Annotated in this window: 52 protein-coding genes and 1 riboswitch (2 of these 53 only partly in view); of the genes, 35 read left to right on the forward strand and 17 right to left on the reverse strand. The window is 57.4% G+C overall.

Going from position 1 to position 57078, the window contains the following annotated elements; genetic code table 11:
* From ABRZ26_RS16825 to ABRZ26_RS16850, 6 genes are all read left to right on the forward strand, one after another.
* On the forward strand, positions 1 to 3290 hold the 3' portion of the coding sequence (locus tag ABRZ26_RS16825) for a DUF5107 domain-containing protein (RefSeq protein ID WP_319605307.1). 4 nt of this gene lie to the left of the window's left edge; the window shows 3290 of its 3294 coding nt (coding positions 5–3294); its start codon lies off the left edge, out of view; its stop codon occupies positions 3288 to 3290.
* Positions 3291 to 3315: 25 nt separating this feature from the next.
* Complete coding sequence (locus ABRZ26_RS16830) at positions 3316 to 4746, forward strand: sugar porter family MFS transporter (RefSeq protein WP_319605308.1); 1431 nt, start codon at positions 3316 to 3318, stop codon at positions 4744 to 4746.
* A 118-nt stretch (positions 4747 to 4864) separates the two neighbouring features.
* Positions 4865 to 5746, forward strand: coding sequence for an aldose 1-epimerase (locus ABRZ26_RS16835; protein ID WP_319605309.1), 882 nt, complete (start codon positions 4865 to 4867; stop codon positions 5744 to 5746).
* Positions 5747 to 5940: 194 nt separating this feature from the next.
* A complete protein-coding gene (locus ABRZ26_RS16840; RefSeq protein ID WP_319605310.1) occupies positions 5941 to 6831 on the forward strand; it encodes an alpha/beta fold hydrolase in 891 nt (296 codons plus the stop codon).
* Positions 6832 to 6924: 93 nt separating this feature from the next.
* Positions 6925 to 8904: a tetratricopeptide repeat protein gene (locus ABRZ26_RS16845; RefSeq protein ID WP_319605311.1), complete on the forward strand. Its 1980-nt coding sequence runs from the start codon at positions 6925 to 6927 to the stop codon at positions 8902 to 8904.
* Between the two features lie 118 nt (positions 8905 to 9022).
* A complete protein-coding gene (locus ABRZ26_RS16850; RefSeq protein ID WP_319605362.1) occupies positions 9023 to 9991 on the forward strand; it encodes a threonine ammonia-lyase in 969 nt (322 codons plus the stop codon).
* A gap of 122 nt (positions 9992 to 10113) precedes the next feature.
* On the opposite strand, the gene ABRZ26_RS16855 is transcribed toward ABRZ26_RS16850, so the two are convergent.
* On the reverse strand, positions 10114 to 10512 hold the full coding sequence (locus ABRZ26_RS16855) for an ArsR/SmtB family transcription factor (RefSeq protein WP_319605312.1): 399 nt from the start codon (positions 10510 to 10512) through the stop codon (positions 10114 to 10116).
* 257 nt (positions 10513 to 10769) lie between these two features.
* On the opposite strand from ABRZ26_RS16855, the gene ABRZ26_RS16860 reads away from it, so the two are divergent.
* From ABRZ26_RS16860 to ABRZ26_RS16870, 3 genes are all read left to right on the forward strand, one after another.
* Positions 10770 to 11984 (forward strand): MFS transporter, encoded by a 1215-nt coding sequence (locus ABRZ26_RS16860; RefSeq protein ID WP_319605313.1) that lies wholly within the window; start codon positions 10770 to 10772, stop codon positions 11982 to 11984.
* 199 nt (positions 11985 to 12183) lie between these two features.
* Entirely contained in the window at positions 12184 to 12747 is a 564-nt protein-coding gene (locus ABRZ26_RS16865; protein WP_319605314.1) for a flavin reductase family protein, read from the forward strand.
* 115 nt (positions 12748 to 12862) lie between these two features.
* Positions 12863 to 13948, forward strand: coding sequence for a metal-dependent hydrolase (locus ABRZ26_RS16870; protein ID WP_319605315.1), 1086 nt, complete (start codon positions 12863 to 12865; stop codon positions 13946 to 13948).
* 123 nt (positions 13949 to 14071) lie between these two features.
* On the opposite strand, the gene rpiB is transcribed toward ABRZ26_RS16870, so the two are convergent.
* Positions 14072 to 14524 carry a bifunctional allose-6-phosphate isomerase/ribose-5-phosphate isomerase RpiB gene (rpiB, locus tag ABRZ26_RS16875; protein WP_319605316.1) on the reverse strand — a complete coding sequence of 151 codons (453 nt, stop codon included), beginning with the start codon at positions 14522 to 14524 and terminating at the stop codon, positions 14072 to 14074.
* 363 nt (positions 14525 to 14887) lie between these two features.
* Between rpiB and ABRZ26_RS16880 the strand changes: the two genes are divergently transcribed.
* From ABRZ26_RS16880 to alsK, 6 genes are all read left to right on the forward strand, one after another.
* On the forward strand, positions 14888 to 15772 hold the full coding sequence (locus ABRZ26_RS16880) for a MurR/RpiR family transcriptional regulator (protein ID WP_319605317.1): 885 nt from the start codon (positions 14888 to 14890) through the stop codon (positions 15770 to 15772).
* A 71-nt stretch (positions 15773 to 15843) separates the two neighbouring features.
* The gene (alsB, locus tag ABRZ26_RS16885) at positions 15844 to 16779 is read left to right on the forward strand and encodes a D-allose transporter substrate-binding protein (protein ID WP_319605318.1); all 936 of its coding nucleotides are present in this window, start codon (positions 15844 to 15846) and stop codon (positions 16777 to 16779) included.
* Positions 16780 to 16858: 79 nt separating this feature from the next.
* A complete protein-coding gene (alsA, locus tag ABRZ26_RS16890) occupies positions 16859 to 18391 on the forward strand; it encodes a D-allose ABC transporter ATP-binding protein AlsA (protein ID WP_319605363.1) in 1533 nt (510 codons plus the stop codon).
* Complete coding sequence (alsC, locus tag ABRZ26_RS16895) at positions 18370 to 19350, forward strand: D-allose ABC transporter permease (RefSeq protein WP_319605319.1); 981 nt, start codon at positions 18370 to 18372, stop codon at positions 19348 to 19350. Before alsA ends, alsC begins: the two co-directional genes overlap by 22 nt.
* Positions 19351 to 19360: 10 nt before the next feature.
* Entirely contained in the window at positions 19361 to 20056 is a 696-nt protein-coding gene (gene alsE / locus ABRZ26_RS16900; RefSeq protein ID WP_319605320.1) for a D-allulose 6-phosphate 3-epimerase, read from the forward strand.
* Positions 20040 to 20945, forward strand: a complete 906-nt coding sequence (gene alsK, locus ABRZ26_RS16905) for an allose kinase (RefSeq protein ID WP_319605321.1) — start codon at positions 20040 to 20042, stop codon at positions 20943 to 20945. Before alsE ends, alsK begins: the two co-directional genes overlap by 17 nt.
* Before the next feature lie 103 nt (positions 20946 to 21048).
* Here alsK and ABRZ26_RS16910 read toward each other — a convergent pair whose 3' ends face one another.
* Positions 21049 to 21825: an ABC transporter substrate-binding protein gene (locus tag ABRZ26_RS16910; protein WP_319605322.1), complete on the reverse strand. Its 777-nt coding sequence runs from the start codon at positions 21823 to 21825 to the stop codon at positions 21049 to 21051.
* Between the two features lie 71 nt (positions 21826 to 21896).
* Entirely contained in the window at positions 21897 to 23072 is a 1176-nt protein-coding gene (locus tag ABRZ26_RS16915; protein ID WP_319605323.1) for a methionine aminotransferase, read from the reverse strand.
* 273 nt (positions 23073 to 23345) lie between these two features.
* Between ABRZ26_RS16915 and ABRZ26_RS16920 the strand changes: the two genes are divergently transcribed.
* Together ABRZ26_RS16920 and ABRZ26_RS16925 are read left to right on the forward strand one after the other, a co-directional pair.
* Positions 23346 to 24227, forward strand: a complete 882-nt coding sequence (locus tag ABRZ26_RS16920; protein WP_319605324.1) for a LysR substrate-binding domain-containing protein — start codon at positions 23346 to 23348, stop codon at positions 24225 to 24227.
* Between the two features lie 43 nt (positions 24228 to 24270).
* The gene (locus ABRZ26_RS16925) at positions 24271 to 25131 is read left to right on the forward strand and encodes an isocitrate lyase/PEP mutase family protein (RefSeq protein WP_319605325.1); all 861 of its coding nucleotides are present in this window, start codon (positions 24271 to 24273) and stop codon (positions 25129 to 25131) included.
* A 76-nt stretch (positions 25132 to 25207) separates the two neighbouring features.
* On the opposite strand, the gene ABRZ26_RS16930 is transcribed toward ABRZ26_RS16925, so the two are convergent.
* The gene (locus ABRZ26_RS16930; protein WP_319605326.1) at positions 25208 to 26119 is read right to left on the reverse strand and encodes a LysR family transcriptional regulator; all 912 of its coding nucleotides are present in this window, start codon (positions 26117 to 26119) and stop codon (positions 25208 to 25210) included.
* A gap of 111 nt (positions 26120 to 26230) precedes the next feature.
* On the opposite strand from ABRZ26_RS16930, the gene ABRZ26_RS16935 reads away from it, so the two are divergent.
* From ABRZ26_RS16935 to ABRZ26_RS16950, 4 genes are all read left to right on the forward strand, one after another.
* Positions 26231 to 27547, forward strand: a complete 1317-nt coding sequence (locus ABRZ26_RS16935) for an SGNH/GDSL hydrolase family protein (protein WP_319605327.1) — start codon at positions 26231 to 26233, stop codon at positions 27545 to 27547.
* Positions 27548 to 27550: 3 nt separating this feature from the next.
* The gene (locus ABRZ26_RS16940) at positions 27551 to 28690 is read left to right on the forward strand and encodes an alkene reductase (RefSeq protein WP_319605364.1); all 1140 of its coding nucleotides are present in this window, start codon (positions 27551 to 27553) and stop codon (positions 28688 to 28690) included.
* Entirely contained in the window at positions 28687 to 29868 is a 1182-nt protein-coding gene (locus ABRZ26_RS16945) for an MFS transporter (RefSeq protein ID WP_319605328.1), read from the forward strand. The genes ABRZ26_RS16940 and ABRZ26_RS16945 overlap by 4 nt, the downstream gene beginning before the upstream one ends.
* Before the next feature lie 188 nt (positions 29869 to 30056).
* The gene (locus ABRZ26_RS16950) at positions 30057 to 30830 is read left to right on the forward strand and encodes a DUF3750 domain-containing protein (RefSeq protein WP_319605329.1); all 774 of its coding nucleotides are present in this window, start codon (positions 30057 to 30059) and stop codon (positions 30828 to 30830) included.
* Positions 30831 to 30930: 100 nt separating this feature from the next.
* Here the strand turns inward: ABRZ26_RS16950 and ABRZ26_RS16955 are convergent, their stop codons facing one another.
* Together ABRZ26_RS16955 and ABRZ26_RS16960 are read right to left on the reverse strand one after the other, a co-directional pair.
* Positions 30931 to 32580: a methyl-accepting chemotaxis protein gene (locus ABRZ26_RS16955; protein ID WP_319605330.1), complete on the reverse strand. Its 1650-nt coding sequence runs from the start codon at positions 32578 to 32580 to the stop codon at positions 30931 to 30933.
* A 149-nt stretch (positions 32581 to 32729) separates the two neighbouring features.
* Complete coding sequence (locus ABRZ26_RS16960) at positions 32730 to 33623, reverse strand: LysR substrate-binding domain-containing protein (protein WP_319605331.1); 894 nt, start codon at positions 33621 to 33623, stop codon at positions 32730 to 32732.
* Positions 33624 to 33760: 137 nt separating this feature from the next.
* Here ABRZ26_RS16960 and ABRZ26_RS16965 point away from each other — a divergent pair, with 137 nt between their 5' ends.
* On the forward strand, positions 33761 to 35134 hold the full coding sequence (locus ABRZ26_RS16965) for an MFS transporter (RefSeq protein WP_319605332.1): 1374 nt from the start codon (positions 33761 to 33763) through the stop codon (positions 35132 to 35134).
* 23 nt (positions 35135 to 35157) lie between these two features.
* Here ABRZ26_RS16965 and ABRZ26_RS16970 read toward each other — a convergent pair whose 3' ends face one another.
* On the reverse strand, positions 35158 to 36306 hold the full coding sequence (locus tag ABRZ26_RS16970) for an alpha/beta fold hydrolase (RefSeq protein ID WP_319605333.1): 1149 nt from the start codon (positions 36304 to 36306) through the stop codon (positions 35158 to 35160).
* A 98-nt stretch (positions 36307 to 36404) separates the two neighbouring features.
* Between ABRZ26_RS16970 and ABRZ26_RS16975 the strand changes: the two genes are divergently transcribed.
* The 3 genes from ABRZ26_RS16975 (at position 36405) to ABRZ26_RS16985 (ending at position 38727) form a co-directional block, all read left to right on the forward strand.
* The gene (locus ABRZ26_RS16975) at positions 36405 to 37289 is read left to right on the forward strand and encodes a LysR family transcriptional regulator (RefSeq protein ID WP_319605334.1); all 885 of its coding nucleotides are present in this window, start codon (positions 36405 to 36407) and stop codon (positions 37287 to 37289) included.
* 129 nt (positions 37290 to 37418) lie between these two features.
* Positions 37419 to 38276: a winged helix-turn-helix domain-containing protein gene (locus tag ABRZ26_RS16980; protein ID WP_319605335.1), complete on the forward strand. Its 858-nt coding sequence runs from the start codon at positions 37419 to 37421 to the stop codon at positions 38274 to 38276.
* A complete protein-coding gene (locus tag ABRZ26_RS16985) occupies positions 38260 to 38727 on the forward strand; it encodes a YqeJ family protein (RefSeq protein WP_319605336.1) in 468 nt (155 codons plus the stop codon). The genes ABRZ26_RS16980 and ABRZ26_RS16985 overlap by 17 nt, the downstream gene beginning before the upstream one ends.
* A 128-nt stretch (positions 38728 to 38855) precedes the next feature.
* On the opposite strand, the gene ABRZ26_RS16990 is transcribed toward ABRZ26_RS16985, so the two are convergent.
* Positions 38856 to 39221: an HMA2 domain-containing protein gene (locus tag ABRZ26_RS16990; protein ID WP_319605337.1), complete on the reverse strand. Its 366-nt coding sequence runs from the start codon at positions 39219 to 39221 to the stop codon at positions 38856 to 38858.
* A gap of 342 nt (positions 39222 to 39563) precedes the next feature.
* On the opposite strand from ABRZ26_RS16990, the gene ABRZ26_RS16995 reads away from it, so the two are divergent.
* From ABRZ26_RS16995 to thiD, 9 genes are all read left to right on the forward strand, one after another.
* Positions 39564 to 39890 (forward strand): HMA2 domain-containing protein, encoded by a 327-nt coding sequence (locus ABRZ26_RS16995; protein WP_319605338.1) that lies wholly within the window; start codon positions 39564 to 39566, stop codon positions 39888 to 39890.
* A gap of 17 nt (positions 39891 to 39907) precedes the next feature.
* Positions 39908 to 40600 carry a YtxH domain-containing protein gene (locus ABRZ26_RS17000; RefSeq protein WP_319605339.1) on the forward strand — a complete coding sequence of 231 codons (693 nt, stop codon included), beginning with the start codon at positions 39908 to 39910 and terminating at the stop codon, positions 40598 to 40600.
* Positions 40584 to 40898 carry a magnetosome protein MamC family protein gene (locus ABRZ26_RS17005; protein ID WP_319605340.1) on the forward strand — a complete coding sequence of 105 codons (315 nt, stop codon included), beginning with the start codon at positions 40584 to 40586 and terminating at the stop codon, positions 40896 to 40898. Before ABRZ26_RS17000 ends, ABRZ26_RS17005 begins: the two co-directional genes overlap by 17 nt.
* Positions 40885 to 41220 (forward strand): YtxH domain-containing protein, encoded by a 336-nt coding sequence (locus tag ABRZ26_RS17010; RefSeq protein ID WP_319605341.1) that lies wholly within the window; start codon positions 40885 to 40887, stop codon positions 41218 to 41220. Before ABRZ26_RS17005 ends, ABRZ26_RS17010 begins: the two co-directional genes overlap by 14 nt.
* Complete coding sequence (locus ABRZ26_RS17015) at positions 41217 to 43298, forward strand: heavy metal translocating P-type ATPase (protein WP_319605342.1); 2082 nt, start codon at positions 41217 to 41219, stop codon at positions 43296 to 43298. The genes ABRZ26_RS17010 and ABRZ26_RS17015 overlap by 4 nt, the downstream gene beginning before the upstream one ends.
* A 96-nt stretch (positions 43299 to 43394) precedes the next feature.
* A complete protein-coding gene (locus ABRZ26_RS17020; protein ID WP_319605343.1) occupies positions 43395 to 43565 on the forward strand; it encodes a hypothetical protein in 171 nt (56 codons plus the stop codon).
* A gap of 6 nt (positions 43566 to 43571) precedes the next feature.
* Complete coding sequence (locus tag ABRZ26_RS17025; protein WP_319605365.1) at positions 43572 to 43958, forward strand: GNAT family N-acetyltransferase; 387 nt, start codon at positions 43572 to 43574, stop codon at positions 43956 to 43958.
* A 214-nt stretch (positions 43959 to 44172) separates the two neighbouring features.
* Positions 44173 to 44267, forward strand: a riboswitch (TPP riboswitch).
* 40 nt (positions 44268 to 44307) lie between these two features.
* Positions 44308 to 45102, forward strand: coding sequence for a hydroxyethylthiazole kinase (gene thiM / locus ABRZ26_RS17030; RefSeq protein WP_319605366.1), 795 nt, complete (start codon positions 44308 to 44310; stop codon positions 45100 to 45102).
* Positions 45099 to 45905: a bifunctional hydroxymethylpyrimidine kinase/phosphomethylpyrimidine kinase gene (gene thiD / locus ABRZ26_RS17035; RefSeq protein ID WP_319605344.1), complete on the forward strand. Its 807-nt coding sequence runs from the start codon at positions 45099 to 45101 to the stop codon at positions 45903 to 45905. Before thiM ends, thiD begins: the two co-directional genes overlap by 4 nt.
* A gap of 73 nt (positions 45906 to 45978) precedes the next feature.
* On the opposite strand, the gene fbaB is transcribed toward thiD, so the two are convergent.
* On the reverse strand, positions 45979 to 47028 hold the full coding sequence (fbaB, locus tag ABRZ26_RS17040; protein WP_319605345.1) for a class I fructose-bisphosphate aldolase: 1050 nt from the start codon (positions 47026 to 47028) through the stop codon (positions 45979 to 45981).
* A 442-nt stretch (positions 47029 to 47470) separates the two neighbouring features.
* On the opposite strand from fbaB, the gene psiE reads away from it, so the two are divergent.
* Positions 47471 to 47878 carry a phosphate-starvation-inducible protein PsiE gene (psiE, locus tag ABRZ26_RS17045; protein ID WP_319605346.1) on the forward strand — a complete coding sequence of 136 codons (408 nt, stop codon included), beginning with the start codon at positions 47471 to 47473 and terminating at the stop codon, positions 47876 to 47878.
* A gap of 518 nt (positions 47879 to 48396) precedes the next feature.
* Here psiE and yegS read toward each other — a convergent pair.
* The 7 genes from yegS to mdtC all read right to left on the reverse strand — a co-directional run.
* Positions 48397 to 49296: a lipid kinase YegS gene (gene yegS, locus ABRZ26_RS17050; RefSeq protein WP_319605347.1), complete on the reverse strand. Its 900-nt coding sequence runs from the start codon at positions 49294 to 49296 to the stop codon at positions 48397 to 48399.
* 467 nt (positions 49297 to 49763) lie between these two features.
* Positions 49764 to 51125 carry a prephenate-dependent tRNA uridine(34) hydroxylase TrhP gene (trhP, locus tag ABRZ26_RS17055; protein ID WP_319605348.1) on the reverse strand — a complete coding sequence of 454 codons (1362 nt, stop codon included), beginning with the start codon at positions 51123 to 51125 and terminating at the stop codon, positions 49764 to 49766.
* 146 nt (positions 51126 to 51271) lie between these two features.
* Positions 51272 to 52234 carry a glutathione S-transferase family protein gene (locus ABRZ26_RS17060; RefSeq protein WP_319605349.1) on the reverse strand — a complete coding sequence of 321 codons (963 nt, stop codon included), beginning with the start codon at positions 52232 to 52234 and terminating at the stop codon, positions 51272 to 51274.
* A 113-nt stretch (positions 52235 to 52347) separates the two neighbouring features.
* Positions 52348 to 53070: an envelope stress response regulator BaeR gene (gene baeR, locus ABRZ26_RS17065; protein WP_413556305.1), complete on the reverse strand. Its 723-nt coding sequence runs from the start codon at positions 53068 to 53070 to the stop codon at positions 52348 to 52350.
* Positions 53071 to 53093: 23 nt separating this feature from the next.
* Positions 53094 to 54470 (reverse strand): envelope stress sensor histidine kinase BaeS, encoded by a 1377-nt coding sequence (baeS, locus tag ABRZ26_RS17070; protein WP_319605351.1) that lies wholly within the window; start codon positions 54468 to 54470, stop codon positions 53094 to 53096.
* A gap of 7 nt (positions 54471 to 54477) precedes the next feature.
* Entirely contained in the window at positions 54478 to 55881 is a 1404-nt protein-coding gene (locus ABRZ26_RS17075) for an MFS transporter (RefSeq protein WP_319605352.1), read from the reverse strand.
* A 59-nt stretch (positions 55882 to 55940) separates the two neighbouring features.
* On the reverse strand, positions 55941 to 57078 hold the final stretch of the coding sequence (gene mdtC / locus ABRZ26_RS17080) for a multidrug efflux RND transporter permease subunit MdtC (RefSeq protein ID WP_319605353.1). Its footprint extends 1943 nt past the window's final position; the window shows 1138 of its 3081 coding nt (coding positions 1944–3081); its start codon lies beyond the right edge, outside the window; its stop codon occupies positions 55941 to 55943.

Here is a 57078-nt window from a genome sequence, read left to right on the forward strand (position 1 = left end):
ATCAGGTTAAGGTGTGGCAAGAAACCGTTGATATTCCAACCTATGAAGTCGGCCCTCAGGACGAAAATCCGATGTTTTTGGAGCATCGCGTTTATCAGGGCTCATCCGGCGCGGTTTACCCTTATGGCGTGATCGATACCATTACCGGCGAAAAGCAGTTGCGGCGCTATCAGGCGATCTATTTAGAAAACGACTATATCCGCATTATGCTGCTGCCGGAGCTGGGCGGTCGAATCCAGCGGGCTTACGATAAGGTTAAACAACGGGATTTCATTTACTACAACGAGGTGGTGAAGCCGGCGCTGGTCGGGTTGGTTGGTCCATGGATTTCCGGCGGTATTGAATTTAACTGGCCGCAGCATCATCGTCCGACAACCTATATGCCGATCGATTTTCAGATTCGGCCGCACGAGAGCGGCGCCCAGACCGTCTGGCTGGGAGAGATAGAACCCATGCGCGGCCTACAGGTCATGACCGGATTTACGCTCTATCCGCATCGCGCGTTGGTTGAAATCAGCGTGAAAATTTATAACGGCAACGATACGCCGCGTCATTTCCTGTGGTGGGCCAATCCGGCGGTGAAAGGCGGCGATGACCATCAAAGCGTCTTCCCGCCGGATGTTACCGCGGTGTTTGATCACGGCAAACGCGACGTCTCTTCTTTCCCCATCGCCCACGGCACCTACTATAAGGTGGACTACTCGGCCGGCGTCGATATCTCGCGCTACAAAAATATTCCGGTGCCGACTTCGTATATGGCGGGCAAGTCGGACTATGACTTTGTCGGCGCTTACAGTCATGATGAACAGGGCGGATTACTGCATGTGGCCGATCATCATGTCTCGCCGGGTAAGAAGCAGTGGACCTGGGGCAACGGCGAATTCGGTCAGGCCTGGGATCGCAATCTGACCGATAACAACGGCCCGTATATTGAACTGATGACCGGCGTATTCACCGATAACCAGCCGGACTTCACCTGGCTGGACGCCTACGAAGAGAAGTGTTTTGTGCAGAATTTCCTGCCTTACAATACGCTGGGCGTGGTGCAGAATGCGAATACCGAAGCGGCGCTTAAGCTGGAGCGGCACAACGGGCGACTGAGCTGGGGCGTGTACGCGGTTTCCCCTTTACCGGATACACGCTTGGTTATCCGTTCCGAGGTCGGCGACAGCCCATTGCTCGATCGCGTGATTACGCTTAGCCCCTGTGAAGCGGTTACCGGGGATCTGCCTGCAATCAACGATCGCCTGACTATTATTCTGTTCGACGCTCAGGGCCGGGAGATATTGAGCTATCTGGAGCATCGGGCTGAAGCTGAACCCTTGCCGGAGCCGGCCCGCGCGCCGCTAAAACCGGCGCAGATTACCAGCGCCGATGAAGCCTACTTTATCGGCCAGCACCTGGAACAGTACAACCACGCCAGCCGTTCGGCATTCGACTACTATCAGCGCGGTCTGGCGCTGGATGCCGAAGACTACCGCTGTAATCTGGCGCTGGCGACGCTGGAATATAACCGGGCCGACTTCACCCAAGCGATTGCCTATGCCGATAGCGCGTTAAAACGGGCTCACCGGCTGAACAGTAATCCGCAATGCGGTAAAGCCAGTTTGATTCGCGGCTGCGCCTATGAACGCCTGGGCCGTCTCGAACCGGCGTATAAGGACTTCTACCGCGCCACCTGGAGCGGCAATGCGAAAGAGGGCGGATTTTACGGTCTGGCGCGTATTGCCACCCGCCGGGAAAAATATCAGCGGGCGCTGACCTTCACGGAAAACAGCCTGATATCTAATGGCGCCAACTATCACACCATCGCGCTAAAAGCCCTGTTGCTGCACAAACTGGATCGCGCTGAGCAGAGCATAAATTATATAGATGCTCAGCTTGCCGCTTATCCGCTGAACTATGCGCTTTATTACCTGCGTTTTATCGCAACCGGCGCGGCGGATGATGCCGATAAATTACGTCAGGTTACCGGCGGCAGAGGAATCAATGCATTGTCTATTGCCGGTTGGCTGGTGGAACTTGGGCAAAACGAACTGGCGTTGAACCTGCTAACGCTGCTGAACAGCCGCGAAACGCTGCCGTTGTATTTGCAGGCCGGACTGAGCAAACATCGGCTCCCGACCGATGAGTATCAGGCTTTGCTACAGCAGGCGCGAGCATCATTCAGCGATAGCGTGCGTTTTCCTAACACCCTGACCGAAGTGCGCATGCTGACGGATCTCAACGACTGCGCGTTCGCCCAATATTTGCTGGGGTGTTTCCACTACAGCAAGCGCAACTACGCCAAAGCCGTTGCGCTATGGGAACGCGCGGCTGAACTGGAGCCGGATTTTGCCGCCGTATGGCGTAATTTGGGCATTTACGCGTTCAATAAACAGCAGGACGGCGACAAGGCCGAAGGTTACCTGAGTCGCGCGGTCGAGCTAAGCCCGGGCGATGCCCGTTTGCTGTTTGAACTGGACTATCTGCGTAAGCTGCGCGGCGCGGCGCCGGAGCAGCGTCTGGCGGCGCTGGAACCGCTGCAATCCATTGTGCTTAAGCGCGATGACTTAACCGCCGAATTGCTGAGCCTGCTGCATATTTGCGGTAAGGCCGACCTTGCGGCGCGCATTCTGTTTGAACGGCGCTTCCATCCGTGGGAAGGCGGGGAGGGCAAAATTACCGGGCAGTATCTGATTAATCTACAGCGCCGGGCCTTTGACTTGCTGAACGCTCAGCAGCCGGATAAGGCGAAAATCCTCCTCCAGCAGGCGCTTCACTACCCGGAAAACCTCGGTGAAGGCCGTTTGGTCGGGCAGAGCGATAACGATCTCTTCTATTGGCTGGCGGTATGCGCGGAGCGTTTGCATGACGGCGTAACGGCGCAGGCGCTTTATCGCCATGCGGCGCAGGGAAGCGGGCAGATCGGGGAAAGTAAGTATTACAACGATCAGCCGGTGGATTATCTGTTCTATCAGGGAATGGCGCGGATTAAGTTGGGGCAACCTCAGCAAGCGGAACAGATCTTTAGCCAAATGCTGGACTGGGCGGATAAAGCCAAAGACCAGCGCGTTGAAGCCGATTTCTTTGCCGTTTCCCTGCCGGACCTCGTGGTGCTGGACAGCGACGGACAGCACAAACACCGTCAGCATTGTTTATGGGTCGAAACGCTGGCCTATCTGGGACAAGGCAAGAAGCAACAGTTCAGAACCTCGTTACAGCAGCTATTGGCGCTGAATCCAAACCACGATAAGGCTCACCTGTTTAGCGTTTTAGGCGACGGTTTGCTGGACCGTGGCAATTCGTAAGCTCTGTCCAAATAAGGATAAAGAGATGAATAATAATACTCATTTAAATATGCCCTACGTTTGGATGATCTGTTTAGTGGCCGCCTGCGGCGGCCTGTTATTCGGATATGACTGGGTGGTTATCGGCGGCGCGAAGCCGTTCTATGAAGCCTACTTCCATATAACCGACCCGGCGTTATCCGGCTGGGCGATGAGTTCGGCGCTGGTGGGCTGCGTATTCGGGGCGTTGGTTTCCGGCATTATCTCCGACCGCTTTGGCCGTCGCGTGCCGTTATTGCTGGCAGCGGCGATGTTCACCCTTTCCGCATGGGGAACGGCGGCGGCCGGTAGTTTCGATATGTTTATCGTCTACCGCATCGTCGGCGGTTTGGGCATCGGCCTGGCGTCCGCGCTGTCGCCGGTATATATCGCCGAGATCAGCCCGGCGGCAAAGCGCGGGCGTTTTGTCGCCGTGAACCAACTGACCATTGTGCTCGGCGTATTGGCCGCTCAGCTCATTAACCTGATGATTGCCGAACCGGTGGCCAGTCAGGCGACGCAGGCGGATATCCTTAATAGCTGGAACGGCCAGACCGGCTGGCGTTATATGTTTGGCTCCGGCATCGTTCCCGCGCTGGTTTTCCTGGTATTGATGTTCGTGGTGCCCGAATCGCCGCGCTGGCTGGTGAAAGCCGGCCGCTACGATCAGGCGAAGAAAGTGCTTAAACGTATTGGCAATGACGCCTATGCGACGGAAACGCTGGCGGAAATTCGCCAGTCGCTGGGGACGGAAAATAAGAAGGTGCCGCTGTCCGCCTTACTGGAGCCGAAAGTCAGGCCGATTATCGTCATTGGCATCGTTCTGGCGGTGTTCCAGCAATGGTGCGGCATCAACGTCATCTTTAACTATGCGCAGGAGATCTTCGCCTCGGCGGGTTTTGATATTAACGACACGCTGAAATCGATTGTGGCGACCGGCTTAATCAATCTGATCTTTACGGTTCTGGCCCTGCCGCTGGTGGATCGCCTGGGACGCCGTAAGCTGATGCTGATGGGTTCGCTGGGATTGACCCTTATCTACGCCATGATCGCCGCCGCCTATGCGCTGGGGATTCTCGGTCTGCCGGTGCTGTTGCTGGTACTGGCGGCGATTGCCATCTACGCCTTGACGCTGGCGCCAGTGACCTGGGTGCTGCTGTCGGAAATATTTCCCAACCGCGTACGCGGTATGGCGATGGCGGTGGGTACGTTCTCCCTGTGGGTCGCCTGTTTCTTACTGACCTATACCTTCCCGCTGCTGAACGCCAGTCTGGGCGCCTCCGGCAGTTTCCTGCTGTACGGCGTTATTTGTCTGGCGGGCTTTATGTTTATCAAAGCCAAGGTGCCGGAAACGAAAGGCATTACGCTGGAAGCGCTGGAGACGCTGTTGGCAGGAAATCGGGACGTTGACGCGGAGGTGAAAGCCGCGGCGAAGTAGCGTCGTCCGGCGACAGGATCGTTTGCTTGATTTTGTCGCCGGTTGCGCCCATGTCCTGTTAAATCAAACCATTATCATGGGGATGCGCCATTAACCGCCATACGGAGCATAAGCCGGCATGACCGATGTTATCGAACTCAGTAATTCGTTTCTCGCCCTGCGACTTCGCTTGCAGGGCGCCGCCGTTTTAGCGCTAAACGATTGTCGGCGCGTCAGCCGACCCTTGCTGCGTCCGGCGCCGTCGCCGGATGCTTCGGTCGGGGAGTGTAGCCTGTTTCCCATGCTGCCGTTGGCTAACCGGGTTGAGGGCAACGGTTTTATGCGCGAGGGACGTCGCTATCAACTGCCTTCCAGCCCGATGGATGAGCGCTTCTTCCTGCACGGCGACGGTTGGATTCGGCCCTGGACGCTGGTTGAGCGGCAGGCGTCGACGGTCTGTCTGGCGTTGGAATCGAACGTGCCGGGCTTGTACCACTATCATGCCTATCTCCACTATGGTCTGATGGAAAACGTCTTTTACGCCACGCTGCAACTGACGCATTTGGCTGAAACCCCGTTTCCTTATGGTCTGGGTTTCCATCCCTTCTTTGTTAAGACGCCGGCAACCGAACTACAGTTCGAGTGTGGGGGCTACTGGCCCGAACGGGAATGTCATCTGCCGGGGAAATGGCGCTCTGAGCTGCCGAACGCGCTGGACTTCCAACTGCCGCGCAATCCCGGCGATATCTGGATCAATAACGCTTTCTCCGACTGGCCGGGTTCCGCCCGCCTGTACGATGATATAGAGGGCCATAGCCTGACGTTATACAGCGATGCCGAATACCTGATGGTTTATCAGCCGCAAGGTAAACAGGCCGTACCGTTTATTTGTCTGGAGCCGCAAACCCATCCGGTCAACGCCCATAATCATCCCCAACTGCCCGGGCTGAAGCTGCTGCGCCGCGGCGAGACCTGCACGATAAATATGCGACTGGTGAGCGAGGCGGCGGGCAGCCGCTAATCACGAACGTTATCGTTCGAGGTACAGGATATTTTCCAACTGGCAACGGTCTATCTAAAATGCGCCGACGTCGTTATGATGAGCTTGGTGGCCCCATCCTGTGCTGTGGTCTTTTTATTTAAGTAATTAATTGATTTAAATTAATATTTTCCCGATTGCTCAGTAGGGTCTCTATACTTTGGGAGATAATCAGCATGACAATGTATCAGGCGTTGGCTTTTGATCTTGCCCACCACCGGATAACACTCGGTGAGGTGCAACTCCACTATGCCGAGATTGGACAAGGCGAGCCCGTTTTGCTTCTCCCCGGTTGGCCGCAGACCTGGTACGCCTGGCGTCATGTGATCCCCATTCTCCAGTCCGAAGGACGACGGGTGATAGTGTTGGACCCGCGCGGTCTGGGCGCCAGCGATAAGCCATCCCAGGGCTACGATCTCGACTCTGTTGCCGCGGAGGTGCATGATTTCATCACTCAGCTAGGCCTTGCCGACGCGAACAGTCTGGATATCGTTTCCCATGACGTGGGTTCGTGGATAGCTTATGCGCTGGCCGTCGCCTATCCGGGCGACATGCGGCGCCTGGTACTTAGTGAAATGACCATCCAAACGCCTGATGCGGCGCGTCCGATTCCGGACGAAAGCGGCAACATCGCAACCTGGCATTTCAGCTTTAATCGCCTGACAGACCTGCCTGAAGCGCTGGTTTCAGGGCGGGAGCGTTTGTTTCTCGACTGGCTGTTCGATCATAAAACCATCTGGCCGGAGAAAATCGATAACATCGCGCGCGAGCATTACACCCGTAGTTTCGCCGCGCCGCATGCTGCTAAAGCCGGTTTCGATTATTATCGCGAGCTGCTAAGCGAAAACGGACTCAAGCGCATGGCGGAGCGCATAGCTCAGCCACTGACCATGCCGGTATTGACCATCGGTGCGGAAGGCGGCGTGCAAAATCGTTTAGGTCAAAGTTTGGCGGACGCCGCCCCGATGTTGCAAAGCGTTGTGCTTGCCGGCGGACACTATCTGCCAGAGGAAGCGCCAGAAGCCTTTGCTCAAGCCGTCATCGCTTTCTGGCGCGACACGGAGTAAAAAGTCAGTAAGTTCAGTAATGGGGTTCTGCGGGGCTTTCGTCCTCTGCCGGAACATGAATGCCGACTAACCATCAAAGCGATCATCTTATCTATGTTTAAACGTATCAAGTCCGCCCTGCGCGGCAAAAAAAAGAGTACACAGACGACCATCGCTTCTGAGCAAGCCAATGTGGCGCAATCCCCGCCCGCCAATGACGAACTGATTGTCGCCTATGACGCTTATGGGCAGGAAATGCATATCCCGCGCAGCGAGTGGCGCGATAAGGTTTTTCTGCCTGCTTTGCAGCAAAAGTGGAACGACGCAGACGAACTCTACGATGCGATCATCTCGGGCCTGAACGACGGCTTTGTGGCCGATTTGCTGCCGGCCGCCGAACGTCTGGTTGAAATTGACGCTATTGCCGAGCGCAGCCATGTCATCCAGGGCATTGTGCTGATGGAAAATGGTCACCTTGCCGGCGCTGAGAACGCTCTGCGTACGGGCATAGAAAAAGCCGGTGCGACGGGAACCTTGTTGACTAATTTGGCCAAGGTGTTTGCCGAGCGCGGCGAAGACGCGCGCGCAGATGAAACGCTTTGGCAAGCGTTGCAGACCGATCCGAATCAGGACAACGGTTTACTCTGGTGGGCCGCCATTCAGCAGGAGCGCGAGGGCGAGGCGGGTTACCTGAAGGCGCTGCGCACCGTAGCGGCTCTGCCGGGGAGTTGGCGAGCGCAACTGTGGCTGGCGCGTCATCATCTGGAACATAAGGAGGTTGAGGCGGCCCGGGCCTTGTATGCCGAGGTGCTGAACGGCGGCCTGTTCGACGGCGGCGCGTTAATGATGATTTCCGGCGATCTCGGCAATAATGGCGAGATCCCGCCGATCGTCGAACTTATCGCGCCGGTTTACGACGAGCACAAGCATGATCCGATGGCTGGTATCAACTTGCTGCGCGCTTACCAGGCGCTCGGCGACGTCGAGGAGGGCGAAAAGCTGCTGGCGCGCATGTATGCGCTGGGGTTCGCGCCAATCAAACAGCGTCTTGATGAGTTCGCGCAGGCCTTTCAGGAGATGCGTAAGCAAGTTACGCAAGGTATTCCAACCGATCCGGAACAGTTGAAGATCAGCACGTTGACGCTAAACCAGCCGATCTGGCATTACGGCTTGTGCAAAGCTGACTGGCTTTTCCAACAAAAGCCTGAGGACGCACGGCAAATCGGCTTCTTCGCGCTTGCAAAAATGGCGGACGGCATTGAAGGCTCCGAATCGCAGCGCGAAGATGACCTTGGTCGTCTGACGCGCGCGATTCCTCTCTATTTTGCCGAAGCGGCCCACTATTGGAGCCACTACGCGACCCGTTGCTATATCCAGGTAGTGGAAGGGGGCGGGCCGGTGGTCGCCGGCGGCATCGACGGCAATGCGCTTTTCGACATCGTGCCGCCGACGATGACCTATTTTGTCACCGGCGAAATTGGCTGCACTGGCGAAGGCGAGCAAAAGCAGTGGCAGATATCGCTCGATCTCTGGGACTGCGCCGCCCGCGCAAAACTGGCTGCTGAAAGCGGCCAGGCCATCGATGCAGAGCTCGGCGCCCTGATGCTGGATCTTGAACAACGCTTGCTCGCTCACCTCGATCAGAAACGCGACCAGCCCCTGGATCCGTTCTACTTACGTCCCTCGCTCGAGGCAATGCCCGTTTATCTGAACGAGCTGGGTCAGGCTTTCATGCTGACGCTGGTCGCAAATGAATGGATGCCGCGCTCCGCAATGTGGGGCGAGCGGGCGATGCTGGATTGGCCGCTCAGGATGGCTTTACATTGGCCGTCGGCGGAAGTGCCGAAGCTGATGTACATCTCCGGGCTGGGTAAGGCTTACGACTATAAATCCGACGCCCTTGCTGAATACAAGACGCGCAGCCTGGAACTGCTGCGCGAAGCCGAAAGGGCGGACAGCCCGGCGGCTCGCCTGGCGCCGCTGGTATGGAAAATTTTCGGCATGGATGAGGAGTTCAACGCCCATCGCCGGAATTTGTCTGCCGATGCGGACGCGGCATATTCAGCCTGGCTGGCGCGCGTGGCGGAAAAATAGCAACGCACGCGACAATTCACGCTCATGCATATTTATGGGGCGGCGGCATGCCCGCAAGGTAGGGTAAATGAACGCTGACCCAACGTATGGCGAATCCATGAACAAGAGCTGGATGCCGATGATGAATTTTATAAGTTCCAGGTCCATAGACCAGGCCGCTGAACGGTTAAGCGGCGCGGTGATTCGGACTCCGACCGTGTTTTGTCCGGTATTGACGGATAAGCTGCAACGAGCCGTTTATCTTAAGCTCGAAAACTTGCAAATCGGCGGGTCGTTCAAGGCTCGCGGCGTGCTCAATCTGTTTTCGGCGTTGGGAAAAGATATGCACGGGGCTAAATTCGTCGCAGTCAGTGGAGGAAATTTCGGCATCGCAATCGGGGAGGCCGCGAGAACTTTCGGGGCCGATGTCACGGTCATCATGCCGCAGAGTGCGCCGTCTTCGTCAGTTAAAAGGATCCGCGATACCGGCAGCGTGGTGATGGTAGAAAGCGATGTCAATTCTGCATTTGCCCGCGCCAGGGCGCTTGAAGAAAAAGGATATCGGGTGATAGACGACTGTCGCGACACGCTCATAGCGGAAGGACACGGAACGCTTGGGCTTGAGTTTATTGCCGATTGTCCTTCATTGACCGATGTGATTGTTGCCGTTGGCGGCGGAGCCATGCTGGTCGGCGTGGCTACTGCACTGAAATCCATCAAACCCGAGATTAGGGTCTGGGGGGTGGAAACCGCCGGCGCCAGCTCCATGTATCAGGCTATGCAAGCCGGAAAGCCGACTAAAGTCGATATCAGTTCCATCATTTCAACGCTTGGCGTGCCGGTCATCGATGAACGGATGCTTGCCCACGCGCAGCGTTATGTTGAAGAAATCGTGGTGGTTTCTGATAACGATGCCATTGACGGTATGATTTCTTTCGGCGAAACGGCCAGGTTGTGGGTTGAGCTTGCCTCCGGGGCGCTTTTGCCGGCCGCAGCCGTCATCTCGACGAAAATTGCCGAGAACGCGGTCATCGGGCTTGTCGTTTGCGGGGGAAATATTTCATATCAGGAAATGAATAAATGGGTTTCCTTCAGGCAAAGCGCCTGATTTCGAACGACATCATCATTATTCCATCAGTCCGCCGCCGTATCGCACGCGGCGGAGAACATCCCCACCTTAAAAGATAAAGCCCGAAAGGCGGCTATCGCCTGAAACCGCGGTGGCGGCCGTTACGCGTTCTTGTCTGCTTTAGCGATCGCGCTATCCGCAGCCTGTTCCGGCCGGTCGTCGGGTAACGGCCAATGCGCGATCAAGGCTAGCAGGCCCGGAAAACGTTCTTCGATATCTTCCCGGCGCAACCGGCTGCGTCGTTCTAATCCGTATTGGCGCTGGCGGATCAAACCCGCTTCGCGCAGCGTTTTGAAATGATGGGTCAACGTCGATTTCGGGCGATTGAAGCCGAACCAGCCGCAGGGATGGTCGTAGGCTTCCGACTCCAGCATCAGTTTACGGATGATGGTCAGACGTAACGGATCGGCCAGTGCGGCAAAGAGCGTTTCCAGCTTTAAATCCTTGGTTGCGGGCTCCGGCAACGGCGGCGGCAGATCGGTGAGCGGGTCTTTTTTCATCAGGAAGCGATAGGGTTGTTGAATAACTAAAGTCCATTATAGCACTTGTACGTATTTTTTCGAACATGCTATAGTTCGAAAAAACTCGTACAGGATAAGGCTATGACTTTTTCTGCTAATTCAGTCGTCATTAACCAGCGCGATCTGACCCCTTTGGCGGTGAATGCTGCCGGGGAAAAAGCGTTGTCTGCCGTCAGGGCGCCTGATCCCGCTCCCTTGCATTTGGGCCATGTCTTACCACGGCAAGGAGAGGAACAATGACGGGACGTAGCTCGCCGGCGCTGATGGCGAGCGCCGCATGGGTGGTCACGGCGGTATTTATCTTGTCGAACTCGCCTACGCCGCTTTATGTGTACTGGCAGCAATCGCTCAATTTTTCCACCGGCACGCTGGCGGTGATATTCGCTTGTTACATCGCCGGTCTGCTTGGCACCTTGCTGATCGCCGGGCAGCTATCCGATCGCTACGGGCGAAAAATGATGTTGTACCCCGGTTTGCTGGCTGCGCTGCTGGCCTGCGCGCTATTCTCCGTCGCCCAGTCGGTGGCGGTTTTGGCCATCGCCCGCTTGCTATCCGGGATTGCGGTCGGAACGGCGGTATCTGCGGGCATGGCGGCGGTCGGCGATCTGGGCGGCATTGAGCGCAGGCGGCAGGCCGCTTTGCTGGCGTCGGTGTCGATGGTGCTGGGCGCGGGCCTGGGGCCGCTGCTGGCCGGAGCGATAGCGCAATGGGTAACGTCGCCCGTCATGCCGGTTTTCGGCGTGGAGTTCGCCATTCTGCTCAGTGCGCTAATCATCCTGTTTTTCCTGCCGCTGCGCGCCGCAAAGCGGCAGGAGAGAAAGCCTCTGCGGCTGCGCCTGCCGACGGTTCCCGCAGACAATCGCCGCCACCTGCTTTACGGCATCGGCACCTTCGGGCCGGGCATTACTGCGACATCCTTTATGCTGGCGCTGGGGCCGTCGTTGTTATCCCGCTTGCTGGATGTCAGCAGCCCGATGGTCGCGGGCGGCATGGCTTGCGCCATGTTCCTCTCGGCGACCGGGGTACAGTTTATGGTGCGTCAATGGAAAGTGCGGTCGATTTTTCTGGCCAGCACGCTGGCGACGATAGCCTGCATGGCGAGCCTGACCCTCGCCGTGCAGGCTTCGCTTGCCGGCGTGCTAATTCTGGCCGCGCTGTTCGCCGGCGTCGGGCAGGGATTGGGGCAGTTGGGCGGGCTAACGTTAATCGGACTGTACGTTGCCGATGGGCGTCGCGCTGAAGCGAATGCGGTGCTGAATATCGGCGGCTACCTGCCGGCTTGTCTGTTGCCCGTCGCCGCCGGCTACGCCATCGACCTGTTGGGATTAACCAACGGCGCGGCGCTGTTTGCGCTGATTCTGAGTCTGGCCGCGGCGGTCGGCGGTTTCTTTATCTTTACCCGTCTTAGAGACGAACCGCAGCCGGTGAACAGTAGCGATGATCCATCCTGATAAAGAACAGCGCGCAATGCGACCGGGGGACGCGGCTTCGTCCGCCTCGCCGTTGCGTGTGGTGAAATAAGACCGGCGAAATTCGACCGCAACCGGCCCAAGAGGAAACAGATTGAGGTAGCATGTTTCTCTATGAGGGCTGCGCGGCAGATCCCGCGTAGCCGGTCCCATTGACCGAATGCTACACAGGAGCTATCTCATGACCACCAACAGCGCTAAACGCGATTACCCGGTTAACCGGGTGCGCCGCTATCTCGAACCGGGGCCGATCGTACTGGTTTCATCGCAATGGCAAGGGAAAAACAACATTATGACGCTGGGCTGGCATACCATTCTGGAATTCTCGCCCTCGCTGGTCGGGCTGATGATCTCCGGCGGCAACCACAGTTTCGAGATGATTCGCCGTAGCCGCGAGTGCGTGATCAACCTGCCGACCACGGCGCTGACCGATACGGTGGTAGGCATCGGCAACACCTCCGGCGCCGATATCGACAAGTTCGCCGAATTCAATCTTACGGCGCAGGCAGCGCAGGAGGTTGCCGCGCCGCTGATCGCGCAATGCCATGCGAACTTCGAATGCCGCCTGTATGACGATGCCCTGGTTGAACGCTACAACTTTTTTATTTTCGAGGTGGTGAAGGCGCATGTCGCGACGTCGCCGAAACACCCGGAAACCTTGCACTACACCGGAGAGGGGATATTTATGGTGGCGGGAAAAACCATCAGTCGACGTTCCTTGTTCAAACCCGAGATGCTTATCTGATACCCGGTGCGTATCTCGCTGGCGTTCAGGGCGCGGAGCCGCTCATCGCCAGCGCATTATTTTCGGCGCGCGGCTGAATTCGCGCGTCATTGCCCCGTTTTTCCCGGAGCGCATTATGGATTCATTAACCCAAATTGTTCTCGGCGGCAGCGTTAGCGCGCTGGTCGCCCCCGCAACGCATCGTCGTCCGGCGTTGCTGGCCGGCGGCGTTCTCGGCACCTTGCCCGATCTGGATGTGTTCTGGTTCATGCTGGCGAAAAGCGATGCCGTCACCGAAGTGACCTGGCACCGCGGTCCGTCGCATTCGCTTTTGCTGCTGGCGGTGCTGGGTGGGTTGTTGTGGCTGGCGTTGCGGCCGCGCAGCCGGCTGATCCGCGCAGCGCCGACGCGCTGGTTGTGGGCTATCTTGCTGGCTTTGCTGACGCACCCGCTGTTGGATGCTTTTACCGTCTACGGCACGCAGCTGCTGTGGCCTTTGCCGACCCCGCCGATCATGTGGGCGACGATCTTTATCATCGATCCGTTATATACGCTGCCGTTGCTGGCCGGCGTGATTGCCGCCTGGCGGCTGGCGCCGGGAGAGGCGTCGTCACAGACGAGCGGCGGGCATCGCTGGCTGGCCGCCGGACTGATTATCAGCTCGGTTTATCTGGCCTGGAGCGTCGCCGCCAAGGTTTGGGTCGATCGCGCCGCCTCGCAAAGTCTGAGCGGCAGCGGATTGCAGCAGGCGCCGCGCTTTTCCACGCCGCTGCCGTTCAATACGCTGCTCTGGCGCGTGGTGGTGATGGCGCCGGATGGATACTGGATCGGCGATCGCTCGTTGATCGCCGATCGCGGGCCGATGCGCTTTACTTTTTATCCCAGCGACAACCAGATTCTGGCGCAATTGGCGCCGACGCCGCAGCTACAGCGCCTGATGTGGTTTACTCACGGCTTTTTCAGCCTGCGGCCGCAGCGGGGCGACGACGGCGAAACGCGGCTGATCCTTGCCGATTTGCGGCTGGGGTTCGAACCTGACTACTTTTTTCGCTACGACGTCGCCGGCGTGGATGCGCAAGGGCCTTGGGCGGTCGCGCCGGAGATCGTCCGCGTTCCGATATCCGCCGACGATCGGGCGGCGGGGTTGGAATGGGTATGGCGGCGTATTTTTGACAGTGAGGCGCGGCGGAGCACGGTCAGCGATGAGCGGCCTAAACCCTAGGCCGCTTTCAAACGCATCCGCCCCGTGAGGGGCGAACGCCGGTCGGGAGCGCTTCAGCGCGACAGCCAAGCCGGAGAAATAGCGTTTGGCCGGTTTTTCGATGCGCCGTCTTGATGGTTTTTTTCAGCGCCGCAGCTGCTGTTCGAGCCGGCCAATCGCCTCGACGCGTTTCTGATGGCGTCCGCCTTCAAACTCCGCATTGAGCCAGCTATCGACAATCATTTTCGCCAGTTCCAGCCCCACTACACGCGATCCGAACGCCAGAATATTGGTGTTGTTGTGCTGGCGGGAAAGCTGCGCGGAATAGGGTTCGCTGCATACTACGGCGCGGATGCCGGGAAATTTATTGGCGGTAATGGAAATCCCCACGCCGGTGCCGCAGATAAGAATACCGCCGTCAGCCTCTCCGTTCACCACCGCTTCTGCCACCGCGCCGGCAAAGTGCGGGTAGTCGGCGCGCTCCTGCGACCAGGCGCCTTTATCCACGACCTCGATGCCCAGTGACCGCAGATGCGCCAGAATATCCTCTTTGAGGATAAACCCGACATGGTCACAGCCAAATGCGATCCGCTTCATACGCTATTCCCCCTGTTTGAGAAAACTTCACAGTTAATATTTATTTGTAACTTTTGATCGGTTTTATGCGCAAAAAAGACCCGAACCTGCCGGGTTCAGCGCCTGTTCTACACATACTGATGCGACAAATCAATATGGATATATGCACAAAATAGCGTGACATGGTTCTGCGTTGATGCGCGGTTTTTGTTTAATTCGTTGTTTTTGTTTGGCTATTTTGTTTTATGGAAATGAGGGTGAGAGTAAAACTTCATGAATATAAAAACTTTATAAATTTAATATTTTTGTGAAGTTGTTGGCATATTTCTCGCTGACGATGTGATGATATAGTGTCGTCTTCTATTTAAAGGACGCGAGCGCACAATGAGTCAGTCAGAGTTTGATCAGGGACTCCCTAACGGAATCGGTATTGCGCCCTATCTGCGTATGAAGCAGGAAGGGATGACGGAAAACGAAAGCCGGATTGTGGAGTGGCTGTTAACGCCAGGCAATTTGAGTGAAGCGCCGGCGATTAAAGATGTTGCCGAGGCGCTGGCGGTGTCCGAGGCGATGATCGTCAAGGTATCGAAGCGTCTGGGTTTCAGCGGGTTTCGCAACCTGCGCAGCGCCCTGGTGAATTACTTCTCGCAGTCTGAACAGGTGTTGCCTGCGGAGCTCTCTTTCGATGAAGCGCCGCAGGATGTGGTGAACAAGGTGTTCAATATTACCTTACGCACCATCATGGAAGGCCAGTCGATTGTTAATGTTGATGAAATTCATCGCGCCGCGCGTTACTTTTTTGGCGCCAACCAGCGCGATTTGTACGGCGTCGGCGGTTCCAACACCATTTGCGCCGATATTCACCACAAACTATTGCGTATCGGCGTGCGCTGCCATGCCTATCAGGATGCGCATATCATGATGATGTCCGCCGCCTTGCTGAAAGAGGGCGATGTGGTGCTGGTGGTGTCGCACTCCGGGCGCACCAGTGATTTAAAAGCGGCCGTCGAACTGGCGAAGAAAAATGGGGCAAAAATAATTTGTATTACTCATAGCTACCATTCGCCGATTGCCAAACTGGCGGATTTTATTATTTGCTCGCCAGCACCAGAGACCCCTTTATTGGGACGAAACGCTTCAGCCAGAATATTACAATTAACGTTATTAGATGCTTTCTTTGTTTCCGTTGCCCAACAGAATATTGAACAGGCGACATTAAATATGGAAAAGACCGGCGCTATTGTCGATTTTTTCCGGCGTGACCGATGAAGTGACAATATAAAGACGTATTCCACACCAGTGGAATACGTCTCTGTACTCCCTACAAAGAGAATACTGCCATGAATAAATATCTGAAAATATTCAGCGGCGCGGCCGTGGGATTAATGCTGTCAACCAGCGCCTTCGCTGCCGCCGAATATGCCGTAGTCTTAAAAACTTTATCCAATCCGTTTTGGGTAGATATGAAAAAAGGAATTGAAGACGAAGCGAAAAAACAGGGGGTGAGCGTCGATATTTTCGCCTCTCCGTCTGAAGGCGATTTTCAGTCGCAATTGCAACTCTTTGAAGACCTGAGCAATAAAAATTACAAAGGCATCGCCTTTGCCCCCTTATCTTCCGTCAACCTGGTGATGCCGGTGGCGCGAGCGTGGAAAAAGGGAATTTACCTGGTTAACCTCGACGAAAAAATCGATATGGATAACTTGAAAAAAGCGGGGGGCAACGTTGAAGCCTTTGTTACCACCGATAACGTCGCGGTCGGGGCGAAAGGCGCCGAATTTATCATTGAACAACTGGGCGCCGCAGGCGGCGAAGTGGCGATTATTGAAGGAAAAGCGGGCAACGCTTCCGGCGAGGCTCGCCGCAACGGGGCGACCGGCGCTTTCAAAAAAGCGACGCAAATCAAACTGGTCGCCAGTCAGCCTGCCGACTGGGATCGGATTAAAGCGCTGGACGTGGCCACCAACGTGTTGCAGCGCAACCCGGATCTGAAAGCGTTTTACTGTGCGAACGACACGATGGCGATGGGCGTTTCCCAGGCGGTGGCGAATGCCGGTAAAACCGGCAAAGTGCTGGTGGTGGGAACCGATGGTATTCCGGAAGCGCGCAAAATGGTGGACGGCGGGCAGATGACCGCCACCGTTGCGCAAAACCCGGCGGATATCGGCGCCACGGGATTGAAATTGCTGATCGATGCGGCGAACACCGGCAAGGTCATTCCGCTGGAAAAAGCGCCGGCGTTTAAGCTGGTCGATTCGCTTCTGGTGACGAAGTAATTTTCCTCTCACTCCGATCCTCTCTTCAGGGAGAGGGTCTCCTCCCGTAAGCAGGGAGGCGATAATTATGAGGTTTACTATGGTCACGCCATATATTTCGATGGCGGGGATCGGCAAATCCTTTGGTCCGGTTCACGCATTAAAATCGGTTGATTTAACGGTTTACACTCATGAAATACATGCGTTATTAGGGGAGAACGGCGCCGGTAAATCAACTTTGATGAAAGTATTATCGGGGATCCACGACCCGACCAAAGGCACCATTACCATCAATAATGTGAATTACGACAAACTTGATCATAAACTCGCGGCACAACTCGGTATCGGCATTATTTATCAGGAACTCAGCGTTATTGATGAATTAACCGTGCTGGAGAATTTATATATCGGCCGCCATCTGACTAAAAAGATTTGCGGCGTCAATATTATCGACTGGAAAGAGATGCGCCTGCGCGCCGCGATGATGTTATTGCGCGTGGGTTTAAAAGTCGACCTTGATGCGAAGGTGGCGAATTTATCCATTAGCCATAAGCAGATGCTGGAAATCGCCAAGACATTAATGCTCGATGCCAAAGTCATTATTATGGATGAGCCCACCTCTTCATTAACGAATAAAGAAGTGGATTATCTTTTTTTGATCATGAATCAGTTGCGTAAGGAAGGCACCGCGATTGTTTATATCTCGCATAAATTGGCGGAAATTCGCCGGATTTGTGATCGCTATACGGTCATGAAGGACGGCAGCAGCGTGTGCAGCGGCATGGTCCGCGACGTAACGAACGACGACATCGTGCGTTTGATGGTGGGGCGTGAGCTGCAAAATCGCTTCAATGCGATGAAAGAGAGCGCCGGCAACGTCGAACGCGATACGGTATTCGACGTGAAAAACGTCACCAGTCGCGACAAAAAGAGGGTGCGCGACATCTCTTTCAGCGTCAATCGCGGTGAAATCTTCGGCTTTGCCGGACTGGTCGGCTCCGGGCGTACCGAACTGATGAACTGCCTGTTCGGGGTGGAGAAACGCAGCGCCGGTGAAATCAGATTAAATGGCAAGGTCATTTCCCCGCGCTCACCGCTGGACGCGCTTAAAAAAGGCATGGCGTACATCACCGAAAGCCGCCGTGACAACGGCTTTTTCCCCAACTTTTCCATTGCGCAAAACATTGCGATCAGCAACAGCCTGAAACGAGGCGGCTTTAAGGGTGCGATGGGCCTGTTCAATGAGGAGGAAGAACGAAAAATCGCTGAAGCGCAACGGGATCTGCTGGCGTTGAAGTGCCACTCCGTTGAGCAAAATATTGGCGAGCTATCCGGCGGAAACCAACAAAAAGTCCTGATTTCCAAATGGTTATGTTGTGAACCCGAAGTGATTATTTTCGATGAACCGACCCGCGGCATTGACGTCGGCGCGAAGGCTGAAATCTACAAGGTGATGCGTCGGCTGGCTGACGAAGGCAAGGTCATCCTGATGGTTTCATCCGAACTTCCTGAAATTATCGCCGTCTGCGATCGCATCGCCGTGTTCTGCGAGGGGCGTCTGACAAACATCCTGCGCAACCGCGACGACCTGAGCGAAGAGGAGATCATGGCATGGGCATTACCTCAAGAGTGAAAAGCGACATGAGCGAGAAAAAACCGTTTAACTTCGCGCTGTTCTGGGATAAGTACGGCACCTTTTTTATCCTGGCGATCATCGTCGCCATCTTCGGCAGCCTGTCGCCGGAATACTTTCTGACCACCAATAACATCACGCAGATCTTCGTGCAAAGTTCGGTCACCGTATTGATCGGCATGGGGGAGTTTTTCGCCATTCTGGTGGCGGGGATCGACCTGTCGGTCGGCGCTATTCTGGCGCTCTCCGGCATGGTGACCGCCAAACTGATGCTGGCGGGCGTCGATCCGTTTCTCGCCGCGCTGATTGGCGGCGTGCTGGTCGGCGGCGCGCTCGGCGCGATTAACGGCTGTCTGGTGAACTGGACCGGGTTGCATCCGTTTATTATTACGCTCGGCACCAACGCCATTTTCCGCGGCGTCACGCTGGTGATTTCCGATGCCAACTCGGTGTACGGCTTCTCGTTTGATTTTGTGAACTTTTTTGCCGCCAGCGTTATCGGCATCCCGGTGCCGGTTATTTTCTCTTTGTTAGTGGCGGTGATCCTGTGGTTTGTCACCACGCGGATGCGCCTGGGCCGCAATATTTACGCGCTGGGCGGTAACAAAAATTCGGCTTTTTACTCCGGCATTGATGTGAAATTCCACATTCTGGTGGTGTTTATCATCTCCGGTATCTGCGCCGGTCTCGCCGGCGTGGTTTCAACCGCGCGTTTGGGCGCGGCGGAGCCGCTGGCAGGGATGGGCTTTGAAACCTATGCCATCGCCAGCGCCATTATCGGCGGCACCAGTTTCTTCGGCGGCAAGGGCCGCATCTTCTCAGTGGTTATCGGCGGACTGATTATCGGCACCATCAATAACGGGCTGAATATCCTGCAAGTACAGACGTATTACCAATTGGTGGTGATGGGCGGGCTGATTATTGCCGCTGTCGCCCTCGACAGGCTTATCAGTAAGTAAGGAATTCACGATGAAAATATCCCCCTCTTTGATGTGTATGGATCTGCTGAAATTTAAAGAACAGATCGAGTTTATTGATAGCCATGCGGACTATTTTCATATCGATATTATGGATGGTCACTTTGTCCCCAACCTGACGCTTTCGCCATTCTTTGTCAGCCAGGTGAAAAAACTGGCAAGCCTGCCGCTGGATTGCCATCTGATGGTCACTCGTCCGCAGGATTACATAGGTCAACTGGCGCGGGCGGGGGCGGACTTCATCACCTTGCATCCGGAAACGATCAACGGCCAGGCGTTTCGCCTGATCGATGAGATCCGCCGCCACGGCATGAAAGTCGGGCTGATCCTCAATCCGGAAACGCCGGTTGAGGCGATGAAATACTATATTCATAAAGCGGACAAAATTACCGTCATGACCGTCGATCCGGGCTTTGCCGGGCAGCCGTTTATCCCGGAAATGCTGGAAAAAATCACCGAGCTGAAAGCCTGGCGCGAACGCGAAGGGCTTAGCTACGAAATTGAAATCGATGGTTCCTGCAACCAGGCCACCTATCAGAAACTCATCGCGGCCGGGGCGGATGTCTTTATCGTCGGCACCTCCGGTTTGTTCAACCATGCGGACAATATCGATGAAGCCTGGTCTTTAATGGCAGAGCAGATCCTGGCGGCGAAAAAAGAGGTACAGCCTCATGCAAGAACGGCATAACGTCGTGGCGGGCGTGGATATGGGGGCGACGCATATCCGTTTTTGTCTGCAATCGATAAGCGGAGACGTGTTGCACTGTGAGAAACGCCGCACGGCTGAGGTGATTGCCGACGGCGTGGTCGCCGGTATTCATACGTTGTTGCAGCAACAGCTTGACCGATTTGACGCCCGTTGCCACGGGCTGGTGATGGGGTTCCCGGCGCTGGTCGGCAAAGACAAACGCACCATCATTTCCACCCCCAACTTACCGCTGGCGGCGGATTCACTCAGCGCGCTTGCCGATGAACTGGAAAGCGCGCTGGGCTGCGCGGTGGAGTTTTCCCGCGATGTGAATCTGCAACTCTCGTTCGACGTCCGGGAGAACGGTCTCAAAGACCAACTGGTGCTGGCGGCCTATCTTGGCACCGGCATGGGCTTTGCTATCTGGCTGAACGGCGCGCCGTGGATCGGGGCGCACGGCGTTGCAGGCGAACTCGGCCACATTCCGCAGGGCGACATGCGGCTACGCTGCGGCTGCGGCAATGTCGGATGCCTGGAAACGGTCTGCTCCGGTATCGCGCTCAGGCGCTGGTATGAGCAGCAGAGTCGTCATTATGCGCTCGGCGAACTGTTTATTCATGCTCGTCATGAACCCTTTGTGCAAGAACTGTTGCAGCATGCGGCGCGGGCCATCGCCACCAGTATTAATCTGTTCGATCCGGAGGCGGTGATCCTCGGCGGCGGGGTGATGGATATGCCGGCGTTCCCGCGAGACGCGCTGATTGCGCGGATTGACTCGCACCTGCGCCGCCCGCTGCCGCACGCGGCAGTGCGTTTTCTGGCGGCCTCATCGTCCGCCTATAACGGCGCGCAGGGCGCGGCGGCGCTGGCGCTTGCCCGCTTTACGTAGCGTTTTCTTCCGCTGGCGGCCTCGGGATCAGGAGATGCCCGCCTATTCCCCCGTAAATGCCTTCAGCTCTGCAGGACGCCGCCTCGGCAGGCGGCTGTGAATATCACTCCACTCGAACATCAAAGCCGGGGAAGTACTGTTTGGCCAGCTTCTCGACGGTGCCGTCTTCTTTCACCTGTTTGATGGCCTTATCCAGCGCCTCTTTCAGCTCGGCGTCGCCTTTGCGCAGACCGAAACCGATGCCGCTGCCGAGAATGGTGGCGTCGTCGACCGGTTGGCCGATAAAGGCGAAGCCTTTGCCCTCAGGCCGGTCGAGAAAACCGGTTTGACCGGCCGCCGCCATCACCAGCGTACCGTCCAGACGACCGGCCGCCAGATCGTCATAGGCCAGATTCTGATCTTTGTAAGAGGTCACCGTGACGCCCTGTTTCGCCCAGTGCGTTTGCGCATAGATTTCCTGAATGGAGCCCTGAAGCACGCCGATGGTTTTGCCTTTCAGCGCCGCTGCCGTCGGCGCCAGTCCGGCCTCCGGTTTGCCCAGCAACTGGGTGGGGATGCGGTAAATCGGGGTGGTGAAATCAATGGCTTCTTTGCGCTTTTCGGTGATGTTCATCGCCGAGTTGATGGCGTCGAATTTTTTCGCTTTCAGCGCCGGAATCAGCGAGTCAAATGAGGTTTCGACCCAGGAGCATTTGAAGTTGCCGGCTTTACAGATGGCATGGCCCAGATCGATATCGAATCCTTCCAACTGGCCTTGCGCATTTTTACTTTCAAACGGCGGGTATTCGGCTTCCACGCCGAAACGCAGTTCGGTCTGCGCCATGGCAAAGGAGGAAGAGAGTAAACCGAGCGATACCATCAGCATGTTTAATTTTTTCATATCGGGAACGATCTCCGCTAATTCGATGAGTTGTGATTAAAAATAGTGTCCCACAGCGTAAACACACCGCGTTAACGCCTGTTGCCCGCCACCCGGCACAGCGCTTTCGCCCCTGCCAGCAATGTCGCATCATCCTTGGAAAAAGAAAGACGAATCAGTTTGTTGTCGGTGCCGTCGGTATAAAACGCCGACAGCGGAATGGTCGCGACGCCCTGTTCCACGATCAACCGTTTCACCATTTCGCTGTCGCTTTCGTCGCTGAAATGGCGGTAATCGGCCAGAATAAAGAAAGAGCCGGCGGAAGGCAGCAGTTTAAACGGGCCGTCGCGCAGTGCATCAACCAGCAGATCGCGCTTGTGCTGATAGAAGGCGCCGAGCGACAGGTAGGTCGCCGGGTCGGCCATATATTCCGCAAAGGCGTACTGCATCGGCGTGTCGGCGGAGAACATCATAAACTGATGCACCTTAAGGATTTCATTCATCAGCGCGGCGGGGGCCAGACAGTAACCGACGCGCCAGCCGGTCACATGAAAGGTTTTGCCGAACGATGAGACAATCACGCTGCGCGCCGCCAGCGTTTGCCGTGTCGCCATGCTGTGGTGGCGCTGATTGTCAAACACCACGTGCTCATACACTTCATCGGACAGGATCACGATGTCGGTGTTGCGCGTCAGGCGGTCCAGTTGCGCCAGATCGTCGGCGCTCAGCACCTGTCCGCTCGGGTTGTGCGGCGTGTTGATGATGATCATCCGGGTACGGGCGTTGATGGCGGCCTGTACCTCATCCCAGTCGATGCTGAAGGCCGGAACGGACAGCTTTAGCGCCACCGGTTTGGCGCCCTGTAGCCGGACAATCGGCGCATAGCTGTCAAATGCGGGTTCGAAATAGATGACTTCATCACCCGGATGCACCAGCGCGGAAATGGCGGCATAGAGCGCTTCGCTGGCGCTGGCGGTGATGGTGACCTCCTGGCCGGCGTCGTAGCGCTGGCCGTACAGGCGGTTGACCTTCTCCGCGACCACCTCTTTGAGCGACACCAGCCCGGTCATCGCGGCGTACTGGTTATGGCCCTGTTCCATGGCGCGGGTCACCCCGGCGATAAGTTCGGGCGCGCAGGGAAAGCTGGGCGCGCCCTGCGACAGGTTGATGGCGTTGTGCTGGTTGGCGAGCTGACTGATAACGGTGAAAATGGTGGTACCCACATCCGGTAATTTTGAGCTGAATTGAACCGGGGTTTGAATCGGCATATCTATCTCCGTTTTCGCCATAATAAGTGAATAATTATTCATTTATTAGACGTTGCGGCCGCTGGCGGCACAATCGAATTGTTGTCATAATAGCCATGAGTAAAATTCATGGCTGAGGGCGTTATTTCCCGCTATTGTGGCATAAACCTCAGCGGAAATGGCGGGGTAGCCGCTGATTGCCAGCAATCCGCATCCGCGTTTTTCCTGGCGGCCGATAACATATTTATGTAGTCGATTTTCTTATGGCTCGTTGCTTGAGGGCAGGTTCCGATAATGAATAAACGTATTCCCCCTTTGAATGCCCTGCACGCCTTTGTGGTGACGGCCCGCCACCTCAATTTTACCCGCGCCGCGGAGGAGCTGTTCGTTACTCAGGGCGCGGTCAGCCGCCAGATCGCCTCGCTGGAAGCCTGGCTGGGCGTGATGCTGTTTCAACGCCACGCGCGCGGTCTGCGGCTGACGCCGGAGGGCAGTCGGCTGCTGCCGGAAATTAGCGAGATATTCGAGCAACTTTTCAATGTGACGGGCAAAGTGCGCGAGCGCGGCGCCATTCGGATGAAAGCGCCCACCTGCGCCATGCGCTGGCTGCTGCCGCATCTGATGAGAATGGAGCAGGCGCGGCCGGATATTCACGTATCGCTCACCACCACCACTGAACATGACGTCGATTTTCGCGCGGAAGACTATGATGCGGCGGTGGTGTTCGCGCCGGACGGCGCGGCGCGGGGGCATGGCGTCAAGCTGTTTGACGAGGTGCTGTCGCCGGTGGCGGCGCCGCATCTGCTGCCGGCCGGACATGACAGGCTGACGGCGCAGCAACTGACGACGTTCACGCTGTTGCATCCCACGCAGGACCGGCGTGACTGGAAACTGTGGCTGAAAGCCCAGGGTATGGATGAGCGGGTTATGCGCCGCAATCAGCAGTTCGATACCATGGATCTGGCCATCAGCGCCGCGATCCAGGGCTTTGGGGTGGCGATGGCGGATATCACGCTGGTGGTGGAAGATATCCGGCGACAGCGGCTGGTCAGGCCTTGCGATGACAAGGTAAACACCGGCGCCGCTTATTATCTGGTGCATCGCCCTGATGTGCAGGCGCAATGGCTGACCGATTTTCTCGCCTGTTTTACGCACTGTATTGAAACAAATTGTTGAATCTTTATCGCCGGTCGGTGTTGCGCGGCAGGGGCTTTGTACTGTGAGTTTTCAACGTAAAACGGAGGATAAAATGGTGAATGCAGAGCATGTCGGCAATGTTTTTCGGCGGTTACATGAAGGCGATGGCGCATTCATTATCCCCAATCCGTGGGATGTCGGTACCGCCAGAATTCTGGCGGCGGTGGGGTTTCAGGCGTTGGCGACAACCAGCGCGGGAATGGCTTTCTCTCTGGGGGTAAAAGAAGGAGAGGTGAGTCGTGAGCAAGTCATCCAACATTGTCGTTCGCTGGTCGAGGCAACGACGCTGCCGGTTTCAGCCGATCTGGAAAAAGGGTTTGGCGACAGTCCCGAAAGCGCGGCGGAAACGATCCAGGTTGCCGCCGGCATCGGCCTTGCCGGATGTTCGCTGGAAGATCATACGGGAGAGGCGCAACACCCCATCTATGACTTCCAGCTTGCGGTGGAACGCATTGATGCCGCGGCGGAAGCCTGTAGAAAATTGCCCCACGATTTTATACTGACGGCGCGCTGTGAAAATTATCTCTGGGGCAAGCCTGACCTGGACGATACCATCCGTCGGTTGCAGGCTTTTGAAAGCGCGGGGGCGGATGTGCTTTATGCCCCCGGATTACGCGATTTGGATACCATCCGCACCGTCTGTCAGTCACTGACGAAACCGGTTAACGTGATTGCCGGTATTCAGGGAACAACCTTCAGCGTCGATCAGTTAGCGCATGCGGGCGTCAAGCGTATCAGCGTCGGATCGGCGTTATCCCGACTGGCTCTGGGCGCGTTTATCCGGGCGGCGGAGGAAATGAACAAATCGGGTTCTTTCTTATCGCTGGATGATGCAATGGGCTTTGCCGATGTTGAACGTTATTTCACCTCCGCCAGCCGTTAATCCGTTCGCGCTATGGGATTTGGGGTGGGTTAATCGGTATCGTTGATGCCCCAGTTAAAGAACTTGTCATTCCCGATCACCGCGCGTCGATCCTGACCTGTTCCACCAGAAAGTCCAGCAAGGCGCGCACCCGTAGCGGCAGGTAGCCGCCCTGACCGACGAATACCGCATGCATCTCTTCGTTATCGCCCGGATTGAGATCTTCGAGCACCGGCCGTAAGCGGCCGGCGGCAATATCGTCGCGCACCTGGAAGGCCGCCAGACGGGCCAGCCCGACGCCGGCGAGCGCCAGGCGGCGCAGCGCTTCGCCGTCGCTGGCCTGCACGTTGCCGGTGACCGGCACCTCGATATCTTCGCCGGCGTAGCGCAGCGGCCAGCCGCGCTGGACGCGCGCATAGTTGGCGCCCAGTCGGTTATGCCGCGTCAGTTCATCCGGCGTGGATGGGGTGCCGTGGCGTTGCAGATAGTCGGGCGCGGCGACGATGGTCATGCGCGTCTGGCCGAGTTTGCGCGCCAGCAGATTAGAGCTTTTGAGCGGACCGGCGCGCACCGCCACATCGGTGCGCTGCTCCAGAATATCGATGACCTCATCGGTCGCGACGATATCCAGCGTCACGTCGGGATAACTCGCCAGAAATTCCGGCACCAGCGGCAACAGGAAATGGTGAGCAAAGGGGACGTTGGCATTCACCCTCAGCCGACCGCGCGGCGTCGCATGGGCGCTGGCGCAACGTTCCGCCTCATTCAGATCGGCCAGAATGCGCACGCCGCGCTCATAAAAGACGCAGCCCTCCGGCGTCAGTTGCAGCTGGCGCGTGGAGCGGTTCAGCAGTCGGGTGCCCAGCCGCCGCTCAAGGCGTGCGACCAGTTTGCTCACGGCGGAGGGCGTCATGCCGCAGGCGCGGGCGGCGGCGGAAAAGCCGCCCAGCTCAATGGCCTGTACAAACACCTCCAGCTCTCCGGATCGATTGACATCTAAACGCGCCATAACGGCCTCCTTAATGACTTCAGTTCACAAATGTTTTTCCTGACGCCAGTCTAGTTCATTTATGTCGTTGAGTTCATCATTTGACAATATTTTGCTACTGAATTCACTGATATGAAAAATCTCACTCAAATCTCCGGCCCTCTACTGCTAAGCGTCGCGCTCGCCGCCGCTCAACTCCCCGCCGCCGCGCGCGCCGCCGACGAGCCGTCCTGGGTCGCGTCGTGGAGCGCCAGCCCTCAGCCGGTCTGGGGGGCGGATTTTCTGTTTCCTCTCAATACGCCGGGCGAACTGCATCAGCAAACCGTGCGTCAGATCGCGCGCGTCAGCCTGGGCGGGGAGCGGCTGCGTATCCAACTGTCCAATGCCTATGGCCGTCAGCCGGTGACGCTGGGCAAAGCGACGCTCGCGCTGCCGGCGAAGGATGACGCGCTGGTTGCCGGCAGTCTGCGTACCCTGACGTTCGGCGGACGGGAAACGGCGACGATCCTCCCCGGCGCGTCGCTTATCAGCGATCCGGTTGCTCTGTCCGTACCGGCGCTGGGGCAGGTGGCGCTGAGCCTCTATCTGCCTGAGAAGACCCCGGTCACTACGTTTCACTGGGACGGTCGGCAGAGCGGCTGGATTGTAGCCGGCGATCGCGCGTCGGATCGGCGATGGTCTGACGGGCAGGACGCGTTGCAGAGCACCACCACGCGGCTGCTGTGGTCGGGCGTTGAAGTTGAGACGCCCGCGCCGGCGCGGGCGGTGGCGGTCATCGGCGATTCCATTACCGACGGCGCCGCCGCGTCGCTGGATAAAGACCGCCGCTGGCCGGACTTGCTGGCCGCCCGGCTGGCGCCGCATGGGGCGGCGGTGATCAACGCCGGCATCTCCGGCGGCCGTTTGCTCTCAGACGGCATGGGCGTCAATGCGCTGGCGCGGCTGGATCGTGACGTGCTGAACCAGCCGGGCGTACAGAGCGTTATCGTGATGCTGGGCATCAATGATATCGCCTGGCCGGGAACGGCGTTTGCGCCGACCAGCCCGCGGCCGACGCTGGCGGCGCTGACGGCCGGCTATCGTCAATTGATCGCCCAGGCGCACCGCCGCGGCGTGCGCGTTATCGGCGCCACGCTGACGCCGTTCGCCGGCGCGCTGCCCGACACGCCGTTGGACAACTACTATCACCCGGAAAAGGACGCTTTGCGCCGTCAGGTCAATGACTGGATACGCGGCAGCGGCGCGTTCGACGCGGTGATCGATTTCGACGCCGTACTGCGCGATGCGGCGCATCCCGACCGTCTTGATGGCGACGTCGATTCCGGCGATCGGCTGCATCCCGGCGATGCGGGCAACCGCATGATGGCGGACGCCGTCGATCTCAATGCGCTGTTTGCCGATCCCACGATTTTGGCCGGGAACCATTCGGCCGCGACACAGGAGCAATAAATGATGCTTTTCACCCCCTATCAACTGGGCGACCTGATATTGCCCAACCGTATCGTCATGCCGCCGATGACCCGTTCGCGCGCCGGCGACGGCAACGTGCCGACTGCGCTGATGGCGGAATATTACGCGCAGCGCGCCTCGGCCGGCCTGATTGTCAGCGAAGGTACGCAAATCAGCCGGCAGGGGCAGGGATACGCCTGGACGCCCGGCATACACACGCCGGAACAGATCGCCGGCTGGCGCGGCGTAACCGCGGCGACGCATGCCGCCGGCGGGCGTATTTTCGCCCAGCTGTGGCACGTCGGCCGGGTGTCGCATACGTCGTTGCAGCCCGGCGGCGCGGCGCCGGTTTCCTCCTCGCCGCTGGTGGCCGAAGGGGTGACGGTGTTTATCGACCCCGCTGGCAAAGGCGCGCTTTCCGGCGCCGGCGAAAAGGTGCAGCATTCGGCGCCGCGGGCGCTCACGCGCGCGGAGATCGCCGATGTGGCGCGCAGCTACGCCGACGCCGCGCGCAACGCGCTGGCGGCGGGCTTCGACGGCGTCGAACTGCACGCCGCCAACGGCTATCTGATCAATCAGTTTATCGATTCGCAGGCCAATGCGCGCACCGACGAGTACGGCGGCAGCCTGCCCAATCGCCTGCGTTTCCTGCGCGAGGTGGTGGAGGCGGTGGCCGACGTTACCGGCGCGCAGCGTCTTGGGGTGCGGCTTGCGCCGCTGACCACCTTGCAGGGCGCCGTGGATGACACCCCGCAGGCGACCTACCTCGGCGCGGCCCGGCTGCTGGACGATCTGGGCGTGGCCTACATTCATATCGCCGAGGCGGACTGGGAGGATGCGCCGACTATGCCGGCGGCGTTTAAAGAGGCGCTGCGCCTGATCTACCGCGGTACGCTGATCTACGCCGGCAAGTACGATCTGGCGCGCGCCGAGCAGGCGCTGGGCAACGGCTGGGCCGATCTGATCGGCTTTGGGCGGCCGTTTATCGCCAATCCGGATCTGCCGACGCGTTTGCGGCTGGGATTGCCGCTGAGTCCACCCGACGCCAGCCGCTTTTTCGGCGGCGGAGCTGAGGGTTATACCGACTATCCCCGCGCGCGTTCGGCGGGGCAACAACTGACGACGGAGGGCGACAAGGTATGAGTAGGCAAGGTACCCATGCCGGCGTCTGGGCGCTGGCCGTGACCGCTTTCGCCATCGGCGTGGCGGAGTTTATCGTGGTCGGCGTGCTGCCGGCCATCGCTACGGATCTTAACGTGTCGCTGGCGCGCGCCGGCGGACTGGTCGGCTTATATGCGCTGGCGCTGGCGATTGGCACGCCGCTGGTGGTGTTGGGGCTGGCGCGTTGGCCGCGCAGGCCGGTGCTGCTGACGCTGGTGGGCGTATTCCTCGTCGGCAATCTGCTGGCGGCGTTGTCCTCCAGTTATGCCATGCTGCTGACCGGACGCATCGTCACCGCGGTGGCGCACGGCAGTTTCTTCGCTATCGGCGCGACGGTGGCCGCGCGGCTGGCGCCGCAAGGGCAGGCCAGCCGCGCCATTGCGCTGATGTTCGCCGGGCTGACGCTGGCGATGGTCATCGGCGTGCCGCTGGGAAGTTATATCGGCAATGGTTTTGGCTGGCGGTTGCCGTTCTTTGCCGTGGCGTTGCTGGCCGCAGTCGCCTGGGCGGCTACCGCGCGCTGGGTGCCGGCGCTAGCTGCGCCGTCGGCGGGTCGGGCGACGACGCAGTTGGCCGCGCTGGGCCAGCCCGCCATCCTGGCGATGATGTGCGTCACCGTTCTGGGCTTCGGCGCCAGCTTCGCGGCTTTCACCTTCGTGACGCCGATTCTGACCGACATTTCGGGTTTTTCCGTCCACGGCGCCAGTTTGCTGTTGATGGTGTTCGGCGCGGCGACGCTGGTCGGCAATCTGGCCGGCGGTCGGCTGGCGACAAAACTGGGCTGGGCGGCCGCCTTGCGGCGTCTGCTGGTGGGGTTGCTGCTGGCGCTCGCGGCGCTGGCGCTATTGATGCCTTATAAGCTGGCGATGGTGCCGCTGCTGTTTATCTGGGGCGCGCTGGCCTTCGGCATGTCGCCGGGCTTTCAGGCGGGTATGCTGGAGACCGCAGAGCGCTGGACGCCGCGCGCGGTGGACTTCGCCTCGGCGCTGAATATCTCGGCTTTCAATCTGGGGATTACCCTGGGCGAGACGGCGGGCGGCGCGCTGGTGGCGCAGGATCGTCTGATGCTGACGCCCTGGGTGGGCGTGCTGCTGGCGTTGCTGGCGCAGTTGCCGTTGCTGTGGCTGGCGCAGCGGCATCGCCGTTTTTCCCCTCAATAGGTTTTAAACCATACCGCGGCTTGACGCTGGCGACAGCTTCAAGCCGCAATTCCTTTGCACTTCTTGTGATAGATTGAAAAAAAACCGTATAAAGTGACGGTATCGGATAAGGCCGCCGCGGCTTATCCGGTGACGGATGGCGCTCGCCAATCCCTCCTTTTCATTCTTTCATCGGGGTAACTGAATAGATGAGCTATCTCAAGGTGTTGACGATTGGTTTTGTCTGTGTGCTGCTGCTGTCATTTTGGCAGAGTTATGCTAAAGCAACGCAGCGCGGGGAGACCTTCACCGGCCAGAGTTGGTGGGGAACCAAGCGTGATTCCGCGGGGATAGCGCCGGATCCGGTGAAATTCCGGCAAACGGCGGTAGTGCAAATCTATGCGGCGCCCACGTATGGCTGGCGCGGACTGGTGGCGGTGCATCCCTGGATCATCTTCAAGAAAGCCGGTGAAACGCAATACAGCCGCTATGAGGTCACCCGGTGGGGCGATGAGAATGTTGTTCGTCGTAACCGCTCGATCCCCGACGGCTATTGGTATGGCGCGCGCCCGTCGCTGTTGGCGGATCATCGGGGAGCGGCGGCCGAAGCCATGATCCCGCGGATTGAAGCCGCGATCAAAAGTTACCCCTATCCGCATACCTACCGCGCCTGGCCCGGCCCGAACAGCAATACCTTTATTGCGCATATCGGCAGGGAAGTGCCGGCGCTGAAGCTGGATATGCCGGCCAACGCCGTCGGCAAGGATTACCGCGCGTTAACGCGTCCGATCGGCTTGCCCCCTTCCGGCAAGGGCGTGCAGGTATCGTTGCTGGGCGTGCTGGGGGTGACGCTGGGCGTGGAGGAAGGTATCGAGGTCAATGTGTTGGGGCTGAATGTGGGCGTGGATATCAATTCACCGGCGCTGCGTTTGCCTTTTATCGGCCGACTGGGGCGCGACAGTGTGAAACAGGATGAGGGCTGACGACGTCGTTTCTTCGCATTTTGACGTAAGTATCGGTTGTCCTGTCGATGTGGAAGCCGTTCATGAGAACGGCTCCCGATGCCGATTTATCCGGGCTTAATTAAAACGAACTCCAGTTATCGTCACTGCGGCTTTCCTGCGCTTTTTTCGTTAGCTGGGCGGTTAATTGCGGGCGTTTTAGCGCCGTGCGCGCCGGGTCGCTCTGCACGCTATTGCCGTTAAGGATGAATGTCGCCACCAGACTACTCAGCGTCGTGGCTTGATCTTGCAGGGACTGAGAGGCGGCGGAGGCTTCTTCCACCAGCGCGGCGTTCTGCTGCGTCACTTCATCCATCTGACCGATGGCTTGGTTCATCTGTCCGATACCCTGACTTTGCTCCGTCGCGGCGGCGGCGATTTCACTGATAATATCGGTCACCTGGCGTATCGCCGTTTGTACGTTGTCCATCCGCTGTCCCGCATCGTTGGCTTGAATGGCGCCGTTACCCACCAACTGCACAGAGGACTGGATCAGTTCCTTGATTTCCTTGGCGGCGGTAGAGGAGCGTTGCGCCAGACTGCGCACTTCGCTGGCGACCACGGCGAAACCGCGTCCGGCTTCCCCGGCACGCGCCGCTTCCACCGCCGCGTTGAGCGCCAGGATGTTGGTCTGGAAGGCGATACCTTCGATGACGCCGGTAATGTCGGCGATTTTCGCCGAACCGTTTTTGATGTCTTCCATGGTTTTGACCATGGCGCTGACGGCCACGCCGCTTTGTTCCGCCAGACTGTTGGCTTCGCCGGAAAGCGTGCTGGCCTGCATGGCATTATCGGCGTTCTGTTTCACGGTATCATTGAGTGAGGCCATGCCGGATGTGGTCTGTTCCAGAGAGGCGGCCTGTTCTTCGGTGCGCGACGACAGATCCTCGTTTCCGGCGGTGATTTGCGTGGACGCGGAACTGACCGATTGCGCGGATGCCGCTACGGCGGAGAGCGCATCGCTGACCTTGTCCAGCAGGGTATTAAACGCAAGAGCGGTTTTCCCGATTTCATCCCGCTGGCTGTCGTCCGCTCTGTAGGTCAGATTGAGCGATTCGCTGGCGCCGGCCATCACGCGCTGCATGCCGTTCAGTCTGTTGCGCACGTTGATGATGATTTTGGCGGCGAAAAGGCCGACCGCGATAATCACGATGGCGGAGAACAGCAACATTCCCCAGAAGGTGCGATCGTAAGCGGCCTGATTCTGCTCCCTCAGTCCCTCTCCAAGCTCAATATTGTGGGTGGTCTGTTTTTCCAGCCCTGTAATCAGCGTGCGGATGGTTCCGCCCACGCCGGATTCGTTGAATATCAGCGGCAGCGTGACCGCATCGTCGCCGTTGCGCGACGCGGCGATGAATGCCGGAAAAGCCGCCTTGATAGCCGCGATATCTTTGGCGTCCTGTTCCGTCATGGCCTTGTCCAGATCGCTGGAGATGTCGTTATGGGCGTAGTAGACGTTGAGCTCTTCCAACTGTTTGATTAGCGCCTCAATGTTTTGCTCCGTTTCCGGCTGCTTGTCGGGAGCGCCCTGATGGCGGTACATCTCTACCCGCAACTGATTGGCCGCATTAAGGGTTTTGGCGAGATCCCGGATACTGGTGATGGTGTTGGCCTGCACATATTCAAAGCGCTGCTGAAAACCGTTGATCGCGTAGATCGAAGCAGCCGCCAGCGCGCAAAGCGAGAGCGCCAGCAGGGTGATAACAATGGTTAACCTTTGGGTGATGGACATAGTCGAGCCTTATATGACGATTTGCTGCATGTGGATTTGAGTGACTGCGTCCTTTCCTGATTGGTCGATGTTGACCTGTAAGGTATCCATACGGCTATTGGTTATCGTCAATAAGTCCTAAATCTTCACTTTTACTTTGCAAAACAGGGTCAAGCGACTTTTTGCATCTGAGCGAGCAGCCAGCTTCGCAGATGGGCGATATCGTCCCGTCCGGCATAGTCAGGCAGGGTCACCAGATAGTAATTCGCGCCGGGCAGCGCATGTTCAAACGGCGCGCTAAGCACGCCTTGCCGGATAAAATCATGCGCCAGCAGGCTGCTGACGATGGCGATCCCCTGGCCGGCGACCACCGCCTGAATGGCATGGGTTTCGTCGGTGAAGTGTAAGCCGGCGTCAATATTCAGGTCGGCGGGGCCAAAGCGACGGCGCCAGTTCTCCCAGCTTGGCGAAAGCGCGGGTATATGGCGATTATCGACGTGAAACAGCGTGGCCGAGGATAAATCCCGCAGTTGTTTGATGGCTAACCGCGGACTGGCGACCAGCACAAAGCGATCCTGATAAAGCAGCGTCGAGGTTAACGTTTCCTCTCGCTCCTCGCGATAGCGGATCGCCGCGTCCACCGTTTTTCTCGTCAGGTCGACGCGTTCCACGCTGGTATGCAAACGTAAATCGATAGCCGGCAACGCCGCTTTCAGGTCGGTCAGGCGCGGCACCAGCCAATGGGTTAGAAAGTTCGAGGTGGTGGTGATGGTTAGCACCGGCGGCGCATTTACGGCATGAATTTTTTCCACGGTGTCCTGTAGCGCGCTAAAAACGCGCTGCGTGGTGGCAAAGAGCATCTCTCCGGCAGGGGTTAACGTGACGCCTTTGGCGCTGCGCTCGCACACTTTTGTCGCCAGTTGTTCTTCCAACAGGCGTATTTGATGGCTGATCGCGGTAGCGGTGACGCCAATCTCGTCGGCGGCCAGTTTGAAGCTGCGATGAACGGCGACGGCATTGAAGGCCCGCAGCGCGCCTAATGGCGGTAAACGTTTTTTTCTCATGATGAATTTATCTCATCTATGGATGAAATCAATGACTTTGAGTCGGCATTCTCAATGGAAGTAAGCTGATTAAACGCTGCTTTTATGATGAATTCAATTCATTCTTGAGATGGGGTTTTTACCGGGGGAAGAGGATTATGGCTAGTTGTATTTCTGCGGATGACAAGCTGAGGTCGCGTTTATCGCCTGCGCTGATCCTGTTGTCGCTGGCGCAATTTGTTATCGCGCTGGACTATTCGATTATCTATGTCGCATTGCCCGATATCGCCGGCAGCCTGCAATTGCCCGATGCGCATGCGCAATGGATCGTTTCCGCCTATGGCGTGATATTCGCCGGTTTTTTACTGGCGGGCGGCCGGCTTTGTGATGCGGCCGGCGCCAAAAACATGTTTGTTTTCGCGATGGCGCTGTTCAGTCTGGCTTCGCTGCTGGGCGGGATAACCACATCCGCCGCCGCGCTGATCGTCGCGCGGGGGATTCAGGGCTTAGGCGCGGCGCTGTTGCAACCCGCTATTATCGCATTGATTTCTCATTATTTCCGTCCGGGGCAAGAGCGGGCGAACGCGTTAACCGTCTGGAGCGCCGTCGGCGCTGCGGGGCTGGTGGCCGGCGTCGTGCTGGGCGGACTGTTTACCCAGCTTAGCTGGCGGCTGGTGTTTTTGGTCAATGTGCCGATCGGGTTAATCTGTATCTGGTCCGCACGCCGCTATTTTTTTGCTATCGTGCGCCCGGCGCAGCGCCAAAAACTGCCGCTGCTGTCATCATTATTGGGAACCCTGAGCGTGCTGAGTATCGTGCTGGCGATGACCTCATTAGCCGATCACGGCCTTGACCATATCAACACTCACCGCGGGTTAGGGGCGAGCGCGATCTTGTTATCGCTGTTTTTGCTCGGCGAGCGCTACGGCAGGCGACCGCTGGTGGGCCGCGGCATTCGGCGGTTGGTTTCTTTGCAGCGCGGGAGCATCGCCAGCGCGTTATATATGGCCAGCGTGGGTACCGAGCTGTTTCTGCTCACCCTGCTGATGCAGGCGCACTATAGCTACAGCGCGTTGCAGACCGGGCTGGTTTTCATCCCGCTGACGCTGATGATTATCGTCGGCAACGCCATTGCCGGTAAGCTGTTTACGCGTATCCCGGCGCCCAGGGTGTTGCGCTGGGGATTTCTGCTTGGCGCCGCAGGATTATTGGCGATCGTTTTTTCTCTGGAAGAACATATCGACTGGTTTTTGTTTATCCCCGGCTTGTTACTCAGCGGCGTCGGGCATGGCATGATCTATACCGCCAAATTCGTCGTCGGCATGCATGAGGTGCCGGATGAGCAGCAGGGGATAGCCAGCGGGCTGATGGTTACGGCGCAATATGCCAGCGGGGCGATCGCCCTCGCCCTGATGGTGATCATCCTCAACGCCTATGCCGGCATGACCGGCTTCCAATACGGTTTTGCCGCGTTGATCGGTTTTGCCTTGTTGGGCGCGCTGTTGACGGAAGAGATAAGTAAAACCGTGTAGGTTATCGCGTAAGGCGGCGCAGGTTATGCGCCGTCGTCGCGGCGCGCCAGAAACTGGATGACGGCCGATAAAAACTCGCTTCTGCCGGCTTCGTTGCGGTCGAGATGGACGAAGTGCGTGGCCGACGGGATGGTCAGCGCCTGTGCGTCGGGCGCTTCCCGCGCCAGCGCGTCGGCATCTTGCGCGCGGCTCCAGAAATCTCTCTCTGAGCGGATCGCCAGCACCGGCATGGTGAGTCGCGCCGCCTGCCACTGTTTTTTACCTATCGCCAGTTCGAAACTGTCGGCCATCGCCCCGGAAGGCGCTCTGAAACCCGGCGGATCGCGCTGGTAAGCGGTATCGTCCGAAGCCAGCGCCGCATCGGCATAAGCCTGCGCGACCCGCTCATCCCGCCAACGGGTCTTGTCTTCCGACGGAATGCTGTTGTCCCAGGCGGGGAACAGACTGGCGCGACTGTTGACCCGATAACCGCCGAAGCGGGATGCGTGAAAGGTGCCCGGTTTGTCGGGGGTATCGAGAGGCGATCCCAGACCGAGCGTGTCGTGGTGACGGCTGCCGCCGTAAAGGGTGTTGTAGAGCACCAGACGATCAACGTGCTGCGGATATTGCGCGGCATAAGCGCCGGCCCAGTGTCCGCCCGTCGCCCAACCCAGGATGCTGACCTTGTCGCTTTGGCTCCATTGCATGACGGCGCCGATCGCCGCGCCGATGTCGTCGACGGCATCGGCGGTGCGCATGAGCGGCGCGCTAAGTTCCGGCGGCCGGCTCATGGCTGCCGGTCGACTGGAAAAACCATAGCCCCGAAGATCCATGATGTAAACGCGATAACCCGCCGCCGCCAGGTCGCCGGCCAGCGATCCGCCCGCTACCGGCAGGTCGAAGGAGGCGACGCCGGGTACGCGCGCGCCGTGCAGCAACAGCACCGGCGAGGCGCCATCGGCGGGTAATGACGCCGGTCTGACTTCCCTGATAAACAGCGATATTCCCGCTTGCAAGGGAAGGTATCGATCCTTTCTGACGAGCGTGATTTCCGTCTCGTCGTCCGCCCGCGACGCCTGTTTTTGCTCCGTCTCCCCGGCGGACGCCAGCGGCGCGGCGGTCAGCAGTAAGCTCGCCAGCATTTTTTTGCGCCAGCCGCCGCTGGCGCATGAATCGCCTGAATCTCTCATCATCGTGGTTCCCGCGTGAAATAATATTTATCATCGGCGCGCAATAATGATATGTCTAATACTGTCTATATTGTCATTTAATACATTCAGGATATCGATTTATGTTAAGTCTGCGTCAGTTGCAGCAGTTTCTGGCCGTCGCGGAAACCATGAACTATCACCGGGCGGCCGAGCGACTGAATATGGCTCAGCCGCCGCTAACGGCCGCTATCCGCAATATGGAGGATGCGCTGGGCGTCCGTCTGTTTGAGCGCACCCACCGTATTACCGGCTTAACCGCCGCCGGGGAAGTGCTTCAGGAGGAGGCGCGTCGCACTCTGGCGCAGATGGCTCGCGCTGAAACGCTGACGCGACGCGCGGGGCAGGGGCTGACCGGATCGCTGCGCATCGGCTTTGTCGCCAGCGCGGTACGCCATCGTCTGCCCGCTATGGTCGCCGGTTTCAGCGAGCAGCACCCGGAGGTCGCGCTGGATTTGCACGAAGCGACCACCGCGCGGCAGATTAAAGACTTGCTGGAAGACCGTCTCGATATCGCTATCGTCGCCTTGCCCGTGCCGGGGTATGCGGCCTCATCTCTGGCTTTGCGGCCGCTGCTCTCCAGCCGACTGGTCGCGGCCGTGCCGCAGGATCATGCGCTGGCCGGCGCCACCTCGCTGACCATTGGCGCATTGGCGGGTGAAGCCTGGGTTATGTTTCCCCAAAGTGAAGGGCCGGGACTCTATCAAACTATTCATGCGGCCTGTGAACGGGCCGGATTTATCCCGCGGGTCGCGCAGCGGGCGGTGCAAATGGAAACCATCTTGGGATTGGTGGCGGCGGGGTTGGGCATTGCCCTGGTGCCTGAGTTCATGCAGGCCAGCGGCTGGGAGAATGTCGCCTTTCGTCCGCTGGAAGAGCCGGACGCGTCGTTAACGTATGAGGTCGCCTTTGCATGGCGCAAACAAGATAATACGCCGCTACTGACCGCATTCGTCGCTTATGGATAGTCCCGCCATCTTTTACGTTGCGGACGGTCGGCTTTGCGAAGCGAAGTCGATACAGGCGGCGTGCTTATGGGGGAGCGGAGCCTATTGGGCTGATGCCAATAGCCCCTTGTTTTACATTGAGATCATGTTATGCATAAGGTGTACCGTATTAATGGCATGGTTGATTTTTATGTCGACGGAAATCAACTTAAATCGCTGATTAGCGATGAAACGGAAATGCTGAATAAACCAGTCAGTCGTTGCCTGTTGCTGCTGATTGAGAACCGATATGAAATTATCGAACAGGCGACTTTTTTCTCTGAGGTTTGGCATAAATTTGGCGTTTCCGTTACGCCAAATACATTTTATCAGAATATATCGCTGCTAAGGAGAAGCCTCAGCGCAATTGGTTTGGGCGATGACGTGGTAAAAACCGTATCGCGTAAAGGATTGATGCTTTCTCAGCGCGTTGAAATAGAATTTATAGCCGATGAAAGTCATCATCCGACTGAATATTTACCGGCATCCGATGCCGAGGTTAATTCCACCGCCGAACCTGACGCCAGGGTTGCGTCGAAACGGATAACTCGCGCCGGGCCAGGGATGGCGGCGGCGGAAAATATTGAGCGCAAAGGTGAGAAAAAACGCTATGCAAAATCTTTCTGGCTTATTGCGGTATTGGTCTGTCTGACGGCGGCATCGTATCCTCTTTATCACGCGAATAATCGCGTCAGTGGTTATTTTGATCATTATACAGACGCCGGCGAATATAAAGGTTGCCGTCTTTTTTCCAATGCATTGGCGCCAAAAGAAAAGGTAATGAATATTGTTAATCACGATGAGGTTTCTTGTGCGGAAAATAAGTATGTCTATATTACCACCTATGATTTTTCGACGGTGAATTCTGTTGTTCAATGCCGGTCGCCGCTGAATGATAACCACCAGGATAATCATTGCGTATCGCATCTGTTTGTTGCAGGAGGAATAAAAAATGAGACGGCTGAATAAACAGATGGTTATTCTCTTAGCGGGGGGGATGATGCTTTTCATCGCGTTGATTTATATTAATCGCCCAAAGCCGACGAAATTATCGTGCGACGCCTCTTTTATTCTGCATAAGGACGGTCATGTTCTTAAATTATTAATGAGCTATATTTTTTATGATAATAACGGCATCGCCATGCTAAATGGCGCGGAAGTCACGCCGGAAGGCGTAACGCATACGGTGAATAGAAGGACGGTATTCACCTATGCGAAAGTGAACAATAGCTATTCTCTCACCTCAACGAATTCCTACTCGATGCCTAATCAGGCGGAAAATACGGTTTTTAGCGAACTGATGCCGGCGTTCTATTTTAAAAAGGACATTAATTTTAATATTGTTATTTATCCGCAGGGAGACGAAGGGTGGGTGTTTGCCGCCGAGCCGGTGCCTTCATTCCTGTGCGAAAAGCGATGATAGGAAAAACGAGCGCTTGCGCCGCGTAATAATATTCAGTCGTGGTTATGGGCGGCGCGGAAAAAGCGAAGGAGACATCGCGCCAGCAAAAGGTCTCCTATCATTATCATCTTGCATTGGGCCGTTTATCAGCGGGCCAGCACGCTCATCGCGGTAATAATCGGACCGCCGACGGTGCGTTTTAAGGCGCCGATGGCCAACCCTTTCAGCAGCGTTTTGGCGCCCCGGCGAATCGTACTATCGATGTAGTCTTGATCTTCGGCCGCCTTCAGCCAGCCGAGCCGCTCAAATTTCTCCAGCAATTCATCGACGGCAACCCTGCGGCGATCAAAACAGATCGCTACCGATCCGGCATAGACGCGGTGGGTGACCGTTTGTACGCCATCCTGTTGACTCAACTCTCTGACGACCCGCTCCACCTGTTTGGGATTGCGCTGAATAAAGTCGGACCGAACGCGAATACGATTCTGAGTCTGGTGCAGGTAGGGTTTCATGGCGACCTCTGATAGGCAAATAACGATTTACATGCAAATAGCAATGCGAACAATTTACGTTACCACTCCTGACTTGTCCACTTATTGCCGGTAAATTCGCCGGTTTTTGTGACCCGCCATCCCTGGCGGGGCGTCGCTAAAGCGACGTTGAAAACGTCTACCGGAAGTTTTTTACCCTCCAATTAACAAAAGCCTGAACCACTTGATAAACCGCAAAGAATCCCTCTCCCATCGGCTGATAATGACAGCGTTGTATTTTTTTACGTCTGTCCGCCGTTGATGCGGACAGGTTTAATATCGGGCCGGATAATGTCCGCCACGTTCGCAGATGTAGGAAGCAGTATGGAGTCAGAAGAGTTAAGCGGGCTGATGATGTTACGGCGTTTTGTGGCGGTGGAGCATCATATACCGGGACGTATACGTTTGCGTTTCACTAACCGGCTGATTCCCAGTCTTGGTAAGGGAAAGCTGGAAAAACTAGAGGCATTATGCCACCCCGATAGCGTGCTGCGTAGCTATAACCTCAATACGCATACCGGAAGTTTGCTGCTGGAATATGACGCCGGACAAATCAATCCGGCGCTGTTGACGCAGGTTTTCGGCGCGGATGATATCGCGGCCCAGCAAGCGCTGGAACAGTTGATTCAGTCGCTCTCGCCGTCATCCTAATCATTAAGGAATCGAATATGAGCAATGACAATAGCAATCCTGCCAATCAGGGGGGCGCTTATTACCCGCCGTTTGGTTACCCTTACTATCCGCCGACCGCCCCGGCTCCGGAAGCCGCCACGCCGCCGCCACAGCCGGCGATGTACTGGCCGCAGCCCGTGTGGTATCCGCCGCACATGATGCCGGGGTATCCGCCGGCGGGATATCCGCTGCCGCCTCAACCCGGCGTGCCGCCGCAGGCTATGACGCCGCCGCACCATTCCCATCATCATCAACATCATGCGCAGCCGGCTTTTGACTGGAACAATCAGGCTCAGAGCATGGTGGAAAACATGATGGGTGAACAAGCCGGGATACTTAAAAGCATTATCGGCACCATCGGTATGGACGATAAGGAATTCTGGAAAGGGGCGATGATCGGCGCGGCGGCTACGCTGTTGTTGACCAATGAAAGCGTGCGCAACTTGCTGCTGCAAACCGTCGCCAGCACCGGCGATTTACTCAAAACCAGCGGCGCAAAAGTAAAAGACGGCGTGAAAAGCGGCGCGGAAACCCTGAAAGAAACCGCTACCACCAGTTCAACGATTTTTCGCGATACGCTGAAAGCGGGGAAAGAGGGCTTCAATGAGTCGGTAGAGCGTCATCGTCAGCAAGCGCAACCTGCAAACGAGCCGGCAAGCGAGGAACCTCAGAATGAGCAACAACCGTGACAGTCTGAGCCCGGTAAGCCGGGCCGTTATCGCCGGGGCATTGGTCGGCACTACGGCGTCCTGCGTCGAGCAGTGGCGACACTATCAAAATGGCGAGAAAACCCTGCATCAGACGGCGGCGACCGTCGTGTGCAATGCGGCGAAAGGCGGACTCGTGGGGGGCGCCGTGATGGCGGTTGCGGATGCGACCGCCGGTCGGCCGGTGTTGACGTTGCTGACATTACTGAGCGCCGGCGCCGCCGGTATTTATCTGATGGATGCGATCGCTAAAAAGGACGTAGATAATGAAACAGCCTGATTATCCTTATGCGTACTACCCGTATTACACGCCATATCCTCCCGTACAACCGTTGTCGCAGACGCCGTATCCTCCGGCGCAGCCGTTGCCGCAAACGCCATATCGTCAGGCCAACGGCAGAGCGCACCTGATTACCGGCGTGGTTGCCGGGGCCGCAATCGCTTACCTGCTGAGTAATCGTGAAGTTCAACAAGGCATCACGACAACGGCCAGCAAAGCATGGGGTACGGTTCGTGGCGAAGTGGAGGAGTTAAAAGAGCGGTTAGCCGATTTACAGGCTGAACTTGAGTATTATCGTAACCGTGAGCAGGATGCCGAGTGATTGCTAATTTGCCTGACGTCATCACGCTGGTGCATCAGTTACCGGGACGGGTGCGCTTGCGTATTCCGCAGATGCGCCGTTACCCGGAAAGTCTGGTCTGGTTGAAACGGCAGTTGCTGTCTTTCAGCGGCGTGAATGGGGTTCGTTTGCGTCCTGAAGCCTGCTCCGCGGTCATCACCTACGATCGCGAGCAGACCAACGGCAAAACGCTGTTGCGCAAGGCGCTGGCGCTGGACTGGCAGACGAGCGTTGCGGGCGATTATGAGGCTGAATACAGCAATAGCGATAATCTGCTCAATTTTGGCGGCATTGTCCTGACCCAAATGCTGCCGCGCCGCTGGGCCGCGCTGCCCGCTTTACTGCTCACCGCGCCCACGCTGGCCGAAGGCGCGGAAAGCCTCGCTCACGGCCAACTGAAAGTGGAAGCGCTGGACGCCATGGCGCTGGGGCTATCAATGGCGCGGGGCGACCACCGTACCGCGATGATCACGCAGTCGCTGTTGACGCTGGGCGAGTATCTGGAGCAGGAAACCAGCCGCCACTCCGACGCGTTGCTGGCCGACCTGATGCAACCGAGAGAACACCCGGTTTGGGTTGAGCGGCAAGGCGTGCGCGAAGAAATTCAAAGCGGTGAGTTGGTCAACGGCGATTTGATGCTATTGGGGCCGGGAGACAATATCCCCGCCGATGGTTCGGTGCTGCGCGGCGTGGGGCTGATTAACCAGTCCTCGATGACTGGTGAAGGCGTGCCGGTGCGCCGGGAGCGCGGCGCCTGGGTCTACGCCGGCACGCAGGTGCAGGATGGCAATATCGTGGTCCGCGCCGAACGGGTCGGCGATGAGTCTTCCACGGCCAATATCCGACGTTTTATCAGCGAGTCTTTGAGTCAGCGCAGTGAAACGCAACGCGTGACGCAACAAATGGCCGACCGGCGGGTCGCGATCACCATGGGCGTCGGCGCGGCGGTATTCGCCCTAACCCGTGACTGGCAGCGTCTGGCCGCCGTATTCCTGGTGGATTACTCCTGTGCGCTGAAGCTGAGTACGCCAATCGCCTTTAAGTCGATCATGAGCCGCGCGGCCCGTCAGGGGCTGTTGCTGAAAGGCGGCAGGGCGATTGAGCGACTGGCCGCCGTCGATACCGTGGTGTTCGATAAAACCGGCACCCTGACGCATGGCGATATGCTGGTAACCGATGTCGTCAGTTTCGATCCGCAAAAGGCCTGGGCCGAGCGTTTGCTGGCCATCGCCGCCTCGGTTGAAGAACACAGCAATCATCCGCTGGCGAAAGCGGTGGTTGCGGCGGCGGCGCACCATGAGCTGCCGCATATCAATCATGGCGAAGTGGAGTATGTCATTGCCCACGGTTTGCAGTCCGAGATGGACGATCACCGCATGGTGGTAGGCAGTCGTCATTTCCTGAGTTGCCATTATGATATTGATTTTTCAGCATTTGAAAATGAAATCGACCGGCTGGAGTCGCAGGGCCGTCACCTGTTGTTCATCGGTCTGGATGAGCGTCTGGTCGGCATGATCGGCCTTCAGGATAACGTGCGCGAAGAGGCGGTCGACGTGATCCGGCGGTTGCGCGAGCTGGGGGTGAAAAACGTCGTCCTGCTGACGGGGGATAAAGCCGAAAAGGCGCAGCAACTGGCGCAGGAATTATCCATCGATCGCTTCTTTGCCCAGGCGACGCCGGAAAGCAAAGTCGATGTCGTGCGCGATTTGCAACAGCAAGGGCATCGCGTGTTATTTATCGGCGACGGCATCAATGATGCGCCGGTGCTGACTCAGGCCGATGTCGGCATGGCGATGAACCAAAGTACCGAGTTGGCGCAGCAGGCCGCCGATGCCGTCCTGTTGCAGGATAATCTGGAGGGCGTGGTGACCGCCTGTGAAATGGCTCAGGAAGCCATGCGCCTGGTTAACAGCAATATCAAATTGACGGAGTGGGTGAACAGCTCGATTATGCTGGCGGCCGCCATGGGCTGGCTGAAACCGACGGCCAGCGCGCTATTGCATAACGGCACCACGCTGGGCGTATTATTGCGCTCGCTGGCGGCCAGGAATCGCAGATAAAAAGTCAGCGCGAAAAGCACATACAGACGGTAACGTGATTTGCATTGCGTTCCCGCCTGTTTCCGCTTTCTTGCGCATAGGAGTAGAGGATCGTCGGTGATTATTCGTAATAAGGCGCTCCAGGTAAACGGGCTGATTTATACCATCAGGTCAGCCATCGAAACCGATGCCGAAGAGTTAGTCCAATTGAGGCCGCAGATCGACGGCGAGACGGAAAATCTGGATCGGGAACGCGGTGAAGCCTTTATTGATGTCGCCGGATTTTAGCGGTTAATCAGGTCGGATTCGCACAGTCCGGTAAACTTATTTCTGCTGGCTGTCGTCAATCGACGTATTGTCGGTTTTTCGCGCTGTGAGGGTTCTCATCTCAAGCGGCTGGCGCATATAGTCGAATTTGGCGTGTGCGTGCTGAAAGACTTTTGGGGATATGGTATCGGGAAACATCTGCTAACCGCGTCTATCGCTTGGGCTGACGCCAACGGCATCAAAAAGATGGCGCTGAGCGCCCTGGAAACCAACGTAAGAGCGATTAACTTGTATCAACGTTTTGGTTTTGAAATTGAAGGGATATTAAAAAACGATAAAATCCTTTGCGACGGAAAATACTACAACACGGTGGTAATGGGGCGATGGCATGACGATGAAAATACGCACTGTTGAGAATCGGCGGCGCGAATAATCGGGCGCAGACCGCTATGGCGACTGTTCGGCAAAAGGTTCAGAGCCGGATACTAAATCAAGGGCAGCGCAGCGTAGGCGGATGATGCAAGGGAAGGCGCGAAGCGGGATACCTTGTGAATAAGAGATACCGGGCGGGCGAACTTGCTTTAGCCAGCCACTTCCCCTAAGCTGGCAAAAATTAAAGAGAAACAATCTCAATGACTCGGGGTGCCTTCGTGGTGAAGGCTGAGAGATACCCGTTGACCTGATCTGGATAATGCCAGCGTAGGGAAGTCTCGGTATGCCAACCAACCGGTTACCGCCTTCTTGAACGCCGGTTGGGGGAATGATGAACACTCGACCTGTCGATTTACCGGCTGCCCGCGCGGCGGCATCGTTAACGCAATTTCATGCGTTGTCTCCTTTAGTACACTGCCTGACCAATGACGTGGTGCAATCGTTTACCGCCAACGTGTTGCTGGCGCTTAACGCGTCGCCGGCGATGGTGGTGGATCCGGAGGAAGCCGCGCAGTTCAGCGCATTAGCCGATGCGCTGCTGATCAATATCGGTACGTTGGAACGCGATAGCGCCGCGGCGATGCGGACGGCGATTAACAGCGCCAATCAGTCAGGCACGCCCTGGGTGCTCGATCCGGTGGCGGTCGGCGGGCTGACTTTTCGTACCGATTTCGCCCGCGAGCTGCTGACATTAAAACCGGCGGCTATCCGGGGCAATGCGTCGGAGATCATGGCGCTGGCCGGGCTGAATGCGCAGGGGCGCGGCGTTGATAGCACCAACGATTCATTGACCGCGCTGCCCGCCGCCCGCGAGCTGGCCGGCCGCCTCTCCACCATCGTCGCGGTGACGGGCGAAGTGGATTATGTAACGGATGGCTCTCATGACTGGGCGGTGAGCGGCGGGGATAAAATCATGACCCGCGTGGTGGGTACCGGTTGTGCGTTATCCGCCGTGGTCGCCGCTTTCTGCGCGCTGGACGGCGATCGCGCGCAACATGTGGCGGCGGCCTGTTATGTCATGGCGCTGGCGGGGAAACGGGCCGCCGCGCAATCTCATGGGCCGGGCAGTTTTACGCCGGCCTTTCTTGACCATCTCTATCGTCTGCGTGCGGAGGATCTGGCATGAAACCACGTATTAATGCATTAACCATCGCCGGCACCGACCCCAGCGGCGGCGCGGGGATCCAGGCCGATTTGAAAACGTTTTCCGCGCTGGGGGCTTACGGCGCCTCGGTGATTACCGCGCTGGTGGCGCAAAATACCCGCGGCGTTCAGTCCGTCTATCAGATTGAACCGGCTTTTGTGGCGGCCCAGTTGGATTCCGTGCTGAGCGACGTGCGTATCGACAGCGCCAAGATTGGCATGCTGGCGCAGGCTGAAATCGTCGAGGCGGTGGCCGAGCGCTTGCGCCACTACGCCATCCCTTATGTGGTGCTGGACACGGTGATGCTGGCGAAAAGCGGCGACCCGCTGTTATCGCCCGATGCGGTGGAGTCGATTCGGCGCTTACTGTTGCCCCATGTTTCGCTGATTACCCCTAATCTACCGGAAGCCGCCGCCTTGCTGGATTGTTCGCCGGCCGCCAACGAACAGGAGATGCGCGATCAGGGACAGGCGCTGTTGGCCCTGGGATGTCAGGCGGTATTGATGAAAGGCGGACATTTAAGCGAGGAGGAAAGCCCGGACTGGTTGTTTAGCCAACAGGCTCAGCCGCTGCGTTTCACCGCGCCGCGCGTCAACACCCGACATACCCACGGCACCGGGTGTACCCTGTCCGCCGCGCTGGCGGCTTTGCGCCCGCGTCATGCTGACTGGGCGGCGACGGTCGCGGCGGCGAAAAATTATCTGCAAAAAGCGCTTGAGCAGGCCGATTCGCTGGAAGTGGGGCAGGGTATTGGGCCGGTGCATCATTTTCATGCCTGGTGGTGATTAGCAATCGGCGAGGTTTTTATCTGATTGTCCGGTCGCGCCCGAATCCGCGCGCCGGACAAGTTCCGGCGGGTTAGGCGATGGTGATGCTCTTATCGAGATAGGTATCCTGCACGGCGTTGATCAGCGCCACCCCTTCCGGCATGGATTTTTTAAACGCCTTGCGGCCGAGAATTAACCCCATGCCGCCCGCGCGTTTATTGATCACCGCGGTACGCACCGACTCCTGTAAGTCGTTATCGCCGGCGGCGCCGCCGGAGTTGATCAGCCCGGCGCGCCCCAGATAGCAGTTGGCCAACTGGTAACGCACCAGATCGATCGGGTGATCGGTGGTGAGTTTGTCGTAGACGCGATCGTCGGTATAACCGAATTTGATGGCGCGATAGCCGCCGTTGTTTTCCGCCATTTTCTGCTTCACGATATCCGCGCCGATAGTGGCGGCAAGATGGTTGGCCTGTCCGGTAAGGTCGGCGCTGGCGTGGTAGTCAACCCCGTCCTTCTTGAACGCCGGATTGCGCAAATAAGCCCACAGCACGGTGACCAAACCCAGTTCGTGCGCGCGTTCGAACGCGCTTGAGATCTCTTCGATCTGACGGCGCGACTGCTCGGAGCCGAAATAGATGGTGGCGCCCACCGCGACCGCCCCCAGATTGAACGCCTGCTCGACGCTGGCGTACAGCGTTTGATCGTACTGGGTCGGGTAGCTCAGGGTTTCATTGTGATTGAGTTTGACCAGAAACGGGATCTTGTGCGCATAGCGGCGCGAAACCGCGGCCAGCACGCCGTAGGTGGACGCCACGCAGTTGCAGCCCGCTTCGATCGCCAGTTCGACGATATTTTTCGGATCGAAATAGAGCGGGTTGGCGGCGAAAGAGGCGCCGGCGGAGTGCTCAACGCCCTGATCGACCGGTAAGATCGACAGATAGCCGGTGCCGGCCAGTCGGCCGTGGTTGAACAGCGTCTGCATTGAACGCAGCACGCTGTTGGGGCGATTATTATCGATCATCACCCGATCGACGAAGTCGGCGCCCGGTAAGTAGAGATTTTCAGCAGGGATGGTGGTACAGCGGTGTTGCAACAGATCTTCCGCTTCCTTACCTAATAACTGCGCAATATCAGTCATGGTTAACTCCTGGTTTGGCTTTTCCTTATCGCCGTCTCAGGTGATTGAGCTTGTTATTCTGGGGGCGAGACCGTTAAGAGTCCTACATCTTGCCCCAGGATGACCGGTGAAAAATGGCTACGGCGTAATGAAAAGCGACGATTGAACTGCCGTTAAAGCAGGGTGGATGAAATCCTGACGATCAGAAGAAACAATAGTTGCAATCGTCGATAATTGCCATTTTACGCGGCAAATTTAGCGCGCTATTTCCATCGCGGGTGAGGAACGGGAAAAACAGGCCGATAAACAGGAGGGCAAAAAGGCCACAAGCCGATTTCCCGCGGTAATTTTGCTTACAAATAAGTAGCTTGTCTCCCTGATGCAGGATAAGGATGCTAACCTGTGGGGATAAAGTAATGGCGGTCGGCCTGACCGGCCGTTTATCAGGTATGAGGAAGTAAGCATGGCGGGTTCGACACGCAGCATCATAGTTTCAAAAGGACTCCAGACGATACTCAATATCGGATTGCTGATATTGGCTATCATTCTGGTGATTTTTCTGGGGAAAGAGACCTACCATCTGGCGCAGGTATTGTTGATTACCAATGAGAAAGACTCATCTTATCAATTGATCGAAAGTATTGTGATCTACTTTCTGTATTTCGAATTTATCGCGTTGATCGTGAAGTATTTCCAGTCGGGATATCACTTTCCGCTGCGTTATTTTGTTTATATCGGCATCACGGCGATCATCCGGCTGATTATCGTCGATCATAAAAACCCGATTGATACGCTGATTTACGCCGCCGCTATTTTGCTGCTGGTGATTACGCTCTACCTGGCGAACAGCAATCGCCTGAAGCGTGAATAATCTTCCCGGCCCCTCCTGCCGTAGGGGGTTGTTTCTTAGTCACATATACTGTTAACGGTATATGTGAGTTCAACGCTATTTCGTGCGCTAGAAGGCCGTCATTTCTCTGCTATGTCGCAGCACGCGCCCGACGCAGGGTGGTTCAAGCGCCACCACCCTCCGGACCCGGGCTTGCGGCTGAAATCACGTCGCTGACGCGATGCCTTCGGTGGTCGCCCCCTTTCCCGAACCGCCAGTGACGGAATACTCGTCTCATCCCTGAGACTCGCCCTACCGGGCCAGCGCAAGCGCTGTTCAAAAACGCTCCCGGCGTTTTTGTCCGACGCGGCACTGGCTTGCGCCGCTTCCCTGCGGCGCATTCGCGGGGTCGCCCACCTCAGCGTGATTTTTTACGCCGACGAAAAGCAAAAAACAAAGAACTAAGAATGAACCCAAGACCAGAATACACATGGCCTCTAGAGGCTCCCTGCATTTGTGTATAAGAGACTGCGCAGGATGAGGCGGCAACGTCGGGCGCGCTAGCCGAGTAATGGACACTGCGGCGGCAGGCGGCAATGAATCGCCGCCGGAATCACCTCGATACGAAAATGTTTTGCGTTAAAGGGTTCGCCATCCAGATTAAAGGTCATCTCATTCGGCGCGGTAATCTCCAGCCAGGGCAGGGTGGCCGAAATCATATTGGGGTTCTCTTCGCCGGTAAACCAGGCTTGCAGCATATTGGGCAATAGCTCCCGTGCCGACAGGATCCTTAATTCCAACTGACCGTCATTCAACAAGCCATCCGGACAAAGTTGCTGACCGCCGCCGGCCTGGCGCCCATTGCCGATCGCCACCACCCAGGTATCGCCCGACCAGTTAAAATCCGGGCCGCGGATTTCACAGCGCTCGGATTGCAGCATATCCATGCGCAGCAGCGCGTTGAGGATATAGGATACGCCGCCCAGCGCCGCTTTCATTTTTGCCGGGGTTTCCGTGGTAATGCGGGTCGCGAACCCGCCCGTCGCCATGTTGATGAAGTAGTGCTCGTCATTCACTTTGGCCAGATCAATGGCGGTCGCCCGGCCCTTGATCGCCAGCGCCAGCGCGTTATGCACGTCAATCGGGATCTGACAGCTGGTGGCGAAGTCGTTGGCGGTACCCAGCGGAATGATCCCCATGCAGGGGCGGATTGCCGCCGGTTGATCCGCTAGCGCGCCGGCGACTTCATTGATCGTGCCGTCGCCGCCGGCGGCGATGACGTTTTCGACTTTCAATTGGACGGCTTCCTCCACGTAGCGACGCGCGTCGCCGGCTTCCCAGGTCACTCTGACATGCAAGGTATTGCCATCCTTACGCCACTCGCCGATGGACTGACGAAGCTGATCATTACCGGTATTTTTCCCATTCAGAATGAGCAGCGTGGCAGGGGATTGATCCATGGAGTTCTCCAGATTCGGTGTTTCAATTTAGATAAAGATAATGATAAACCCACGACGGCTGGCGAGAAATATCGGCTCTTCGACAAGCACAAACGACGCGATATCCGCGTTCGGTTAAGCGCCGCAGCGGCCTGCCCTCTAATAATAGTCAGTAAATACAATTAGTCAGCAAAAACACAGGTTGAAACCGGATGGTGCGGCTGTGGGGGGCAGGATTACGCTTACGACAAAAAAAGAAAAGCCAGCTCAAGGGAGATTGAGCTGGCCAAGGAGGTGGTTCCTAGTAGTATCACTACGCTTATTTTTCGTTCTACATTTTCTCAGCGAGACAATACTAACTATTAGGTTCAGCAATTGATGTGATCTGATTCTAATATTTGTTTAAAGTCCCAATCTTTGTGTCTGTATCCCGTTTTTTTCCCGTCGCAGGCATCGGTCCTGCGACGGGAAACCAAGGGCGGCGGGCGTTATTTCGCGTTTGGATTGCGGGTCGTCGTACCCGGCAGGTTGCGTAATAACAGCGCATATTCCAGCGCAATGTCCTCCGGCACCGGCAGATAGACGATATGTCCGTTGCCCGGCGCGACGTCGGTCGCTTGCCCTTTGGCGTTTTGCATGGCTTCGATGGTGAATTGAACGTTGCCTTTAGGCGTCATCATTTCCACGCTGTCGCCGCAGGAAAATTTATTTTTCACCGCGACTTCCGCCAGCCCGTCGCGACGAACGCCGGTGAACTCGCCGACAAACTGCTGACGATCGGACACCGAATAACCATACTCGTAGTTCTGATAATCCTCATGCACGTGGCGACGCAGGAATCCCTCGGTATAGCCGCGGTGAGCCAGACCTTCCAGCGTTTCCAGCAGGCTCGGATCAAAGGGTTTTCCGGCCGCGGCGTCGTCAATCGCGCGGCGATAGACCTGCGCGGTGCGGGCGCAGTAGTAAAATGATTTGGTGCGGCCTTCGATTTTCAGCGAATGAACCTGCATTTGCGTCAGTCGCTCCACGTGCTGAATGGCGCGCAAATCGCGCGAATTCATGATATAGGTGCCGTGTTCGTCCTCAAAGGCGCTCATGTATTCGCCGGGACGCTGACTCTCTTCCAGCATAAAGACTTTATCGGTCGGTTCGCCAATGCCCAGCGCCGGCTCGACATTTTTCACCGCAATCGGCTCGTGCTGATGAACGATATTGCCGACTTCATCTTCCTTTCCTTCCTGCACCTTGTATTCCCAACGACAGGCGTTGGTGCAGGTTCCCTGATTGGGGTCGCGTTTATTGATGTAGCCGGACAGCAGGCAGCGGCCGGAATAGGCCATGCAGAGCGCGCCGTGAACAAAGATTTCCAGTTCCATCTCCGGCACCTGGCTGCGGATTTCGGCAATCTCTTCCAGCGACAGCTCGCGCGAGAGAATAACGCGGCTCAGCCCCATCTGTTGCCAGAATTTCACCGTCGCCCAGTTGACGGCGTTAGCCTGAACGGACAGGTGGACCGGCATCTGCGGGAAGTTTTCCCGCACCAGCATAATCAGTCCCGGATCGGACATGATCAGCGCATCCGGCCCCATTTCAATGACCGGTTGCAGGTCGCGCAGGAAGGTTTTCAGTTTGGCGTTATGCGGCGCGATATTGACCACCACATAGAATTTCTTACCCAGTTCATGGGCTTCATTGATGGCCTGCGCCAGCGTCTGATGGTTGAATTCGTTATTGCGCACCCGCAGGCTGTAACGCGGTTGACCGGCGTAAATCGCATCCGCGCCATAGGCGAAGGCGTAACGCATATTTTTCAGCGTGCCGGCCGGAGAAAGCAGTTCCGGTTTAAACATGATGTCTCTCGATTTCTGATCACAAGTCAGGCTGCTCCCGGCTGGGAGCAGTAAAGGCGGGGATTCTAGCGCTTATCAGGGAAAAAAGCAGCAGACGGCCCACAAAAAGTAGGCCTATTGACGCGGTTATCGGCGAGCGATCCGGCTCAACCCTTGAGCGCCACCCGGGATGCGCCCAAGCGTTCACGGTCATGGGGGCGGGAAAAATCGACCAACGGGCCTAATGGCACGATACCGGTCGGGTTCAGCCATCTGATGCCGTAATAGCCGGCTTTGATATGCGCGATATTGACGGTCTCTTGCACGCCCGGCCATTGGTAAAGTTCGCGCAGGTAGTTCGACAGATTGGGATAATCCTCAATGCGGCGGAAATTACATTTGAACGCGCCATGATAGGCGACGTCAAAACGGATCAGCGTGACGAACAGGCGCCAGTCGGCTTCCGTCAGGGTGTCGCCGGCAATATAACGGTTTGTCGCCAGATGCGCCTCGACCTCATCCAGCGTCGAGAACAGGGTCGTGACCGCCTGGTTATAGCTCTCCTGCGTTTTGGCAAAGCCTGTTTTGTAGACGCCGTTATTGATGCCGTGATAAATCGTCGTATTCCAGCGGTCGATATCGGCGCGCAGCGCGGGCGGATAGAAATCAAGCGTGTTGCCGGTCAGTGGGTCAAAGCCATCGTTGAGGATACGGATGATATCCGCCGATTCGTTGTTGACGATGCGCCCTTCCTGCCGATCCCATAGCACCGGAACCGATACTTTTCCGCTGTAGCCTTTGTCCGTCGCGGTATACAGTTGATGCAGAAAACGGACCGGGCCAATGTGTTCGCCCGCATCCTGCGGCGTGCTGAATTCCCAGCCGTTGTCCCCGATGCAGGGCTCGGCGATGGAAAGCCGGACGACGTTTTCCAACCCTTTCAGCTTACGGAAGAGCAAGGTACGCGAGGCCCACGGACAGAGATAAGAGACAAACAGCTGATAACGATCGGGCTCGGCGACAATGTCGGTCTGCCGGAATGTCGTTTCCTGACGCTGGAACGCCCCGTTCTTGATTTCTTCGGCGGCGACATCGCCGTTAACCCATTTCCCATCCACTAAACCTGACATTACGCCTCTCTACTATTCAATTATGATTACCGTCAGGTATAAGCCTATCAGCCGGCGATAAAGAAAAAATGATAAATATTTCACTAAGTCGGACAGATTTTTTGACCAGGGGGCTACACCAGTTCGCCGGGTTCGGCCTCCCAGCGGTAGCCCATACCGTAAACCGTACGGATGAACGAGGTTTCCCCATCAAGCTGTTCCAGCTTGCGCCGCAGATTTTTGATATGGCTGTCGATGGTGCGATCGGTCACCACCCGGTAGTCGTCATAGAGTTTATCCAGCAGCGCCTCGCGGGAAAACACCTTGCCCGGCTCGGTGGACAGCGTTTTGAGCAGCCGCAGTTCCGCGGGCGTCAGGTCGAGATTTTGCCCCAGATAGCTGGCCTGCAAACTGCTTTTATCAATGCGTAACGCGGATTTATCCGCCGGTTTTGGGGCCGCCGACAGCCAGCCGCAGCGGCGCAGCAGGGTGCGTACCCGCACCACCACTTCCCGCGGGCTGAAGGGCTTACAGATATAATCGTCCGCGCCGATTTCCAGTCCCAGCAGGCGATCAATCTCTTCGCTGCGCGCGGTGACCATAATGATGGGGACATTGGAAAACTGGCGGATGGTGCGGCATAGCGTCAGGCCATCGGTACCCGGCAACATCAGGTCCAGCAGGATCAGCACCGGCGGATTTTGCCTGACCCAGTCGATCACCTCGTCGCCGTTGCAGATCCAGTGAGCCTGATAACCGGCGGTTTGTAGATAATCAACCAGCAGTCGCCCCAGTTTTGGCTCATCTTCAACAATCAGCACCGGTAACGGCGGGGCGGAAATGGGGTCGGTTATCATCATTACGGATTCTGTCATGGACGTTATCTATCTGGCGAATGCAAGGGAAGCTCGATGGTAATCAGCAGACCACCTAACGGCGAATGCTCAGCATACAGTCGTCCGCCATGCGCCTCAACGATATTGTTGGCAATCGCTAATCCCAGTCCTGAGCCGCCGCTGGCGCGATTACGCGAGCTTTCCGCCCGGTAAAAACGTTCAAATATCAGCGTCAGTTGCTCGTCGCTTACCCCGGGGGCGCTGTCCTGCCAGGTGATAAGCAGCCGGTTCCGGCGCGCGGCGGCGCGGATCTCCACTGTCCCCTGTTCGTCGGTGTAACGCAGGCTGTTTTCCAGCAGATTATTAAATAACTGGATTAAACGATCCGGATCGCCGAATGTGCCGGCCTGCTCGGGTAAATCCACCCGCAGCGTAATCTGTTTTTTCAGGTAGCGCGCATGAAAGGCGGCGATGGCGATGTGCAGCAGTTGTCCGACATCCACCGCGCGCATACGGTAGGTCAGCGCGCCCCGATCGGACAGCGACAGTTGGTGCAGGTCGTCCACCAGTTTGGTCAGGGTGGTCACTTCCGTCTGTAATGAATGCAGCGAAGCGGCGTTGGACTGACGCACGCCGTCCTGTAGCGCTTCCAGCTCGCCGCGCAATACCGCCAGCGGCGTGCGCAGCTCATGGGAAATGTCCGCCATAAACGCGCGGCGCGACTGTTCGTTTTTTTCCAATGCGCCGGCGAGCAGGTTAAAGTCCTGCGCCAGTCGACCCAACTCATCGTGCGAGGTGGCGGTGACGCGGGCGCTGAAATCGCCCGCCGCCAGATGATGTATGCCGCTGACCAGCCGTTTAACCGGCGCCAGCAGGCCGCGCGCGGTCAGCCAGGTGGCCAGGATCGCCAGCAGGGTGGAGAGCGCCACGATCAGCCAACTGGTGCGCTGTTGTTGCAGGTCGAAATTGATATCGGCATTGCGCGTCAGGCGTTCGGCGGGGGGCGCGACCACCCAGCCGACCGTCTGGTTTTGCACCTTAATCGCCTGTCGTATGCCTTCCGTCGGCAGCGCCCGCGGGGGGCCGAACAGGATCGTGTCGTCGGTATCCAGCACCCAGAGGCGAACGCGCCAGCCTTGTAAGGCATTGTTGGCGCCGTCCTCGTTATTCTGCTCCATTGAGTGCAGTATTTTGGCGACCAAACGTTCATTGTTGCGCAAAAACGACCAGTCGCCGTACTGTTGATATTGCTCCGCCAGCGTATCGCGCAACTGCGTTACTCGTTGCTCGTTGCCGCGTTTAATATAGTCGATGAATCCGCGTTCAAAGCTGACGCGCACGCCCCAGTGCATGGTGATCAGCACCAGCATACAGGTGGCGAAAATCGCGAAGAACAATTTAGCGGTGATGCCGAATCTCATAGTGACCTCACAACCGGCGGGAAAGCGTTGACTGTTTAACGGTATCCGGCGGCACGCGGTTAAAGATGAACGCAGGCAAAGCAATAACCATCGCGATGCTGAGATAGGTATAAAGGAACACGCTATGGGTCGCCGCGAGTTCCGTCGTCAGGTGATGGCGGGAAAACATGCCCAGTAATATCCCCGCAATGCTGACGCCCAGGCTGGTGGATAACTGCATGGTCATTGACAGCAGGCTGTTGCCGCCGCTGGCGAGGGTATCGGGCAGATCTTTCAGCGTCAGGGTATTCATGGCGGAAAAACGGATGGCGTTCACCGAACCGAGGAAAAACAGCACCACGGGTATCAGCCAGATCCAATTCATCATCGCCACCAGCGCAAATAACAGGGTGATCAGCGCCAGCAGCAGCGTGGAGGCCATTAGCACCCGACGGTAGCCGAAGCGGTTGACGATCTGCACCACCACCCGCTTGATGCCCATATTGCCCAGCACCATGGGGATCATCATCAGCCCGGCATGAAAAGGCGATAATCCGACGCCCAATTGCAGGAAGAGCGGCGTTAGAAAGGGCAGCGTGCCGTTGCCGATCCGCGCCAGAAAACCGCCGCTCAAGCCGACGGAAAAGGTTCGGGTATTGAACATGCGCAGATTAAACAGCGCCCGGCTATTATCGCGGGCATGCAGCCAGTAGCTCAGCAGCGAAACCAGGCCGACGGCGGTCAGCGCGAAAATCACCCCCGGCGGAATGCCGAGGCTGTTGTGGCCGTCCAGCGCCAGCGTCAGGGTCGCCATGCCGACGGCAAGCCATAAAAATCCCAGAATATCAAAGCGCTGGGTTTGCATGGTGTAATTGGGCATCAGCAGCCAGGTGGCGACCGCGCCGGCGATGCCGACCGGCAAATTGATCAGAAAAATCCAGTGCCAACTGGCGTACTCGACCAGAAAACCGCCAAGCGCCGGCCCCAGCAACGGGCCGATCTGCCCCGGCAGGGTGACGAATGTCATGGCGGCCATGTACTGATCGCGCGGCACGATTTTCATCACCGTCAGGCGGCCGACCGGCACCATCATGGCGCCGCCGATGCCTTGCACCACCCGTGAGATTACCAGCTCATTCAGCGTTTCCGCGCGAGCGCACAGCAGCGAACCCAGGGTGAATAGCAAAATGGCGGAGAAAAAAATGTTTTTGACGCCGAGACGATCCGCCAGCCAGCCGCTGGCGGGCAGCATAATCGCCACCGTCAATACATAGGACACGATCACCGAGTGCATATGCAATGGGTTTTCGTTCAGGCTGACCGCCATCGAGGGCAGGGCGGTATTGACAATCGTGGTGTCCAGCGTCTGCATAAAAAAGCCAAAGGCCACAATCCACAACTGCCAGCGCACGGAGGCGGGCTGAGTCAGCATGTAGCAGGACGCTCCCGAAGGTCAAATTGGTGAACCATATGCGATGTTACCTTCCACTTTTAAGACTGTCGTACTGGCTTTGTCGCCGCGCCGCGTCGCCTAATCCGCAGTCGGTCGAAAAACAGATACACCACCGGCGTGGTATACAGCGTCAGAAGCTGGCTCATCACCAGACCGCCGACGATGGTGATCCCCAGCGGCTGTCGCAATTCCGCGCCATCGCCGCTGCCGAGTATCAGCGGCAGCGCGCCGAACAGCGCGGCCAGCGTCGTCATCATGATCGGGCGAAAGCGCAGCAGGCTGGCCTGGAATATGGCGTCTCTGGCGCTGAGTCCGCCGCAGCGTTGCGCCGTCAGCGCGAAGTCCACCATCATAATGGCATTCTTCTTGACGATGCCGATTAATAACATAATCCCAATCAGGGCGATCAGGCTAAACGGCGCGCCGAACCACTCCAGCGCCAGCAGGGCGCCCACCCCGGCGGAGGGCAGGGTAGAGAGAATGGTCAGGGGATGGATATAGCTTTCATACAACACCCCCAGCACGATATACACGGTGATAATCGCGGCCAGAATCAGCATCACCTGCGACGACTGCGACTGCTGGAAAGCCTGCGCGGTGCCGGAGAACTGGCCGCGCACCGACGGCGGCACGCCCAGCGCGGTCATGGTTCTTTCAATCGCCGTGGCGGCTTCGGAAAGCGTCGCGCCTTCCGGCAGGTTAAAGGCGATGGTCGAGGCGGCGGACAACCCCTGATGGTTGACCGACAGCGGCGCATTGACCGGCCGCCAACTGGCGAAATAGGACAGCGGGATCGGTTTGCCTTCGCTGTTGATCACAAACATTTTTCCCAATGCGCTGACATCCTGCGTATAGGCCGCATCCACCTCCATGACCACTTTGTACTGATTTAACGGCTGATAAATGGTCGATATCTGACGCTGGCCGAACGCGTTATTCAACAAGGCATTGACCGCGGAGACGTTGATCCCCAGCCGGGCCAGCGCGTCGCGATCGTAGGTCAGCGCCATCTCCGCGCCTTTATCCTGCTGATCGGAGTTAATGTCGGCCAGTTCGGGCAATTGACTCAGCGCCGCGCGGATTTTTGGCTCCCAGGCGCGCAGTTCGCCGAGGTCGTCCGAAAGCAGGGTGTATTGATAACCGGCGCTGGATTCCCGTCCGCCGATACGGATATCC

The sequence above is a fragment of the Brenneria sp. L4-2C genome, from assembly GCF_040240335.1.
GTDB lineage: Bacteria > Pseudomonadota > Gammaproteobacteria > Enterobacterales > Enterobacteriaceae > Brenneria.

Bases quoted from the DNA above. Each gene is read 5' to 3' on its own strand.
- ABRZ26_RS16830 (WP_319605308.1), top strand. From the start codon at position 3,316: ATGAATAATAATACTCATTTAAATATGCCCTACGTTTGGATGATCTGT.
- ABRZ26_RS16835 (WP_319605309.1), top strand. From the start codon at position 4,865: ATGACCGATGTTATCGAACTCAGTAATTCGTTTCTCGCCCTGCGACTT.
- ABRZ26_RS16840 (WP_319605310.1), top strand. From the start codon at position 5,941: ATGACAATGTATCAGGCGTTGGCTTTTGATCTTGCCCACCACCGGATA.
- ABRZ26_RS16845 (WP_319605311.1), top strand. From the start codon at position 6,925: ATGTTTAAACGTATCAAGTCCGCCCTGCGCGGCAAAAAAAAGAGTACA.
- ABRZ26_RS16850 (WP_319605362.1), top strand. From the start codon at position 9,023: ATGATGAATTTTATAAGTTCCAGGTCCATAGACCAGGCCGCTGAACGG.
- ABRZ26_RS16855 (WP_319605312.1), bottom strand. From the start codon at position 10,512: ATGAAAAAAGACCCGCTCACCGATCTGCCGCCGCCGTTGCCGGAGCCC.
- ABRZ26_RS16860 (WP_319605313.1), top strand. From the start codon at position 10,770: ATGACGGGACGTAGCTCGCCGGCGCTGATGGCGAGCGCCGCATGGGTG.
- ABRZ26_RS16865 (WP_319605314.1), top strand. From the start codon at position 12,184: ATGACCACCAACAGCGCTAAACGCGATTACCCGGTTAACCGGGTGCGC.
- ABRZ26_RS16870 (WP_319605315.1), top strand. From the start codon at position 12,863: ATGGATTCATTAACCCAAATTGTTCTCGGCGGCAGCGTTAGCGCGCTG.
- rpiB (WP_319605316.1), bottom strand. From the start codon at position 14,524: ATGAAGCGGATCGCATTTGGCTGTGACCATGTCGGGTTTATCCTCAAA.
- ABRZ26_RS16880 (WP_319605317.1), top strand. From the start codon at position 14,888: ATGAGTCAGTCAGAGTTTGATCAGGGACTCCCTAACGGAATCGGTATT.
- alsB (WP_319605318.1), top strand. From the start codon at position 15,844: ATGAATAAATATCTGAAAATATTCAGCGGCGCGGCCGTGGGATTAATG.
- alsA (WP_319605363.1), top strand. From the start codon at position 16,859: ATGGTCACGCCATATATTTCGATGGCGGGGATCGGCAAATCCTTTGGT.
- alsC (WP_319605319.1), top strand. From the start codon at position 18,370: ATGGGCATTACCTCAAGAGTGAAAAGCGACATGAGCGAGAAAAAACCG.
- alsE (WP_319605320.1), top strand. From the start codon at position 19,361: ATGAAAATATCCCCCTCTTTGATGTGTATGGATCTGCTGAAATTTAAA.
- alsK (WP_319605321.1), top strand. From the start codon at position 20,040: ATGCAAGAACGGCATAACGTCGTGGCGGGCGTGGATATGGGGGCGACG.
- ABRZ26_RS16910 (WP_319605322.1), bottom strand. From the start codon at position 21,825: ATGAAAAAATTAAACATGCTGATGGTATCGCTCGGTTTACTCTCTTCC.
- ABRZ26_RS16915 (WP_319605323.1), bottom strand. From the start codon at position 23,072: ATGCCGATTCAAACCCCGGTTCAATTCAGCTCAAAATTACCGGATGTG.
- ABRZ26_RS16920 (WP_319605324.1), top strand. From the start codon at position 23,346: ATGAATAAACGTATTCCCCCTTTGAATGCCCTGCACGCCTTTGTGGTG.
- ABRZ26_RS16930 (WP_319605326.1), bottom strand. From the start codon at position 26,119: ATGGCGCGTTTAGATGTCAATCGATCCGGAGAGCTGGAGGTGTTTGTA.
- ABRZ26_RS16935 (WP_319605327.1), top strand. From the start codon at position 26,231: ATGAAAAATCTCACTCAAATCTCCGGCCCTCTACTGCTAAGCGTCGCG.
- ABRZ26_RS16940 (WP_319605364.1), top strand. From the start codon at position 27,551: ATGCTTTTCACCCCCTATCAACTGGGCGACCTGATATTGCCCAACCGT.
- ABRZ26_RS16945 (WP_319605328.1), top strand. From the start codon at position 28,687: ATGAGTAGGCAAGGTACCCATGCCGGCGTCTGGGCGCTGGCCGTGACC.
- ABRZ26_RS16950 (WP_319605329.1), top strand. From the start codon at position 30,057: ATGAGCTATCTCAAGGTGTTGACGATTGGTTTTGTCTGTGTGCTGCTG.
- ABRZ26_RS16955 (WP_319605330.1), bottom strand. From the start codon at position 32,580: ATGTCCATCACCCAAAGGTTAACCATTGTTATCACCCTGCTGGCGCTC.
- ABRZ26_RS16960 (WP_319605331.1), bottom strand. From the start codon at position 33,623: ATGAGAAAAAAACGTTTACCGCCATTAGGCGCGCTGCGGGCCTTCAAT.
- ABRZ26_RS16965 (WP_319605332.1), top strand. From the start codon at position 33,761: ATGGCTAGTTGTATTTCTGCGGATGACAAGCTGAGGTCGCGTTTATCG.
- ABRZ26_RS16970 (WP_319605333.1), bottom strand. From the start codon at position 36,306: ATGATGAGAGATTCAGGCGATTCATGCGCCAGCGGCGGCTGGCGCAAA.
- ABRZ26_RS16975 (WP_319605334.1), top strand. From the start codon at position 36,405: ATGTTAAGTCTGCGTCAGTTGCAGCAGTTTCTGGCCGTCGCGGAAACC.
- ABRZ26_RS16980 (WP_319605335.1), top strand. From the start codon at position 37,419: ATGCATAAGGTGTACCGTATTAATGGCATGGTTGATTTTTATGTCGAC.
- ABRZ26_RS16985 (WP_319605336.1), top strand. From the start codon at position 38,260: ATGAGACGGCTGAATAAACAGATGGTTATTCTCTTAGCGGGGGGGATG.
- ABRZ26_RS16990 (WP_319605337.1), bottom strand. From the start codon at position 39,221: ATGAAACCCTACCTGCACCAGACTCAGAATCGTATTCGCGTTCGGTCC.
- ABRZ26_RS16995 (WP_319605338.1), top strand. From the start codon at position 39,564: ATGGAGTCAGAAGAGTTAAGCGGGCTGATGATGTTACGGCGTTTTGTG.
- ABRZ26_RS17000 (WP_319605339.1), top strand. From the start codon at position 39,908: ATGAGCAATGACAATAGCAATCCTGCCAATCAGGGGGGCGCTTATTAC.
- ABRZ26_RS17005 (WP_319605340.1), top strand. From the start codon at position 40,584: ATGAGCAACAACCGTGACAGTCTGAGCCCGGTAAGCCGGGCCGTTATC.
- ABRZ26_RS17010 (WP_319605341.1), top strand. From the start codon at position 40,885: ATGAAACAGCCTGATTATCCTTATGCGTACTACCCGTATTACACGCCA.
- thiM (WP_319605366.1), top strand. From the start codon at position 44,308: ATGAACACTCGACCTGTCGATTTACCGGCTGCCCGCGCGGCGGCATCG.
- thiD (WP_319605344.1), top strand. From the start codon at position 45,099: ATGAAACCACGTATTAATGCATTAACCATCGCCGGCACCGACCCCAGC.
- fbaB (WP_319605345.1), bottom strand. From the start codon at position 47,028: ATGACTGATATTGCGCAGTTATTAGGTAAGGAAGCGGAAGATCTGTTG.
- psiE (WP_319605346.1), top strand. From the start codon at position 47,471: ATGGCGGGTTCGACACGCAGCATCATAGTTTCAAAAGGACTCCAGACG.
- yegS (WP_319605347.1), bottom strand. From the start codon at position 49,296: ATGGATCAATCCCCTGCCACGCTGCTCATTCTGAATGGGAAAAATACC.
- trhP (WP_319605348.1), bottom strand. From the start codon at position 51,125: ATGTTTAAACCGGAACTGCTTTCTCCGGCCGGCACGCTGAAAAATATG.
- ABRZ26_RS17060 (WP_319605349.1), bottom strand. From the start codon at position 52,234: ATGTCAGGTTTAGTGGATGGGAAATGGGTTAACGGCGATGTCGCCGCC.
- baeR (WP_413556305.1), bottom strand. From the start codon at position 53,070: ATGATAACCGACCCCATTTCCGCCCCGCCGTTACCGGTGCTGATTGTT.
- baeS (WP_319605351.1), bottom strand. From the start codon at position 54,470: ATGAGATTCGGCATCACCGCTAAATTGTTCTTCGCGATTTTCGCCACC.
- ABRZ26_RS17075 (WP_319605352.1), bottom strand. From the start codon at position 55,881: ATGCTGACTCAGCCCGCCTCCGTGCGCTGGCAGTTGTGGATTGTGGCC.